Annotated in this window: 61 protein-coding genes, 1 tRNA gene, 1 pseudogene and 1 riboswitch (1 of these 64 only partly in view); of the genes and pseudogenes, 3 read left to right on the top strand and 60 right to left on the bottom strand. The window is 71.1% G+C overall.

Annotated elements, in window-relative coordinates:
* The 32 genes from rplM to rpsJ all read right to left on the bottom strand — a co-directional run.
* Window positions 1-362, bottom strand: partial view of a 50S ribosomal protein L13 gene (gene rplM / locus PU704_RS16975; RefSeq protein WP_075871103.1) — the 5' portion only. Its footprint begins 82 nt before the window's first position; only the first 362 of its 444 coding nucleotides appear in the window; the start codon lies at window positions 360-362; its stop codon lies off the left edge, out of view.
* A gap of 261 nt (window positions 363-623) precedes the next feature.
* Window positions 624-1,523 (bottom strand): tRNA pseudouridine(38-40) synthase TruA, encoded by a 900-nt coding sequence (truA, locus tag PU704_RS16970; protein WP_277552116.1) that lies wholly within the window; start codon window positions 1,521-1,523, stop codon window positions 624-626.
* Window positions 1,524-1,648: 125 nt separating this feature from the next.
* Window positions 1,649-2,410 (bottom strand): 50S ribosomal protein L17, sunset domain variant, encoded by a 762-nt coding sequence (rplQ, locus tag PU704_RS16965; protein ID WP_047804307.1) that lies wholly within the window; start codon window positions 2,408-2,410, stop codon window positions 1,649-1,651.
* 67 nt (window positions 2,411-2,477) lie between these two features.
* Window positions 2,478-3,485, bottom strand: a complete 1,008-nt coding sequence (locus PU704_RS16960; RefSeq protein ID WP_047804308.1) for a DNA-directed RNA polymerase subunit alpha — start codon at window positions 3,483-3,485, stop codon at window positions 2,478-2,480.
* A gap of 139 nt (window positions 3,486-3,624) precedes the next feature.
* Window positions 3,625-4,029: a 30S ribosomal protein S11 gene (gene rpsK, locus PU704_RS16955; protein ID WP_047804309.1), complete on the bottom strand. Its 405-nt coding sequence runs from the start codon at window positions 4,027-4,029 to the stop codon at window positions 3,625-3,627.
* Window positions 4,030-4,123: 94 nt separating this feature from the next.
* On the bottom strand, window positions 4,124-4,492 hold the full coding sequence (rpsM, locus tag PU704_RS16950; RefSeq protein ID WP_277552115.1) for a 30S ribosomal protein S13: 369 nt from the start codon (window positions 4,490-4,492) through the stop codon (window positions 4,124-4,126).
* A gap of 170 nt (window positions 4,493-4,662) precedes the next feature.
* Window positions 4,663-4,776 (bottom strand): 50S ribosomal protein L36, encoded by a 114-nt coding sequence (gene rpmJ / locus PU704_RS16945; protein ID WP_017833320.1) that lies wholly within the window; start codon window positions 4,774-4,776, stop codon window positions 4,663-4,665.
* Between the two features lie 54 nt (window positions 4,777-4,830).
* Complete coding sequence (gene infA / locus PU704_RS16940; protein WP_017833319.1) at window positions 4,831-5,052, bottom strand: translation initiation factor IF-1; 222 nt, start codon at window positions 5,050-5,052, stop codon at window positions 4,831-4,833.
* Window positions 5,053-5,325: 273 nt separating this feature from the next.
* Window positions 5,326-6,513, bottom strand: a complete 1,188-nt coding sequence (rlmN, locus tag PU704_RS16935; protein WP_047804322.1) for a dual-specificity RNA methyltransferase RlmN — start codon at window positions 6,511-6,513, stop codon at window positions 5,326-5,328.
* Window positions 6,514-6,551: 38 nt separating this feature from the next.
* Window positions 6,552-7,388: a type I methionyl aminopeptidase gene (gene map, locus PU704_RS16930; RefSeq protein WP_075871100.1), complete on the bottom strand. Its 837-nt coding sequence runs from the start codon at window positions 7,386-7,388 to the stop codon at window positions 6,552-6,554.
* Between the two features lie 117 nt (window positions 7,389-7,505).
* Entirely contained in the window at window positions 7,506-8,069 is a 564-nt protein-coding gene (locus tag PU704_RS16925; protein ID WP_047804312.1) for an adenylate kinase, read from the bottom strand.
* Between the two features lie 73 nt (window positions 8,070-8,142).
* Window positions 8,143-9,453: a preprotein translocase subunit SecY gene (secY, locus tag PU704_RS16920; protein WP_047804313.1), complete on the bottom strand. Its 1,311-nt coding sequence runs from the start codon at window positions 9,451-9,453 to the stop codon at window positions 8,143-8,145.
* 255 nt (window positions 9,454-9,708) lie between these two features.
* On the bottom strand, window positions 9,709-10,209 hold the full coding sequence (rplO, locus tag PU704_RS16915; protein ID WP_277552114.1) for a 50S ribosomal protein L15: 501 nt from the start codon (window positions 10,207-10,209) through the stop codon (window positions 9,709-9,711).
* A gap of 2 nt (window positions 10,210-10,211) precedes the next feature.
* Window positions 10,212-10,421, bottom strand: coding sequence for a 50S ribosomal protein L30 (gene rpmD, locus PU704_RS16910; RefSeq protein ID WP_047804314.1), 210 nt, complete (start codon window positions 10,419-10,421; stop codon window positions 10,212-10,214).
* A complete protein-coding gene (gene rpsE, locus PU704_RS16905; RefSeq protein ID WP_047804315.1) occupies window positions 10,421-11,152 on the bottom strand; it encodes a 30S ribosomal protein S5 in 732 nt (243 codons plus the stop codon). The genes rpmD and rpsE overlap by 1 nt, the downstream gene beginning before the upstream one ends.
* Window positions 11,149-11,520, bottom strand: a complete 372-nt coding sequence (gene rplR / locus PU704_RS16900) for a 50S ribosomal protein L18 (protein ID WP_062734952.1) — start codon at window positions 11,518-11,520, stop codon at window positions 11,149-11,151. Before rplR ends, rpsE begins: the two co-directional genes overlap by 4 nt.
* A 2-nt stretch (window positions 11,521-11,522) precedes the next feature.
* Window positions 11,523-12,059, bottom strand: coding sequence for a 50S ribosomal protein L6 (gene rplF / locus PU704_RS16895; protein WP_047804317.1), 537 nt, complete (start codon window positions 12,057-12,059; stop codon window positions 11,523-11,525).
* Between the two features lie 23 nt (window positions 12,060-12,082).
* Entirely contained in the window at window positions 12,083-12,481 is a 399-nt protein-coding gene (rpsH, locus tag PU704_RS16890; protein WP_047804318.1) for a 30S ribosomal protein S8, read from the bottom strand.
* 78 nt (window positions 12,482-12,559) lie between these two features.
* Window positions 12,560-13,129 carry a 50S ribosomal protein L5 gene (gene rplE, locus PU704_RS16885; protein WP_047804319.1) on the bottom strand — a complete coding sequence of 190 codons (570 nt, stop codon included), beginning with the start codon at window positions 13,127-13,129 and terminating at the stop codon, window positions 12,560-12,562.
* Window positions 13,129-13,473 carry a 50S ribosomal protein L24 gene (rplX, locus tag PU704_RS16880; RefSeq protein WP_047804320.1) on the bottom strand — a complete coding sequence of 115 codons (345 nt, stop codon included), beginning with the start codon at window positions 13,471-13,473 and terminating at the stop codon, window positions 13,129-13,131. Before rplX ends, rplE begins: the two co-directional genes overlap by 1 nt.
* 2 nt (window positions 13,474-13,475) lie before the next feature.
* The gene (gene rplN / locus PU704_RS16875; RefSeq protein WP_017833306.1) at window positions 13,476-13,844 is read right to left on the bottom strand and encodes a 50S ribosomal protein L14; all 369 of its coding nucleotides are present in this window, start codon (window positions 13,842-13,844) and stop codon (window positions 13,476-13,478) included.
* A 359-nt stretch (window positions 13,845-14,203) separates the two neighbouring features.
* Window positions 14,204-14,494, bottom strand: a complete 291-nt coding sequence (rpsQ, locus tag PU704_RS16870) for a 30S ribosomal protein S17 (RefSeq protein WP_047803929.1) — start codon at window positions 14,492-14,494, stop codon at window positions 14,204-14,206.
* Window positions 14,491-14,766: a 50S ribosomal protein L29 gene (gene rpmC, locus PU704_RS16865; protein ID WP_047803928.1), complete on the bottom strand. Its 276-nt coding sequence runs from the start codon at window positions 14,764-14,766 to the stop codon at window positions 14,491-14,493. The genes rpsQ and rpmC overlap by 4 nt, the downstream gene beginning before the upstream one ends.
* 2 nt (window positions 14,767-14,768) lie before the next feature.
* The gene (rplP, locus tag PU704_RS16860; protein WP_047803927.1) at window positions 14,769-15,185 is read right to left on the bottom strand and encodes a 50S ribosomal protein L16; all 417 of its coding nucleotides are present in this window, start codon (window positions 15,183-15,185) and stop codon (window positions 14,769-14,771) included.
* Window positions 15,186-16,037: a 30S ribosomal protein S3 gene (gene rpsC, locus PU704_RS16855; RefSeq protein WP_162459451.1), complete on the bottom strand. Its 852-nt coding sequence runs from the start codon at window positions 16,035-16,037 to the stop codon at window positions 15,186-15,188.
* Window positions 16,038-16,403 carry a 50S ribosomal protein L22 gene (gene rplV / locus PU704_RS16850; protein WP_047803925.1) on the bottom strand — a complete coding sequence of 122 codons (366 nt, stop codon included), beginning with the start codon at window positions 16,401-16,403 and terminating at the stop codon, window positions 16,038-16,040.
* Window positions 16,404-16,456: 53 nt separating this feature from the next.
* Entirely contained in the window at window positions 16,457-16,738 is a 282-nt protein-coding gene (gene rpsS / locus PU704_RS16845; protein ID WP_047803924.1) for a 30S ribosomal protein S19, read from the bottom strand.
* 12 nt (window positions 16,739-16,750) lie between these two features.
* Window positions 16,751-17,590, bottom strand: a complete 840-nt coding sequence (gene rplB, locus PU704_RS16840; RefSeq protein WP_017833299.1) for a 50S ribosomal protein L2 — start codon at window positions 17,588-17,590, stop codon at window positions 16,751-16,753.
* Between the two features lie 30 nt (window positions 17,591-17,620).
* A complete protein-coding gene (gene rplW, locus PU704_RS16835) occupies window positions 17,621-17,926 on the bottom strand; it encodes a 50S ribosomal protein L23 (RefSeq protein ID WP_047803923.1) in 306 nt (101 codons plus the stop codon).
* Window positions 17,923-18,546: a 50S ribosomal protein L4 gene (gene rplD / locus PU704_RS16830; RefSeq protein ID WP_047803922.1), complete on the bottom strand. Its 624-nt coding sequence runs from the start codon at window positions 18,544-18,546 to the stop codon at window positions 17,923-17,925. The genes rplW and rplD overlap by 4 nt, the downstream gene beginning before the upstream one ends.
* 6 nt (window positions 18,547-18,552) lie before the next feature.
* Window positions 18,553-19,209, bottom strand: coding sequence for a 50S ribosomal protein L3 (gene rplC, locus PU704_RS16825; RefSeq protein ID WP_047803921.1), 657 nt, complete (start codon window positions 19,207-19,209; stop codon window positions 18,553-18,555).
* 16 nt (window positions 19,210-19,225) lie between these two features.
* Complete coding sequence (gene rpsJ / locus PU704_RS16820) at window positions 19,226-19,534, bottom strand: 30S ribosomal protein S10 (RefSeq protein WP_003803825.1); 309 nt, start codon at window positions 19,532-19,534, stop codon at window positions 19,226-19,228.
* 505 nt (window positions 19,535-20,039) lie between these two features.
* On the opposite strand from rpsJ, the gene PU704_RS16815 reads away from it, so the two are divergent.
* Window positions 20,040-20,423 (top strand): VOC family protein, encoded by a 384-nt coding sequence (locus PU704_RS16815; RefSeq protein ID WP_277552110.1) that lies wholly within the window; start codon window positions 20,040-20,042, stop codon window positions 20,421-20,423.
* Window positions 20,424-20,502: 79 nt separating this feature from the next.
* On the opposite strand, the gene tuf is transcribed toward PU704_RS16815, so the two are convergent.
* From tuf to PU704_RS16680, 27 genes are all read right to left on the bottom strand, one after another.
* Window positions 20,503-21,693: an elongation factor Tu gene (gene tuf, locus PU704_RS16810; RefSeq protein ID WP_277552109.1), complete on the bottom strand. Its 1,191-nt coding sequence runs from the start codon at window positions 21,691-21,693 to the stop codon at window positions 20,503-20,505.
* Window positions 21,694-21,852: 159 nt separating this feature from the next.
* Entirely contained in the window at window positions 21,853-23,967 is a 2,115-nt protein-coding gene (gene fusA, locus PU704_RS16805) for an elongation factor G (protein WP_277552108.1), read from the bottom strand.
* A 69-nt stretch (window positions 23,968-24,036) separates the two neighbouring features.
* Window positions 24,037-24,507 carry a 30S ribosomal protein S7 gene (rpsG, locus tag PU704_RS16800; RefSeq protein WP_047803917.1) on the bottom strand — a complete coding sequence of 157 codons (471 nt, stop codon included), beginning with the start codon at window positions 24,505-24,507 and terminating at the stop codon, window positions 24,037-24,039.
* Window positions 24,507-24,881, bottom strand: coding sequence for a 30S ribosomal protein S12 (gene rpsL / locus PU704_RS16795; RefSeq protein WP_062734959.1), 375 nt, complete (start codon window positions 24,879-24,881; stop codon window positions 24,507-24,509). Before rpsL ends, rpsG begins: the two co-directional genes overlap by 1 nt.
* 315 nt (window positions 24,882-25,196) lie before the next feature.
* Window positions 25,197-26,009: an IclR family transcriptional regulator domain-containing protein gene (locus PU704_RS16790; protein WP_277552107.1), complete on the bottom strand. Its 813-nt coding sequence runs from the start codon at window positions 26,007-26,009 to the stop codon at window positions 25,197-25,199.
* A 67-nt stretch (window positions 26,010-26,076) separates the two neighbouring features.
* Window positions 26,077-26,724: a 3-oxoacid CoA-transferase subunit B gene (locus PU704_RS16785; RefSeq protein WP_277552127.1), complete on the bottom strand. Its 648-nt coding sequence runs from the start codon at window positions 26,722-26,724 to the stop codon at window positions 26,077-26,079.
* A 130-nt stretch (window positions 26,725-26,854) separates the two neighbouring features.
* A complete protein-coding gene (locus tag PU704_RS16780) occupies window positions 26,855-27,547 on the bottom strand; it encodes a 3-oxoacid CoA-transferase subunit A (RefSeq protein WP_277552106.1) in 693 nt (230 codons plus the stop codon).
* Window positions 27,548-27,593: 46 nt separating this feature from the next.
* Window positions 27,594-28,787, bottom strand: a complete 1,194-nt coding sequence (locus PU704_RS16775; protein WP_277552105.1) for a thiolase family protein — start codon at window positions 28,785-28,787, stop codon at window positions 27,594-27,596.
* 78 nt (window positions 28,788-28,865) lie between these two features.
* Window positions 28,866-29,297 (bottom strand): 4-carboxymuconolactone decarboxylase, encoded by a 432-nt coding sequence (gene pcaC, locus PU704_RS16770; protein WP_277552104.1) that lies wholly within the window; start codon window positions 29,295-29,297, stop codon window positions 28,866-28,868.
* Complete coding sequence (locus PU704_RS16765) at window positions 29,294-30,121, bottom strand: alpha/beta fold hydrolase (RefSeq protein ID WP_277552103.1); 828 nt, start codon at window positions 30,119-30,121, stop codon at window positions 29,294-29,296. The genes pcaC and PU704_RS16765 overlap by 4 nt, the downstream gene beginning before the upstream one ends.
* The gene (locus PU704_RS16760; RefSeq protein WP_277552102.1) at window positions 30,118-31,563 is read right to left on the bottom strand and encodes a lyase family protein; all 1,446 of its coding nucleotides are present in this window, start codon (window positions 31,561-31,563) and stop codon (window positions 30,118-30,120) included. Before PU704_RS16760 ends, PU704_RS16765 begins: the two co-directional genes overlap by 4 nt.
* 115 nt (window positions 31,564-31,678) lie before the next feature.
* A complete protein-coding gene (gene pcaG, locus PU704_RS16755) occupies window positions 31,679-32,263 on the bottom strand; it encodes a protocatechuate 3,4-dioxygenase subunit alpha (RefSeq protein WP_277552101.1) in 585 nt (194 codons plus the stop codon).
* Complete coding sequence (gene pcaH / locus PU704_RS16750) at window positions 32,256-33,083, bottom strand: protocatechuate 3,4-dioxygenase subunit beta (protein ID WP_420871643.1); 828 nt, start codon at window positions 33,081-33,083, stop codon at window positions 32,256-32,258. Before pcaH ends, pcaG begins: the two co-directional genes overlap by 8 nt.
* Before the next feature lie 164 nt (window positions 33,084-33,247).
* Complete coding sequence (locus tag PU704_RS16745) at window positions 33,248-34,444, bottom strand: 4-hydroxybenzoate 3-monooxygenase (protein ID WP_277552100.1); 1,197 nt, start codon at window positions 34,442-34,444, stop codon at window positions 33,248-33,250.
* A gap of 97 nt (window positions 34,445-34,541) precedes the next feature.
* A complete protein-coding gene (locus tag PU704_RS16740; RefSeq protein ID WP_277552099.1) occupies window positions 34,542-35,318 on the bottom strand; it encodes an IclR family transcriptional regulator in 777 nt (258 codons plus the stop codon).
* A gap of 163 nt (window positions 35,319-35,481) precedes the next feature.
* Window positions 35,482-39,366: a DNA-directed RNA polymerase subunit beta' gene (locus PU704_RS16735; RefSeq protein WP_075871087.1), complete on the bottom strand. Its 3,885-nt coding sequence runs from the start codon at window positions 39,364-39,366 to the stop codon at window positions 35,482-35,484.
* Between the two features lie 62 nt (window positions 39,367-39,428).
* Window positions 39,429-42,938, bottom strand: a complete 3,510-nt coding sequence (rpoB, locus tag PU704_RS16730) for a DNA-directed RNA polymerase subunit beta (RefSeq protein ID WP_277552098.1) — start codon at window positions 42,936-42,938, stop codon at window positions 39,429-39,431.
* Between the two features lie 245 nt (window positions 42,939-43,183).
* Entirely contained in the window at window positions 43,184-44,293 is a 1,110-nt protein-coding gene (gcvT, locus tag PU704_RS16725) for a glycine cleavage system aminomethyltransferase GcvT (RefSeq protein WP_277552097.1), read from the bottom strand.
* On the bottom strand, window positions 44,290-47,142 hold the full coding sequence (gene gcvP, locus PU704_RS16720; RefSeq protein WP_277552096.1) for an aminomethyl-transferring glycine dehydrogenase: 2,853 nt from the start codon (window positions 47,140-47,142) through the stop codon (window positions 44,290-44,292). Before gcvP ends, gcvT begins: the two co-directional genes overlap by 4 nt.
* Window positions 47,143-47,305: 163 nt before the next feature.
* Window positions 47,306-47,413: riboswitch (glycine riboswitch) on the bottom strand.
* Window positions 47,414-47,533: 120 nt separating this feature from the next.
* Entirely contained in the window at window positions 47,534-47,917 is a 384-nt protein-coding gene (rplL, locus tag PU704_RS16715) for a 50S ribosomal protein L7/L12 (protein ID WP_047803902.1), read from the bottom strand.
* A 96-nt stretch (window positions 47,918-48,013) separates the two neighbouring features.
* Window positions 48,014-48,538, bottom strand: a complete 525-nt coding sequence (gene rplJ, locus PU704_RS16710; protein ID WP_062734975.1) for a 50S ribosomal protein L10 — start codon at window positions 48,536-48,538, stop codon at window positions 48,014-48,016.
* A gap of 307 nt (window positions 48,539-48,845) precedes the next feature.
* A complete protein-coding gene (locus tag PU704_RS16705; protein WP_277552095.1) occupies window positions 48,846-49,994 on the bottom strand; it encodes a GNAT family N-acetyltransferase in 1,149 nt (382 codons plus the stop codon).
* A 117-nt stretch (window positions 49,995-50,111) separates the two neighbouring features.
* A complete protein-coding gene (gene rplA / locus PU704_RS16700) occupies window positions 50,112-50,816 on the bottom strand; it encodes a 50S ribosomal protein L1 (protein WP_047803899.1) in 705 nt (234 codons plus the stop codon).
* 88 nt (window positions 50,817-50,904) lie between these two features.
* Complete coding sequence (rplK, locus tag PU704_RS16695; RefSeq protein ID WP_047803898.1) at window positions 50,905-51,336, bottom strand: 50S ribosomal protein L11; 432 nt, start codon at window positions 51,334-51,336, stop codon at window positions 50,905-50,907.
* Window positions 51,337-51,482: 146 nt separating this feature from the next.
* Window positions 51,483-52,274, bottom strand: coding sequence for a transcription termination/antitermination protein NusG (nusG, locus tag PU704_RS16690; protein WP_047803897.1), 792 nt, complete (start codon window positions 52,272-52,274; stop codon window positions 51,483-51,485).
* 77 nt (window positions 52,275-52,351) lie between these two features.
* Window positions 52,352-52,624: a preprotein translocase subunit SecE gene (gene secE / locus PU704_RS16685; protein WP_047803896.1), complete on the bottom strand. Its 273-nt coding sequence runs from the start codon at window positions 52,622-52,624 to the stop codon at window positions 52,352-52,354.
* 109 nt (window positions 52,625-52,733) lie between these two features.
* Window positions 52,734-52,806: transfer RNA gene (locus tag PU704_RS16680), tRNA-Trp, on the bottom strand.
* 287 nt (window positions 52,807-53,093) lie between these two features.
* Here PU704_RS16680 and PU704_RS16675 point away from each other — a divergent pair.
* Window positions 53,094-54,299, top strand: a complete 1,206-nt coding sequence (locus PU704_RS16675) for a pyridoxal phosphate-dependent aminotransferase (RefSeq protein ID WP_277552094.1) — start codon at window positions 53,094-53,096, stop codon at window positions 54,297-54,299.
* Window positions 54,296-54,631, top strand: a complete 336-nt coding sequence (locus PU704_RS16670; RefSeq protein ID WP_082157441.1) for a hypothetical protein — start codon at window positions 54,296-54,298, stop codon at window positions 54,629-54,631. The genes PU704_RS16675 and PU704_RS16670 overlap by 4 nt, the downstream gene beginning before the upstream one ends.
* A 72-nt stretch (window positions 54,632-54,703) precedes the next feature.
* Here the strand turns inward: PU704_RS16670 and PU704_RS16665 are convergent.
* Window positions 54,704-54,798 (bottom strand): annotated as a pseudogene (locus PU704_RS16665) (polyphosphate kinase 2); the annotation flags it as partial.

Here is a 54,798-nt window from a genome sequence, read left to right as displayed (position 1 = left end):
TTGGACATCTGCTGGGCGGCCAGCTTGTTCTTCGGAAGCATGCCACGGATGGCCTTCTCCACGGCGCGGACCGGGTTCTTCTCCAGCAGCTCGGCGTAGGAGGTGGACTTGAGTCCGCCCGGGTAGCCGGAGTGGCGGTAGGCCCGCTTCTTCTCGAGCTTGGAGCCGGTCAGGGCGACCTTCTCGGCGTTGATGATGATGACGAAATCACCGGCGTCCACGTGGGGAGCAAAGGTCGGCTTGTGCTTTCCGCGCAGCAGCGTTGCGGTCTGGCTGGCAAGACGACCCAGGACGACGTCGGTGGCATCGATGACGTGCCACTGGCGCTGAATGTCACCGGGCTTCGGGGTGTACGTACGCACGTTAGTTTGCCTTCGTTCGGGTTCTCTCGGTGGCGCTAGTTGGGATCACGCCGTTTCTCGGTGTGCCGTCCGGGGCTCGGGTGAGGGCCGAGCTGCATCCGGTGCCCGAGACCCCGGTGCACCGGAGCGCCATGCGTCCTGCAACTGGACGGCGGATCCGGGTACACGTGAACCGAGGCGGGACACGCACAACAGCACCCCACGTTACCGGATCGGACGGGCAAAGACCACTCCGCGGCATACACCCGGACGGTGCGGCGGTCAATCCCGGTGCAGGGGGTCCCGGAGGGCGCGGGTGCGCTCGGCCCGCTCCCCCAGTCCGGCGTCGCCCGGGTAGCGCACCTCCTCGAGGACGAGGGCGTGCGGGGGCGCCAGGAGCACCCGCGCGTCGCGCACCCGGTCCGCCAGGCGGCGGCCCAGCCAGTCCCGGCCCTCGCGCCCGGCGCCCACGCGGGCCGCGGCGCCGACGACGGAGCGGACCATGTGGTGGCAGAACGCGTCCGCCTCGATGCCGAGCACCACCAGGCCGTCCCGGTCCCGCTCGACGGACACGGCGAGGACCTCCCGCACCGTGGTGGCGCCCTCCCGCGGCCGGCAGAACGAGAGGAAGTCGTGCAGCCCGACCAGCTCCTGCACGGCGGCGGCCATCGCGCCGGCGTCCAGCTCGTCCTTGGTCCACCAGGTCAGGTGGCGGGTCAGCGGGTCGTGGCCCGCCGCGCCGTCGTCGATCCGGTAGCTGTAGCGGCGCGAGACGGCCGAGAACCGGGCGTCGAAGCCCGCCGGCGCGGCCGCGGCGCGGCGCACCACGACCGCCCCCGGGCTCTCCGGCAGGCCGCCCTCGCGGCGGCCGCGCCCCAGCACGTGGCCGAGCGCACCGGTGAGCCGGCGCTCGAGCGCGGCCCCGGGGTCCTCCCCGCGGCCGCGGGCGAGACCGCGCCACTCCTCCGGGGTGAGGTCCAGGTGCACCACCTGTCCGCGGGCGTGGACACCGGTGTCGGTCCGGCCCGCCACCACGACCCGCACCTCCCGGCGCACCAGCACGGCCAGGGCGTCCTCGAGGGAGCCCTGGACGGTGGGCAGCCCCGGCTGGCGGGCCCACCCGGCGAAGGGCGCTCCGTCGTAGGCCAGGTCGATCCGCACCCGCACGGGGGACTCGGTCATGGGCGTTCCTCTCGATCAGGGGGCGGCGGCAGGGCTCGCGCTCGGGCGTGCGGGGCCGGGCACGGCAACGCCGCCGGGGACCAGGTCCCCGGCGGCGTGCGCGGTGTTCGTCCGGACGGACCCGCTCAGCGCAGCTTCTGCGCGGCGGACCCGCCGGCCGGCTGGAAGCCGGCGGCCTCGGCGTTGGCCGGGGAGTCGAACCAGATCTCGGCGGTGGTGCCCGCGTACCAGCGCGAACCGGGCACGTGGTACTTCATCGAGTTCCGGTTGCCCTTGATCTCGAACCCCTCGGGGGCCTCGCCGGACTCCAGCGGGGCGTGCGAGCCGGGGAACTCCGCCTCGGTGTTCTCGGCGGCGACCTCCGCGGCCTGCTCGGAGCCGACCTCGGGGGCCTGCTCCTCGGCGGGGATCTCCTCGGCGGCGACCTCGGCGGCGGTGCTGTCGGCCGGGGTGTCCACCGGGGCGGCGGGCGCCGGGGCGGCCTTCGCGGTGGCGCGCTCGGCCTCGGCCACGGTGGCCTTGGTCGCGACGGGCTCCATCACGAGCTCGATGACGGCCATGGGGGCGTTGTCGCCCTTGCGGTTGCCGATCTTGGTGATGCGGGTGTAGCCGCCGTTGCGGTCCTCCATCGCCGAGGCGATGGTGGTGAACAGCTCGTGCACCACGGACTTGTCGGTCAGCTGCGCGAGCACGCGCCGGCGGGCGGCCAGGTCACCGCGCTTGGCGAAGGTGATCAGCCGCTCGGCGTAGGGACGCATCCGCTTCGCCTTGGTGACGGTGGTGGTGATGCGCTTGTGCTCGAACAGCTGCTGGGACAGGTTCGCCAGCATCAGGCGCTCGTGGGCGGGTCCGCCTCCGAGGCGGGGTCCCTTGGTGGGAGTAGGCATGGTTGTTGATCTCCTGGAAGTTCGTCCCGCCCGGGCCGGGCGGCCGGTGGGACCTCAGCGGGAAGGACTAGTGGTCGTCGTCGTCGAACGGGTTCTCGTCGTCGATCGCGGCGGCGCGAGCGGCGAGGTCGAAGCCGGGGGGCGAGTCCTTGAGGGACAGGCCGAGGTCGACGAGCTTGGCCTTCACCTCGTCGATCGACTTGGCGCCGAAGTTGCGGATGTCCATCAGGTCCGCCTCGGAGCGGCCCACGAGCTCACCCACGGTGTGGATGCCCTCGCGCTTGAGGCAGTTGTAGGACCGCACGGTGAGCTCGAGGTCCTCGATGGGCAGCGCCATGTCGGCGGCCATCGCGGCGTCGGTCGGCGAGGGGCCGATCTCGATGCCCTCGGCGGCCGTGTTGAGCTCGCGGGCCAGACCGAACAGCTCGACCAGGGTGGTGCCGGCGGAGGCCACGGCGTCACGCGGGGTGATGGCCTCCTTGGTCTCCACGTCCAGCACCAGCTTGTCGAAGTCGGTGCGCTGCTCCACGCGGGTGGCCTCCACGCGGAAGGTCACCTTGAGCACCGGCGAGTAGATGGAGTCGACCGGGATGCGGCCGATCTCCGCGTCGCCCGCCTTGTTCTGGGCGGCCGAGACGTAGCCGCGGCCGCGCTCGATGGTCAGCTCGAGCTCGAGCTGGCCCTTCGCGTTGAGCGTGGCGATGTGCAGGTCCGGGTTGTGGATCTCCACGCCGGCCGGGGCCGTGATGTCCGCGGCGGTCACGACGCCCGGGCCCTGCTTGCGCAGGTAGGCGACGACGGGCTCGTCCTGCTCCGAGGACACGGCGAGCTTCTTGACGTTGAGGATGATCTCGGTGACGTCCTCCTTCACGCCCTCCACGGTGGAGAACTCGTGGAGCACCCCGTCGAGCCGGATGCTGGTCACGGCAGCACCGGGGATGGAGGAGAGCAGCGTGCGGCGGAGGGAGTTGCCGAGGGTGTAGCCGAAGCCGGGCTCGAGCGGTTCGATCACGAAGCGGGACCGGTTGTCGGCCACGACCTCTTCGGAGAGGGTGGGGCGCTGTGCGATGAGCACTGATGTTTCCTTTCAGCGGGCATCCGCTATATGACGCGCGCAAATGGTGGAAAACAGTTGATGGGTGCGGACCGGTGCCCGGTCCTTCAGTCGGCGTGCCCATCGGGACCCCGGCGGGGTCCCGATGGGCACGCTCGCATCAGACGCGGCGGCGCTTCGGCGGGCGGCAACCGTTGTGCGCGCTCGGGGTGACGTCCGAGATGGAGCCGACCTCGAGGCCGGTGGCCTGCAGGGAGCGGATGGCGGTCTCGCGCCCGGAGCCCGGGCCCTTGACGAACACGTCGACCTTGCGCACGCCGTGCTCCTGCGCGCGCTTGGCGGCGGCCTCGGCGGCCATCTGGGCGGCGAACGGGGTGGACTTGCGCGAGCCCTTGAACCCCATCTCCCCGGCGGAGGACCAGGAGAGGACGGCGCCGGTGGGGTCGGTGATGGTGACGATGGTGTTGTTGAACGTCGACTTGATGTGGGCCTGGCCCTGGGTGACGTTCTTCTTGTCCTTGCGGCGGGGCTTGCGGGCAGCCGCTGCGCGAGTCTTCGGGGGCATGGATGTCTCCTACAAAGTTTTCAGGAAGGGCGGTGAAGAGTGGTGGTGGGCCGCTCGGGGGACCGTGGGGTCCCGGCGTGCGAGCGGCAGCCGGCTACTTCTTCTTGCCGGCGACCGTGCGCTTGGGACCCTTGCGGGTGCGGGCGTTGGTCTTGGTGCGCTGGCCGTGCACCGGCAGGCCGCGGCGGTGCCGGATGCCCTGGTAGCTGCCGATCTCGACCTTGCGGCGGATGTCGGCGGCCACCTCGCGGCGGAGGTCACCCTCAACCTTGTAGTTGTCCTCGATGTAGTCGCGCAGCTCCACGAGCTGGGCATCGGTGAGCTCGCGCACGCGCAGGTCGCCCGAGACGCCGGTGGCGCCCAGGGTTGCCAGCGCGCGGGTGCGGCCCACGCCGTAGATGTAGGTGAGCGCGACTTCCAGCCGCTTCTCACGGGGAAGGTCGACGCCTGCGAGACGAGCCATATCGGCGGTTCTCCTTGTGCTGTTCCAGAGGTCTGGAGCATCGCTGTCCGGTCGGTGACGTCATGTTCGTCCGCCGGTCCCCGGCCTCTGTACCGGGGGCACCCGCCTGGATCTCTCCGGTCGGGAGCGGTGCCTTTCGTGGTTCCACTTGCGTGGGTGGTCGGGGCTGGTCAGCCCTGACGCTGTTTGTGGCGCGGGTTCTCGCAGATCACCATGACCCGCCCGTTGCGGCGGATCACCTTGCACTTGTCGCAGATCGGCTTCACGCTCGGTTGGACCTTCATCGCATTCCTTCGCGTCGTTCTCTCGAGTGGGTGCGGCCCGGACGGCCGCCGGTCCTACTTGTAGCGGTAGACGATACGACCGCGGGTGAGGTCGTACGGGCTCAGCTCCACCACCACGCGGTCCTCGGGGAGGATCCGGATGTAGTGCTGGCGCATCTTGCCGGAGATGTGGGCGAGGACCAGGTGACCGTTGTTCAGCTCAACGCGGAACATCGCGTTGGGCAGAGCCTCGACCACAGTGCCTTCGATCTCGATGACTCCGTCTTTCTTGGCCATATCCTCCGCTAACTTCAGGTGCCCCCCGCCGGGGCGGCGGGCAGGGTTTCGGGTGTACATCGTCGTTAAACGCCGCAGCGGACCTGTACGCGCGCACCATCACCGTTCGTGGTGCACGGTGAGGGTCGGCGGGGTCCGATGAGTGCGGAATCGCTGGAGCACAGACAACCAACAGAACACTCTACGTGATCGGGGGTGCCGCCCGCAACGCGGGAGGCACCCCCGGGGCCGCGCCGCCCGGGCCACGGCTCAGGGCACGGCTCGGACCACGACTCAGACCACGGCGGCGAGCTGCCCGCAGGCGCCGTCGATGTCCGAGCCGCGGGTGTCCCGCACGGTCGTGGGGATGCCGTGGGCGCGCAGGCGCTCCACGAAGTTCTGCTCCACGCCCGGCCGGGACGCGGTCCACTTGGAGCCGGGGGTCGGGTTGAGCGGGATGGGGTTCACGTGCACCCAGCCGGCCCCCCGGGCGTTGAGCTTCTCCCCCAGCAGGTCGGCCCGCCAGCCCTGGTCGTTGATGTCGCGGATCAGGGCGTACTCGATGGACACCCGCCGGCCGGTGACGTCGTAGTACTCGCGGGCGGCGTCGAGGGCCTCGTCCACCTTCCACCGGGTGTTGATCGGGATCAGGTCGTCGCGCAGCTCGTCGTCCGGGGCGTGCAGGGACAGGGCGAGCGTCACGGGCAGCTTCTCCCGGGTGAACTTCCGGATCCCGGGGACCAGGCCGACGGTGGACATGGTGATCCCGCGCGCGGAGATGCCGAGGCCCTCGGGCGAGGGGTCGATCAGCCGGTGCACGGCGCCCAGGGTGGCCTTGTAGTTGGCCAGGGCCTCCCCCATCCCCATGAACACGATGTTGGAGACGCGCAGCGGCTCCTGCTCGGCCCGGCCCACCTTGCCGCCGCGCAGCAGGCGCGCGCCCTGGACCACCTGCTCGACCATCTCGGCGGTCGAGAGGTTGCGGGTCAGCCCGGCCTGCCCGGTGGCGCAGAACGGGCAGTTCATCCCGCACCCGGCCTGCGAGGAGATGCACATCGTCACCCGGTTGGTGTAGCGCATCAGCACCGACTCCACCATCGCCCCGTCGAAGAGCCGGTGCACGCTCTTGAGCGTGGCGCCCTGGTCCGCCTCGAGCGTGCGCACGGAGGTGAGCAGCGTCGGCAGGGCCTGCGCCACCAGCTCCTCCCGCCCGGCCGCGGGCAGGTCGGTCATGTCCTCGGGGGCCGAGGCGAGCCGGTCGAAGTAGTGCCGGGAGAGCTGCCCCGCGCGGAACGGCTTGTGCCCGAGCTGCGTCAGGAACTCGCGGCGGCCCGCGAGGTCGAAGTCGGCGAGGTGCTTCGGCGGCTTGCCCCGGCGCGGCGCGGTGAAGGTCAGTTGGCCGGGTTTCGGGCGGACGGTGAGCTCGACGGGCGTCGCGGTCCGGCCGCCGGCCGGGCCGCTCTGCTGCGGTGCCTGGGTCACGGTGGTCTCCTCGGGGGGTCGTGGGTCGGTCTGCCGGGTCACGGGCGGTCCTCCGGGATCGGGACCGGGGTGACGCCGAGCGGCTCGAGCTCCGAGGCGCCGCCGTCCTCGGCCGTGAGCACCCAGATGCCGTCGGCGTGCAGGGCCACGGAGTGCTCCCACTGGCTGGAGCGGGCGCCGTCGGTGGTGACCACGGTCCAGTCGTCGTCGAGCACGCGGGTGCCGATCCCCCCGCGCACGAGCATCGGCTCGATGGCGAGGGCCATCCCCGGGCGCAGCCGGGGCCCGCGGTCGGTGCTGCGGAAGTTCAGGACGTCGGGGGCCATGTGCATCTTGGAGCCGATCCCGTGCCCCACGTACTCCTCCAGGATCCCGAACCGGTGCCCGGAGACCTGGCGGACGTGGTCCTCCACGGCCGCGCCGATGTCGCCGACGTGCGTGCCGCCGGCGACGGCGGCGATCCCGCGCCACATGGCCTGGCGGGTGACCTCGGACAGCTCCGCGTCGGCGGGGTCCGGGCGGCCGAGCAGCACGGTGCGCGCCGAGTCCCCGTGCCAGCCGTCGACGATCGCCCCGCCGTCCACGGAGAGGATGTCGCCCTCCTGCAGCACCTGCTCGCCGGGGATGCCGTGCACCACGACCTCGTTGACGGACACGCACACCGCGGCCGGGTAGCCGTAGTAGCCGAGGAAGTTGGAGCTCGCGCTGTGCTCCTCGAGCACGGAGCGGAACACGGCGTCGAGGGAGGCGGTGGTCACCCCGGGCACGGCGGCCGCCACGGCGGCGTCGAGGGCGCGCGAGGTCACCACCCCGGCGCGCTGCATGGTGCGCAGCTGGGCGTTGGTCTTGTACTCGATCCGGCGGCGGCCGAACATGCGGTGTTCCTTCCGGGCCGCTGCCCGAGGTCGGGTGCTCGCGGCGGTCGTGGGTTAAACGTGAGACCCCCGGGGGTGTCCGGGGGTGTCACGGAGTCGGCGGTGCGGGGCGTCCGGTCAGGACAGCTCCGCCAGGATCCGTGCGGTGACGTCCTCGACGCTGCCCAGCCCGTCGACCTCGCGGACGATCCCGCGCCGGTCGTAGAGGTCCACGACCGCGGCGGTCTCCGCGTCGTAGACGTCGAGGCGGTGCCGGATGACGTCCTCGGTGTCGTCCGTGCGGCCCTCCTTCTGCGCCCGGCCGAGGAGCCGCTGGACGAGCTCGTCGCGGTCGGCGGTCAGCTTGAGCACGGCGTCGAGCTCCTGGTCCAGCTCGGCCAGGATCGCGTCGAGCTCCTCCACCTGCGCGGCGTTGCGCGGGTAGCCGTCGAGCAGGAAGCCGTCCGCGGTGTCCGTCTCGGCCAGCCGGTCGCGCACCATCCGATTGGTCACCGAGTCCGGGACGAGGTCGCCGGCGTCGATGTAGCTCTTGGCCTCCTGGCCCAGGGCCGTCCGGCCCTTGATGTTGGCCCGGAAGATGTCACCGGTGGAGATGGCCGGCACGCCCAGCTTCTCCGAGATGCGCACCGCCTGGGTGCCCTTGCCTGCACCTGGGGGGCCGATGATGAGCATGCGGGTCATGAAGTCTCCTTGCGGTCGGGAATGGCTGCGGCCCCAGTCTACCGGGCACCCTCCCCGGGGACCGGGGCCGGGCTCAGCGCAGCAGGCCCTCGTAGTTGCGCTGCTGCAGCTGCGCCTCGATCTGCTTCACCGTGTCCAGGCCCACGCCCACCATGATCAGCAGGGAGGGCCCGCCGAACGGGAAGTTCTGGTTGGCGTCCACCAGCACGAGCGCCACCAGCGGGATCATGGACACGATGCCCAGGTAGAGGGCCCCCGGGAAGGTGATCCGGCTCAGCACGTACTGCAGGTACTTCTCCGTGGGCCGGCCCGCCCGGATGCCGGGGATGAAGCCGCCGTAGCGCTTCATGTTGTTGGAGACCTCCTCCGGGTTGAACGTGATCGACACGTAGAAGTACGTGAAGAACACGATCATCAGGAAGTACAGCACCATGTACACGGGGTGGTCCCCGGTGACGAGGTAGGTGTTGATCCAGTTGACCCAGCCGGGGATGTCGGAGCCGTCGTCCGGCATGCCGAACTGGGAGAGCATGCCGGGCAGCATCAGCATCGAGGACGCGAAGATGATGGGGATGACGCCGGCCATGTTGACCTTGAGCGGGATGTAGGTGGTGGTGCCGCCGATCGTGCGCCGGCCCACCATCCGCTTGGCGTACTGCACCCGCACCCGGCGCTGGGACTGCTCCACGAAGACCACGCAGGTGATCACCACGAGACCCACGGCCAGCACCGACAGGAACACGCCCCAGCCACGGGTGCGCAGGATCTCGCCGAGGGCGGAGGGGAAGGTCGCGGCGATCGAGGTGAAGATCAGCAGGGACATGCCGTTGCCCACGCCCTTCTCCGTGATCCGCTCCCCCAGCCACATGATGATCGCGGTGCCCGCGGTCATGGTGATGATCATGATGACGACCGTCAGGACCGTGTCGTTGGGGATGATCGGCAGCGGGCAGTCGCCCAGCAGGGCGCCCGAGCGGGCCAGGGAGACGATCGTGGTGGCGTTGAGCAGCGCCAGCCCGATCGTGAGGTAGCGGGTGTACTGGGTGAGCTGAGTCTGTCCCTGCGCGCCCTCCTCGTGCAGCTCCTGGAAGCGCGGGATGACCACGCGCAGCAGTTGCACGATGATGCTCGCGGTGATGTAGGGCATGACGCCGAGGGCGAAGACCGACAGCTGCAGCAGGGCGCCGCCGCTGAAGAGGTTCACCATGTCGTAGACCCCGCCGGTGGTGGTGCCCAGGGCCAGGCACTGCTGCACGTTGCCGTAGTCGACGCCCGGCGCCGGGATGAACGTGCCCAGGCGGTAGAGCACGATGAGGGCGAGGGTGAACCCCAGCTTGCGTCGCAGGTCGGGGGTTCGCAACGCCCGTCCGAAAGCGCTGAGCACATGTCCTCCTAGGAACTGGGTCCGACCGGCGTCCGGCCGCGGGGGTGGGGTGGGGCGGGAGCTCGGTCCTGCGGTCCGCGCGCGGGCGGGCACGGACGACTCCGGTCAGTCTAACGAACCCGCCGCGCCCGGGGCGGCCCGGCGCGCGCCGGGCCGCGGGGCGGCCAACGGCTCAGGCCCCGCCCACGCTCGCGTGGACGGGGCCTGCTCCGACGGTGCCGTGGGCCCGGGCGTGCCCGGGCCCACGGCGCGCGCTCACAGCGCGGTGGTGCTGCCGCCGGCGGCGGCGATCTTCTCGGCCGCGGAGCCGGAGAAGGCGTGCGCCTTCACGTCGACCGCGACGGCGATGTCGCCGGAGCCCAGCACCTTGACGGGCTGGTTCTTCCGGACCGCGCCGCGGGCCACGAGCGACTCCACGGTCACCTCGCCGCCCTCCGGGTAGAGCTCGGAGAGCTTGTCGAGGTTGACGACCTGGTACTCCACGCGGAACGGGTTCTTGAACCCGCGCAGCTTGGGCAGGCGCATGTGCAGCGGCAGCTGACCGCCCGCGAAGCCCGCCTTGACCTGGTACCGGGCACTGGTGCCCTTGGTGCCGCGGCCGGCGGTCTTGCCCTTGGAGCCCTCACCGCGACCCACGCGGGTCTTGGCGGTCTTCGCGCCCGGGGCCGGACGCAGGTGGTGCACCTTGAGCGCGTGCACCTTCTCGGTGCCCGGAGCGGTGCTCCGGGTGGTGTTCTCAGCAGTGTTCTCTGCCATGGTTACTTGGCCTCCTCGACCTTGACCAGGTGGGCGACGGTGTTGACCATGCCCGCGGTCACGCCGTCGGCCTTGCGGACCACGACGTTGCCCGGCCGCTTGAGGCCGAGGGACCGCAGGGTGTCACGCATGTTCTGCTTCTGGCCGACCACCGAGCGGATCTGCGTGATGCGCAGCTCCGCCCCGTCGGGCTGGATACGCTTGCCGGACATCAGGCACCTGCCTTCTGGATCGAGCGCAGCAGCGGACCGGGGACGACCTCGTCGATCGGCAGCCCACGACGGGCCGCGACGGCCGCCGGCTCCTCGAGCTGGCGGAGCGCCTCGATCGTTGCGTGCACGATGTTGATCTGGTTCGACGAGCCGAGGGACTTCGACAGCACGTCGTGGATGCCGGCGCACTCGAGCACGGCGCGGACCGGGCCACCGGCGATCACACCGGTACCGGGGGTCGCCGGGCGGAGCATGACGACGCCGGCAGCGGCCTCGCCCTGCACGCGGTGCGGGATGGTGCGGTCCTCGATGCGCGGGACGCGGAAGAAGTTCTTCTTCGCCTCCTCGACGCCCTTGGAGATCGCGGCCGGCACCTCCTTGGCCTTGCCGTAGCCGACACCGACCATGCCGTTGCCGTCGCCGACGACGACCAGGGCGGTGAAGCTGAAGCGACGACCGCCCTTGACGACCTTGGAGACGCGGTTGATGGTCACGACGCGCTCGAGGAACTTGTCCTTCTCCTCCTCGCGCCCGCCACGGCCGCCGCGGCCGCCGCGCTCGCCGCGGCCCCCGCGCTCACCGCGGCCGCCGCGCTCGCCACGGCCCCCGCGGTCGCCGCGGGAGTCCTGGGAGCGGTTGGCCTCGGTGGTCTGCTGGGCCCCGGTCGCCTCCGTGGAGGCAGTGCTCGCTTCGGTCACCTGGGTTTCCTTCTCGTTGTTCTGCTCGCTCACAGTGCCAGACCTCCTTCGCGGGCGCCGTCGGCGACAGCCGCCACGCGACCGTGGTACTTGTTGCCGCCGCGGTCGAACACGACGGCCTCGACACCGGCGGCCTTGGCGCGCTCGGCCACGAGCTCACCGACGCGCTTGGCCTTGGCGGTCTTGTCCGCCTCGGCACCGCGCAGGTCGGCCTCCATGGTGGACGCCGAGGCGACGGTGACACCCTTGGTGTCGTCGACGACCTGGACGAACACGTGGCGGGCCGAGCGGTTGACGACCAGGCGCGGGCGGGCGGCCGTGCCGGCCAGGTGCTTGCGCACCCGGACGTGGCGGCGGCTGCGCGCGGCGGCCTTGGACTTGCCCTTGATCTTCAGAGCCATGATTACTTACCAGCCTTTCCGGCCTTGCGGCGGATCTGCTCGCCGGCGTAGCGCACGCCCTTGCCCTTGTAGGGCTCGGGGGCGCGCAGCTTGCGGATCTTCGCGGCGACCTCGCCGACCTGCTGCTTGTCGATGCCGTTGACCGAGAGCTTGTTGACACCCTCGACGGTGAACGAGATGCCGTCCGGGGCCTTGAAGGTGATCGGGTGGCTGTAGCCGAGCGCGAACTCGAGGTCCTGGCCCTTGGCCTGCACGCGGTAACCGGTGCCGACGATCTCGATGCCCTTGGTGTAGCCCTGGGTGACGCCCTGGATCATGTTGGAGATCAGGGTGCGGGTGAGCCCGTGCAGCGAACGGGACTCGCGCTCGTCGTTGGGGCGGGTGACGGTGAGGGTGCTGTCCTCGAGCGCGACGGTGATCGGGCTGGCAACGGTGTGCTGCAGCTCGCCCTTGGCGCCCTTGACGGAGACGACGTTGCCGTCGATCTTGATCTCCACACCGGCCGGCACAGAGATGGGGAGACGTCCGATACGTGACATGTTCTCTTCCTTTCTGTTCCGGGTTACCAGACGTACGCGAGGACTTCGCCGCCCACGCCCTTCTTCGCGGCCTGCTTGTCGGTCAGCAGCCCGGAGGAGGTGGACAGGATGGCGATGCCCAGGCCGCCCAGGACCTTGGGGAGGTTGGTGGACTTGGCGTAGACGCGCAGGCCCGGCTTGGAGATGCGACGGACGCCCGCGATGGAGCGCTCCCGGTTGGGACCGAACTTCAGGGACAGCGTCAGGGTCTTGCCGACCTCGGCCGCCTCTTCCTTGTAGTCCGCGATGTAGCCCTCGGTCTTGAGGATGTCCGCGACCCGGGCCTTGAGCTTCGAGTACGGCATGCTCACGGAGTCGTGGTAGGCGGAGTTGGCGTTGCGCAGACGCGTCAGCATGTCCGCGACAGGATCTGTCATTGTCATTTGGGGGCACGTGCCCTTCCTCGTCCCGGTTTCCGCCGGCGCCGTGCGGCGCGCGAGCAGACCTGGAACGTAGCGAGATTAGTTGGTCTTGAAGGGGAAACCGAGCGCCTTCAGCAGCGCGCGGCCCTCGTCGTCGGTCTTCGCGGTGGTGACCACCGTGATGTCCATGCCGCGGACGCGGTCGATGCGGTCCTGGTCGATCTCGTGGAACATCGACTGCTCGGTCAGGCCGAAGGTGTAGTTGCCGTTGCCGTCGAACTGGCGGTCGGACAGACCGCGGAAGTCGCGGATGCGCGGCAGGGCCAGGGTGACGAGACGGTCGAGGAACTCCCACATGCGGTCGCCGCGCAGCGTGGTGTGCGCGCCGATCGGCATGCCCTCGCGCAGCTTGAACTGCGCGATGGACTTCTTCGCCCGGGTCACGAGCGGCTTCTGGCCGGTGATCGCGGTGAGGTCGCGGACCGCGCCGTCGATCAGCTTCGAGTCCTTGGCGGCGTCACCGACGCCCATGTTCACGACGACCTTGACGACGCGCGGGATCTCCATGACGTTGCCGTAGCCGAACTGCTCCTGCAGCGCGGGGACGACGGTCTCGCGGTACTTGTCCTTGAAGCGCGGGGACACGCTGATCTCGGTGGTTTCGCTCATCACAGATCCTTGCCGGTGCTCTTGGAGACGCGGACACGGACGGTCTTCTGGCGTCCGTCGCGCTCCACGGTCTCGGTGCGGTAGCCGATGCGGGTCGGCTTGTTGGTCTCCGGGTCCACGAAGGCCACGTTGGACACGTGGATCGGGGCCTCGACCTTCTCGATGCCGCCGGCTTCGCCCTGCATGGAGGCCTTGCGGTGGCGGGTGACCACGTTGACGCCCTCGACGAGCACGCGGGAGGTCTCGGGGAACACGCGCAGGACCTTGCCCTGCTTGCCCTTGTTGTCCTTGCTGCCGGAGATGACCTGCACCAGGTCGCCGGTCTTGATCTTGAACTTCGCCATGGTCAGAGCACCTCCGGGGCCAGCGAGATGATCTTCATGAACTTCTTGTCGCGCAGCTCTCGGCCCACGGGGCCGAAGATGCGAGTACCACGGGGGTCCCCGTCGTTCTTCAGGATCACTGCGGCGTTCTCGTCGAACTTGATGTAGGAACCGTCCGGACGACGGCGCTCCTTCTTGGTGCGGACGATGACGGCCTTGACGACGTCGCCCTTCTTCACGTTGCCGCCGGGGATCGCGTCCTTGACGGTGGCGACGATGATGTCGCCGATGCCTGCGTAGCGACGTCCGGATCCACCGAGAACACGGATGGTGAGGATTTCCTTCGCACCCGTGTTGTCGGCGACCTTCAGTCGCGACTCCTGCTGAATCACTGATTACTCCTGTCGTCACGCCGGTTCCAACACCGATCGAGAGCACGGTGCGGGCCTTGCGGAACAGCTTGTCGGATGATGTGCCCTCCCCCGGCGTCGCGCGCCGGACCGGGCCCAGCCCTCCATGCCAGGAGCATCTGAACCCGCCACCAGGCGGCGCGGAGGCGCCCTGCACGCGGTCATTATGCGCTGGCACGAAGAGCTGTGGGGTGCACGGGCAGACAAAAACGCCCATACAAGCTCACCAGCTTAGCACAGACGCCGCAGCGCCCGGGCCGCCGGGGAACGGCGGCGGCCCGCCCCTCGCACGGAGGGACGGGCCGTCGCCGCGGTGGCCGGCTCGGTGGAGCCGGTCCGGTCTACTTCGCCTTCTCGATGATCTCCACGATCCGCCACCGCTTGGAGGCGGACAGCGGCCGGGTCTCGGCGATCAGCACGAGGTCGCCGACGCCGGCAGCGTTCTGCTCGTCGTGGGCCTTGACCTTCGACGAGCGGCGCATGACCTTGCCGTACAGGGCGTGCTTGACGTTGTCCTGCAGCTGCACGACGACGGTCTTGTCCATCTTGTCGGAGACCACGTAGCCGCGGCGGCTCTTGCGGTCGCCGCGCTCGGGGGCCTGCTCGGCCCCGTTGTTGATCTGCTCGGTCACTTGGCGTCCTCCTCGGAGGTGGTCTCGGCGGTGGTCTCGGCGGAGCCCGCCTGGGGCCGGATGCCGAGCTCGCGCTCGCGCAGCACCGTGTAGATGCGGGCGATGTCGCGCTTGACCGCCTTCAGGCGGGCGTTGTTCTCGAGCTGACCGGTTGCGGACTGGAAACGGAGGTTGAACAGCTCCGTCTTGGCCTTGCGCAGCGCCTCACCCAGAGAGTCCTTGTCGAGGGCCGCGAGGTTCTCGATGCTGAGATCCTTGGATCCAACAGCCATTCTCATTCACCACCTTCGCGACGCACGATGCGTGCCTTCATCGGGAGCTTGTGGATCGCCAGGCGCAGGGCCTCGCGGGCGACCTCTTCGGAGACACCGGAGAGCTCGAACATCACGCGCCCGGGCTTCACGTTGGCGACCCACCACTCGGGCGAGCCCTTGCCGGAGCCCATGCGGGTCTCGGCGGGCTTCTTGGTCAGGGGACGGTCCGGGTAGATGTTGATCCAGACCTTGCCGCCACGCTTGATGTGGCGGGTCATGGCGATACGGGCGGCCTCGATCTGACGGTTCGTCACGTAGGCCGGCGTGAGTGCCTGGATGCCCCACTCGCCGAAGGCGACGGTGGTGCCGCCCTTGGCGGCGCCCGTGCGCTTCGGGTGGTGCTGCTTGCGGAACTTCACACGACGTGGGATGAGCATTTAGTTACCACCCTCTGCGTTGGTCGCCCCCGCGGCCGGGGCCTGGGAGGCGGGGGCGGAGTCGCCGCGCTCACGGCGTCCGCCACGGTCGTTACGGTCGGTGCGACGACGGTCGCCGCCGCCGCCACGACGCTCACCCGGACCGCCGCGGCGGTCACGGTCGCCACCACGGCCGCGCGAGGGAGCGGCGGCCTGCTGGGCCGCCAGTTCCTTGGCGGTGAGGTCGCCCTTGTAGATCCAGACCTTCACGCCGATGCGGCCGAAGGTGGTCTTCGCCTCGAAGAAGCCGTAGTCGATGTTCGCGCGCAGGGTGTGCAGGGGCACACGGCCTTCGCGGTAGAACTCCGAGCGGCTCATCTCGGCGCCGCCGAGACGGCCGGCGCACTGGATCCGGATGCCCTTGGCGCCGGCGCGCTGCGCCGACTGGATGGCCTTCTTCATGGCGCGGCGGAAGGCCACGCGGGAGGCGAGCTGCTCGGCGACGCCCTGGGCGACCAGCTGGGCGTCCACCTCGGGGTTCTTGACCTCGAGGATGTTCAGCTGGATCTGCTTGCCCGTGAGCTTCTCGAGCTCGCCGCGGATGCGGTCGGCCTCGGCGCCGCGGCGGCCGATGACGATGCCGGGGCGGGCGGTGTGGATGTCCACGCGCACCCGGTCCCGGGTCCGCTCGATCTCGACCTTCGAGATGCCGGCGCGCTCCATGCCCGTGGACATGAGCTTGCGGATCTTGATGTCCTCACGGACGTAGTCCTTGTACCGCTGGCCCTCCTTGGTGGAGTCCGCGTACCAGTGCGACACGTGGTCGGTGGTGATGCCCAGCCGGAACCCGTGCGGGTTGATCTTCTGTCCCACTTAGCGGACCTCCTCGCTGTCAGGGCTCGCCACGATCACGGTGATGTGGCTCGTGCGCTTGTTGATGCGGTAGGCGCGGCCCTGGGCGCGCGGCTGGAACCGCTTCATGGTCGGACCCTCGTCGACGAAGGCCTCGCTCACCACGAGCTCGTCCTCCTTGAACGGCAGGCCGTCGCGGTCGGCCAGCTGGCGCGCGTTGGCGACCGCCGACTGGAGGACCTTGAACACCGGCTCCGAAGCGCCCTGGGGGGCGAACTTCAGAATCGCCAGAGCCTCATTCGCCTGTTGGCCACGAATCAGGTTGACGACGCGCCGGGCCTTCATAGGCGTCACGCGGATGTAGCGCGCAGATGCCTTGGCTTCCATTGCTTTCCTTCTCTCGTCTTCTCGAAGTGCTCACGCTGCGGGATCCCGGAGGATCAGCGGCGCTTGCCCTTCTTGTCGTCCTTCACATGGCCGCGGAAGGTCCGCGTGGGAGCGAACTCGCCGAGCTTGTGCCCGACCATCGACTCGGTGATGAACACGGGGATGTGCTTGCGTCCGTCGTGCACGGCGATCGTGTGCCCGAGCATGTCGGGGATGATCATCGAGCGGCGGGACCACGTCTTGATGACGTTCTTGGTGCCCTTGTCGTTCTCCTTGGCGACCTTCAGGAAAAGGTGCTGATCGACGAAAGGGCCCTTCTTCAGGCTGCGTGGCATGTGTCAGGCTCCTTAGCGCTTGTTCTTGCCGGTGCGACGACGGCGGACGATGAGCTTGTCGCTCTCCTTGTTGGGGCGGCGGGTGCGGCCCTCGGGCTTGCCGTTCGGGTTGACCGGGTGGCGGCCACCGGAGGTCTTGCCCTCGCCACCACCGTGCGGGTGGTCGACGGGGTTCATGACCACACCGCGGACGGTCGGGCGGACGCCCTTCCAGCGGTTGCGGCCGGCCTTGCCCCAGTTGATGTTCGACTGCTCGGCGTTGCCGACCTCGCCGACCGTCGCGCGGCAGCGGACGTCGACGTTGCGGATCTCGCCGGAGGGCAGGCGCAGCTGGCCGTACTTGCCCTCCTTGGCGACGAGCTGCACCGACGCGCCGGCGGAGCGGGCGAGCTTGGCGCCGCCGCCCGGACGGAGCTCGACGGCGTGGATCACGGTGCCGACGGGGATGTTGCGCAGCGGGAGGTTGTTGCCGGGCTTGATGTCGGCGCCGGGGCCCGACTCGACGACGTCGCCCTGGGAGAGCTTGTTCGGCGCGATGATGTAGCGCTTGGAGCCGTCCACGAAGTGCAGCAGCGCGATGCGCGCCGTGCGGTTGGGGTCGTACTCGATGTGCGCGACCTTGGCGTCGACGCCGTCCTTGTCGTGGCGACGGAAGTCGATGACGCGGTACTGGCGCTTGTGCCCGCCACCCTTGTGCCGGGTGGTGATGCGGCCGGTGTTGTTCCGGCCGCCCTTCTTGGGCAGCGGCCGGACCAGCGACTTCTCGGGGGTCGTGCGCGTGATTTCTGCGAAGTCGGCAACGGAGGAGCCGCGACGGCCCGGGGTTGTCGGCTTGTGCTTACGGATAGCCATGTGTCAGTTCCTCGTTAAAGTGGTCTCCGCTCAGGCGAGCGGACCGCCGAAGATGTCGATGGTGCCTTCCTTCAGGGTCACAACGGCACGCTTGGTGCCCTTGCGCTGACCCCAGCCGAAGCGCGTGCGCTTCCGCTTCCCGGCACGGTTGATGGTGTTCACGGTCTCGACCTTGACGCCGAAGATCTGCTCGACGGCGTACTTGATCTCCGTCTTGTTCGAGTCGGGCGCCACGAAGAACGTGTAGCGGCCCTCGTCGATGAGACCGTAGGACTTCTCCGAGACGACGGGTGCAATGATGACGTCGCGGGGATCCTTGATGGTGGTCGCGCTCACTTGGCGTCCTCCTGCTTCTTCTTGCCGGCGGCCGCCACGAAGGACTCGAAGGCGTCCTTGGTGAAGACCACGTCGTCGGAGACCAGCACGTCGTAGGTGTTGAGCTGGTCGGCGTAGACGGTGTGGACGTCGTCGAGGTTGCGCACCGAGAGCGCGGCCACGTCGTCGTTGCGGTGGAGCACGACCAGCAGGTTCTTCCGGTCGGTCAGCCCGCGCAGGGTCGCCGTGGCGCCCTTGGTGCTGGGGACGGAGCCCTCCACGACGGCCTCCACGACGTGGATGCGGCCGTTGCGCGCCCGGTCCGAGAGGGCTCCGCGCAGGGCGGCGGCCTTCATCTTCTTGGGGGTGCGCTGGCTGTAGTCGCGCGGGGTGGGGCCGTGCACCACGCCGCCGCCGGTCATGTGCGGGGCGCGGATCGAGCCCTGGCGCGCGCGGCCGGTGCCCTTCTGCTTGAAGGGCTTGCGGCCGGCGCCGGAGACCTCGGCGCGGTTCTTGGTCTTGTGCGTGCCCTGGCGGGCGGCCGCCAGCTGGGCGACGACGACCTGGTGCAGCAGCGGCACGTTGGTCTGGACGTCGAAGATCTCAGCGGGCAGGTCGACGTTGACGGTCTGAGTTGCCATGGCCTATCAGGCTCCCTTCACTGCGGTGCGGACGAGGACGACCGAACCCTTGGGGCCCGGCAGGGCGCCCTTGATGAGCAGCAGGGAGTTCTCGACGTCCACGGCGTGAACCGTGAGGTTCTGCGTCGTGTGACGGACGGCGCCCATGCGGCCCGCCATGCGCATGCCCTTGAACACGCGAGCGGGGTAGGACGCGCCGCCGATGGATCCCGGCTTGCGGTGGTTCTTGTGGGCACCGTGGGACGCGCCGACGCCGGAGAAGCCGTGACGCTTCATCACACCGGCCGTGCCCTTGCCCTTGGTCTTGCCGATGACGTCGACCTTCTGGCCGGCCTCGAAGAGCTCGACGGAGAGCTCCTGGCCCAGCTCGTAGGTGTCGGCGTCCGCGGTGCGGAGCTCGACGACGTGGCGGCGGGGGGTGACGCCGGCCTTCTCGAAGTGGCCGGCCAGCGGCTGGGTCACCTTGCGGGGGTCGATCGCACCGAACCCGATCTGCACGGCCGAGTAGCCGTCCCGGTCCTGGTTGCGCAGCTGGGTCACGACGTTGGAGTCCGCCTTGACGACGGTCACCGGCACGAACTTCCCGTTCTCGTCCCAGACCTGGGTCATGCCGAGCTTCGTGCCCAGCAGGCCCTTCACCTGGCGTTCGAAAGTGGTAGTCATTGGGATGCGATCCTCTTTACAGCTTGATTTCGATGTTCACGTCAGCCGGCAGGTCGAGGCGCATGAGCGAGTCGACGGCCTTCGGCGTGGGGTCGATGATGTCGATCAGCCGCTTGTGGGTGCGCATCTCGAAGTGCTCACGGCTGTCCTTGTACTTGTGCGGCGAGCGGATGACGCAGTACACGTTCTTCTCCGTGGGCAGCGGCACGGGGCCGACCACCGTGGCGCCTGCGCGCGTCACCGTCTCAACGATCTTCCGGGCCGAGACGTCGATGACCTCGTGGTCGTACGACTTCAGCCGGATGCGGATTTTCTGTCCCGCCATGGCGTCGTGACTCTCTTTCTTCAAGTACTTCCCTGTGACGGAGCATGTGCTCCTTGTGCATGGCGCCGCCTGCTGGGCGCCCCTCCACACAGACTGAATCCGGAATCCTCCGGGTTCCTCACCCTGCTGGAGCTCCGACCCCCGAACTCGGGCGTGTCGCCGCGTGCAGCACACGCGGGCGCACCGAATCCGCTGAACGGGGTGGGCTGTATGTGGTCCGTACGTGGCAGCGTCTCGGGCAGCTGGCCCTCGGTTCTGCTTCGGGTCCCGACGACTTCTCGGGTGGTGCCGGTTCGAACCGCTGAGAGCACACGTCGGCGCTTGAACAACGTCGTCCATCCTGCCAGAGATGGGCACCCGGTGCAAACGCACGCGTGCCCGCGGCGCCGCCGGCACCACGGCGTACCCGACCGTGCCGCAACCGTGAGGCTTCCGCGACCCGCGCCGGCGGGGGCGGCCGTATCCTGGCCGTGTCCGTGCACCGACGTCCGGGGAGATGGTTCCCATGCTGTCCACCACGCGACTGGTCGCGATCGTGCCCGTGCGGGACCTCGACCGCGCCCGGAACTTCTACGAGCAGACCCTCGGCCTCTCCCCCGGTGACGCCCCCGAACCGGAGGGCGTGCTGTTCAGCGACGACGGGCACATCGGTCTGCAGCTGCTGCTGCGCCCGGACGCGCCCGTGTCGGAGCTGACGCAGGCCAGCTTCAAGGTCTCCGACGTCGAGGCCGCGGTCCGGGAGCTCGAGGGCCGGGGCGTCCGCTTCGAGGACTACGACCTCCCCGGCCTGCGGACCGTGGACCATGTGGCCACCACGGAGGGGATGCGGGCCGCCTGGTTCACCGACTCCGAGGGCAACGTCCTGTGCCTGCACCAGCGCACCGGCTGAGCAGGCCCCGGACATGGCAGGACCCCCGCCGCTGCGCGAGCGACGGGGGTCCTGCTGATCGGCAAAGAGCCCGGAGGGACTACTTGATGATCTTGGTGACGCGGCCGGAGCCCACGGTGCGGCCACCCTCACGGATGGCGAAGCCGAGGCCCTCCTCCATGGCGATCGGCTGGATCAGCGCGACCGTCATCTCGGTGTTGTCGCCGGGCATGACCATCTCGGTGCCCTCGGGCAGCGTGATGACGCCGGTGACGTCGGTGGTCCGGAAGTAGAACTGCGGACGGTAGTTCGAGTAGAACGGGTTGTGACGGCCGCCCTCCTCCTTGGAGAGGATGTAGACGTTCGCCTCGAAGTCGGTGTGCGGGGTGATGGAACCCGGCTTGCACACGACCTGGCCGCGCTCGACGTCGTCACGCTTGAGACCGCGCAGCAGCAGGCCGCAGTTCTCGCCCGCCATGGCCTCGTCCATCTGCTTGTGGAACATCTCGATGCCGGTGACGGTGGTCTTCTGGACCGGGCGGATGCCGACGATCTCGACCTCGGAGTTGATCGGCAGCGTGCCGCGCTCGGCACGGCCGGTCACCACGGTGCCGCGACCGGTGATCGTGAAGACGTCCTCGATCGGCATGAGGAACGGCTTGTCCATCTCGCGGATGGGGTCCGGCACGTTCTCGTCCACGGCCTCCATGAGCTCCTCGACCTTGGAGACCCACTCGGGGTCGCCCTCGAGGGCCTTCAGGGCCGAGACGCGCACGACCGGGGCGTTGTCGCCGTCGAAGCCCTGGTCGGAGAGGAGCTCGCGCACCTCCATCTCGACGAGGTCCAGCAGCTCCTCGTCGTCGACCATGTCGGACTTGTTCAGGGCCACCAGCAGGTAGGGGACGCCCACCTGGCGGGCGAGCAGCACGTGCTCGCGGGTCTGGGCCATGGGGCCGTCGGTGGCGGCGACCACGAGGATGGCGCCGTCCATCTGCGCCGCACCGGTGATCATGTTCTTGACGTAGTCGGCGTGGCCCGGGGCGTCCACGTGAGCGTAGTGACGCTTCTCCGTCTGGTACTCGATGTGCGCGATGTTGATGGTGATGCCGCGCTGCTTCTCCTCCGGGGCGGAGTCGATGGCGCCGAAGTCGCGCTGCTCGTTCAGGTCCGGGTACTTGTCCGCCAGGACCTTGGAGATGGCAGCCGTGAGCGTCGTCTTGCCGTGGTCGACGTGGCCGATGGTGCCGATGTTGACGTGCGGCTTGGTGCGCTCGAACTTGGCCTTCGCCATGGTTGTTCCTCCTAGAACATTTGTCGAAACTTGCTCAGCACTACCCCACCGGGTGTTGGTCGGGGGGAGCTGAGGCACTCAGCAGTACTGAAACCTCTGCAAGTCTACTTTGGCTGTGCGTGATTGATGAAATTCCCGGCCGGGGCCGAGGGGTGGTGCCTACTCGCCGCGGTTCTTCTGCACGATCTCCTCGGCGACGGCCTTCGGGACCTCCGAGTAGCTGTCGAACTGCATCGAGTACACGGCGCGACCCTGGGTCTTGGACCGGAGGTCGCCGATGTAGCCGAACATCTCCGACAGCGGCACGAGGGCGCTGACCAGCTTGACGCCGCTGACGTCCTCCATGGACTGGATCTGGCCGCGGCGGGAGTTCAGGTCGCCGATGACCTCGCCCATGTACTCCTCGGGGGTGCGCACCTCGACCGCCATGAGCGGCTCGAGGAGCACGGGCTGCGCCTTGCGGGCGCCCTCCTTGAAGACCATGGAGCCGGCGATCTTGAACGCCATCTCGGAGGAGTCGACGTCGTGGTAGGCGCCGTCGAGCAGCGTGGCCTTGACGCCCACGACCGGGTAGCCGGCGAGGATGCCGAGCCGCATGGCGTCCTGGATGCCCGCGTCCACGGAGGGGATGTACTCGCGGGGCACGCGGCCGCCCGTGACCTTGTTGTCGAACTCGTAGAGCTCCTCGGCGTCCAGCGGGATCGGCTCGAAGGCCATCTGCACCTTGGCGAACTGACCGGACCCACCGGTCTGCTTCTTGTGCGTGTAGTCGATCTTCTCGACGGCCTTCTTGATCGTCTCGCGGTAGGCCACCTGGGGCTTGCCGACGTTCGCCTCGACCTTGAACTCGCGCTTCATGCGGTCCACCAGGATGTCCAGGTGGAGCTCGCCCATGCCGCCGATCTCGGTCTGGCCGGTCTCCTCGTTGAGGGACACGGTGAACGTGGGGTCCTCGGCGGAGAGCTTCTGGATCGCGACGGAGAGCTTCTCCTGGTCGCCCTTGGTCTTCGGCTCGATGGCCACCGAGATGACCGGGTCCGGGAAGGACATGGACTCCAGCACGATCGGGTTCTGGATGTCGCACAGGGTGTCGCCCGTGGTGGTGTCCTTGAGCCCGATGGCGGCGTAGATGTGGCCGGCCTGGATGGTGTCGACCGGGTTCTCCTTGTTGGAGTGCATCTGGAAGAGCTTGCCGATGCGCTCCTTCTTGCCCTTGGTGGAGTTCAGCACCTGGTCGCCGTTGCCGGCCTTGCCGGAGTACACGCGGATGTAGGTCAGCTGCCCGTAGAAGGGGTGGGTGGCGACCTTGAACGCGAGCGCGGAGAACGGCGCGGTCGAGTCGACCGGGCGGGTGAGGATCTCCTCCTCGTCGTTGAGCGCGTGGCCCTCGACGTTCGGCACGTCCAGCGGGGACGGCAGGAAGTCGATCACGGCGTCGAGCATCGGCTGCACGCCGCGGTTCTTGAACGCGGAGCCGCACAGCACGGGGTAGGCCTGCGAGTTGATGGTCAGCTTGCGGACGCCGGCCTTCAGCTCGTCGAGGGTCAGCTCCTCGCCGCCGAGGTACTTCTCCATCAGGTCGTCGTCGGCCTCGGCCACGGCCTCGACCAGCTCGTTGCGGTACTGCTCGGCCCGCTCCTGGAGATCGGCGGGGATGTCCTCGATCTCGTACTTGGCGCCCATGGAGACGTCGCCCTTGGAGTCGCCGGGCCACACGAAGGCCTTCATGGTGAGCAGGTCGACGACGCCGGTGAACGCGGACTCGGAGCCGATCGGCAGCTGCATGACCAGCGGCTTGGCGCCGAGGCGGTTGATGATGGTGTCGACGGTGAAGTAGAAGTCGGCGCCCAGCTTGTCCATCTTGTTGACGAAGCAGATGCGGGGGACGTCGTACTTGTCGGCCTGGCGCCAGACCGTCTCCGACTGGGGCTCGACGCCCTCCTTGCCGTCGAAGACGGCGACGGCGCCGTCGAGCACGCGCAGGGAGCGCTCGACCTCGACCGTGAAGTCCACGTGGCCGGGGGTGTCGATGATGTTGATCTGGTTGTCGTGCCAGTAGCAGGACGTCGCGGCCGACGTGATGGTGATGCCGCGCTCCTGCTCCTGCGCCATCCAGTCCATGGTGGAGGCACCATCGTGGGTCTCGCCGATCTTGTGGGAGATACCGGTGTAGAACAGGATGCGTTCGGTGGTGGTGGTCTTCCCGGCATCGATGTGGGCCATGATGCCGATGTTGCGGACCTTCTTGAGGTCGGTAAGCACGTCAAGTGCCACGGTGTTTCCCTTCAGGAGATGGTGCCGGCGGCCTGTCGGCCCGGTGGGGCCGACAGGCCGAAGAAGATTCTACCAGCGGTAGTGGGCGAAGGCCTTGTTGGACTCCGCCATCTTGTGGGTGTCCTCGCGGCGCTTCACGGCGGCACCGAGACCGTTGGACGCGTCCAGGATCTCGTTCTGCAGACGCTCCGTCATGGTGTTCTCGCGGCGGAGCTTGGAGTAGCCCACGAGCCAGCGCAGGGACAGGGCCTGGGCGCGGCCGGGCTTGACCTCCACGGGCACCTGGTAGGTGGCGCCGCCGACGCGGCGGGACTTCACCTCGAGGGCCGGCTTGACGTTCTCCAGGGCCTTCTTGAGGGTGGCGACGGGGTCGGCGCCGGTCTTGCCGCGGACGCCCTCGAGGGCGCCGTAGACGATGCGCTCGGCGGTGGACTTCTTGCCGTCCTGGAGGACCTTGTTGATCAGCTGCGTGACGACCGGGGAGCTGTAGACCGGGTCGACGACGAGCGGGCGCTTGGGAGCGGGACCCTTACGAGGCATTACTTCTTCTCCTTCTTGGCGCCGTAGCGGGAACGGGCCTGCTGGCGGCCCTTGACACCCTGGGTGTCGAGCGCGCCGCGGACGATCTTGTAGCGGACACCGGGGAGGTCCTTCACGCGACCGCCGCGGACGAGCACGATGGAGTGCTCCTGGAGGTTGTGGCCCTCACCGGGGATGTAGGCCGTGACCTCGATGCCGCCGTTGAGCTTCACGCGGGCGACCTTGCGCAGCGCGGAGTTGGGCTTCTTGGGGGTGGTGGTGTACACGCGGGTGCACACACCGCGCTTCATGGGGCTGCCCTTGAGTGCGGGCGCCTTGGTCTTGACGACCTTCGGGGTCCGGCCCTTGCGGACCAGCTGCTGGATTGTAGGCACAGTGTCTCCTGATTGGACGGGCCGCGGCAGCGGCCCGCTGGATGGTCGGCTCCCCCGCGACCGGCCGGGGCCGGGAACGGGTGCAGCGCCTGGCGTGGGCCCGGCGGGCGGGCACCACGGCGTCCGCGCTGCCGGCACGTGGGCAGACGAAAAGGATGGCATTTTGGTACACACCGCGTACCAGAGGACCGAGTCCGTTCTGCCATTGATTCCCGCGGCCCCCGGCGGCGCTGGTGAGCGCCGGCGGACGACCGTGCAATTCCTCGACAGCCTATCAGATCGGCCCGTTCCGGGAAAACAGGGGGCCGGGAGGGCTCAGCGCCCGGTCGCGGCGAGGTCCGCGGAGATCCGCCGGGCGCACTCGAGCAGCGCCGGGACAACGTCGCGCACGGGGTCCCCCGCGCTCGCGCCCGGCATGCCCACGCGCATGGACACGTTGACGGCCGCGACCACGCGCCCCGCCCGGTCCGTGACGGGGGCGGCGAGCGAGCGAAGGCCGATCTCCAGCTCCTGGTCCACGAGCGCCCACCCCTGGGCGCGGACCCGCCGCAGGTCGGCCTCGAGGGCGGCGGGGTCCGTGAGGGTGTGCTCGGTGAGGCGCTCGAGCCGGGCCGTGCGCAGGTACTCGGCGAGCTGCTGGACGTCGAGTCCGGCGAGCAGGACCCGGCCCATGGACGTGGCGTGGGCCGGGAAGCGGGTGCCGACGGCGATCGCCACGGTCATGATCCGGTGCGTGGACACCCGGGCCACGTAGACGATGTCGGAGCCGTCCAGCACGGAGGCGGAGGTGGACTCCTCGACCTGCGCGGACAGCGCCTCCAGGTGCGGCCCGGCCAGGGCCGGCAGCGACAGCGCGGAGAGGTAGGAGAAGCCCAGCTGGAGCACCCGGGGGGTGAGCTCGAACAGGCGCCCGTCCGTGCGGACGTAGCCCAGCTCCTCCAGCGTCAGCAGGAACCGGCGGGCGGTGGCCCGGGTCAGGCCGGTGCGCCGGGCCACGTCGCTGAGAGTCATGCGGGGGTGCCGGGCGTCGAAGGCGGTGATCACCTGCAGCCCGCGGGCGAGGGACTGCACGAACTGCCCGGGCGTCCCCCGCTCCTCCGCGGGGTCGGTCCGGTCCTGCTCGGTCATCGGTGGCCTCCTCGGAGCCTGGGGCGGGTGCGCGGCGGGCCGCCGCGCACCCGGTGCCGCGCCGTGCTCAGCGGGCGGGCCGCAGCGGGACGTCGACGATCCGCCGCAGCTCCTCGAAGCTCGTGCCGAAGGTCTCGCGCACGCTCAGCCCGTCCGCCTCCACGAGGAAGACGGCCTGGTCGGTGTAGATCCGGGACACGCAGCCCACGCCGGTGAGCGGCATGGTGCACCGCTCCACCAGCTTGGCCTGTCCTCCCCGGCTCTGCAACGACATCATCACGAAGGTCTGCTTCGCCCCGGTGGCCAGGTCCATCGCCCCGCCCACGGCGGGGATCGCGTCCGGGCTGCCGGTGTGCCAGTTGGCGAGGTTGCCGTGCACGTCGACCTGGAAGGCCCCGAGCACGCAGCAGTCGAGGTGGCCGCCGCGCATCATGGCGAAGGAGTCGGCGTGGTGGAAGTAGGAGCACCCGGGGGTCTCCAGCACGGGGATCTTGCCGGCGTTGATGAGATCGGGATCCACCTCCTCGCCCTGGGCCGCGGGGCCCATGCCGAGCATCCCGTTCTCGGTGTGCAGGGTGACGTCGTCCTCCGCGGTGAGGTGGTCGGCGACGAGGGTCGGCTGCCCGATCCCCAGGTTGACGTAGGACCCCGCCGGGATGTCCCGGGCCACGACGCGGGCCAGCTCCTCCGGGCGCAGGGGCGTCGGGGACGTCATGGGCACGACGCCCGCGCGCTCCTGGCGCGCGCTGTCCTGGCCTGCGCCGCCGGTCCCGTCCGTGCCGGGGTCCGTGCCGCTGTTCGGGTCCGTCCCGCTGCTCGGGTCCGTGCCGGTGTGCTCGCTCATGTCAGCGCTCCTCTCGGGGGTCGGTCCGGGCCGGGGCGGCGATCCGCACGACCGTGTCCACGTAGATGCCGGGGGTGACGACGACCTCGGGGTCGAGCGCCCCGCGTGCGACGACATCGGTGACCTGCACGATCGAGGTGTCGGCCGCGGCGGCCATGACGGGGCCGAAGTTGCGCGCCGTCTTGCGGTAGACGAGGTTGCCCGCCGCATCGGCGACGTGCGCCTTGGTCAGGGAGAAGTCGGCCCGGAGGGGGTGCTCCAGGATGTGGTGCCGGCCGTCGATCTCCCGGACCTCCTTGCCCTCGGCCAGCGGGGTGCCGTAGCCGGTGGGCGTGAAGAACGCCCCGATGCCGGCCCCGGCGGCGCGGATCCGCTCGGCCAGGTTGCCCTGGGGCACGACCTCGAGCTCGATCTGCCCGGCCCGGTACTTCTCGTCGAAGTGCCACGAGTCGGACTGCCGCGGGAAGGAGCAGACGATCTTCCGGACCCGGCCCAGCTGGATCAGCCGGGCCAGCCCCACGTCACCGTTGCCGGCGTTGTTGTTGACGACGGTGAGATCGCCGGCGCCGTGCTCGATCAGCGCGTCGATGAGCTCGACGGGCTGGCCGGCCACGCCGAAGCCGCCGATCATGACGGTGGCGCCGTCGTGGATCGGGGCCACGGCCTGCGCGCAGCTCTCTGCGATGTTCAGCATGCGATGTGCCTTCCTTCGGTGGTCTGGGTGCGGCCCGGCCGGGGTCTCAGGCGTTCTCGTTCTCGAGCACGACGGCCAGTCCCTGGCCCACGCCGATGCAGATGGCCGCCACGCCCCAGCGGGCCCCGGAGGCCTGCAGGGACCGCGCCAGGGTGCCGAGGATCCGGGTGCCGGAGGCCCCGAGCGGGTGGCCGATCGCGATGGCCCCGCCGTGCCGGTTGACGATGCCCGGGTCGACGCCCCAGGCGTCGAGACAGGCCAGGGACTGGGCGGCGAAGGCCTCGTTGAGCTCCACGGCGGCGACGTCGTCCCAGGAGATCCCGGCCCGGCGCAGCGCGAGGTTCGCGGCCTCGACCGGGGCGAAGCCGAAGTACTGGGGCTCGTTGGCGGCGGCCCCCCGGCCGGCGATCCGGGCCAGCGGCGCCAGGCCGGTGAGCTCGGCGGCCCGCGCCGAGCCCAGCAGGGCGGCCGAGGCCCCGTCGTTGAGCGGCGAGGCGTTGCCGGCGGTCACGGTGCCGCCCTGCTCCGGGGTGCGGAAGACGGTCCTCAGCCCGCCCAGCTTCTCGACGGTGGAGGAGGCCCGCACGGACTCGTCGCGGGTCAGCTCCGTACCGGGCACCGGGACGGTGAGGTCGTCGTAGAAGCCCTCGTCCCACGCCTGCTGGGTGCGCTGGTGGGAGCGGAACGCGAACTCGTCCATCCGCTCGCGGGTGATCCCGTGCCGTTCGGCCAGCTGCTCCGTGGCCTCGCCCAGGGACACCGTCCACTCGGGGTCCATGTTCTTGTTCACGAGCCGCCAGCCCAGCGTGGTGGAGGCCAGGGCCAGGTCCCCCGCCGGGTAGGGCCTCTCCGTCTTCGGCAGCACCCAGGGCGCCCGGCTCATCGACTCGACCCCGCCCACGAGCACCACGTCGGCCTCGCCGGCGCCGATCTGCCGGGAGGCGATGATCGCCGCGTCCAGGGAGGAGCCGCAGAGACGGTTGACGGTGGTGCCGGGGATCCCCACCGGCAGGCCGGCCAGCAGGGTGGCCATCCGGGCGACGTTGCGGTTCTCCTCCCCCGCGCCGTTGGCATTGCCCAGGACCACCTCGTCGATCGCGGCCGGGTCGAGCCCGGGAGCGCGCCGCACCTGCTCGCCGATCACCAGGGCGGCCAGGTCGTCGGGACGCACCCCGGCCAGGGCGCCGCCGAAGCGGCCGAACGGGGTGCGCACGGCGTCGTAGATGTAGGCCTCGGTCATGGTGGTCCTTCCTGGCGTACGGGGCACGTCGGTCACGGGGTGTCGGTCACGGGGTGTCGGGCGGGGCGCGGCGGGAGGTCAGGAGGCCGGGGGCACGGCGTCGCCGGCGGCCTCCGCGTCGAGGGCGTCGAGGACCTGCTTCGCGTGCTTGAAGGCGTTGTTGGCGGAGGGCACGGAGAGGTAGATCGCCGACTGCAGCAGGATCTCCTGGATCTCCTCCCGCGCCAGGCCGTTGCGCAGCGCGGCGCGCACGTGCATCTCGAACTCCTCCCAGTGCCCGGCGGCGATGAGCGCGGTGAGGGTGACGGCGCTGCGCATCCTGCGGTCCAGTCCGGGGCGGGTCCAGATCTCGCCCCAGGCGTAGCGGGTGATGAGGTCCTGGAACGGCGCGGTGAAGGCGTCCTTGCCGGCCTCGGCGCGGTCCACGTGGGCGTCGGAGAGCACCTCGCGGCGCACGGCCATGCCCTCGTCGTGCGCCTGCTGCTCGGTGCGGCGGGGGTCCTGGCTCATGCCCGGGCTCCTTCGGGGTCGGTGGGGACGGCGGCGAAGTGCCCGGCCAGCAGGCGGGCGACCTCCAGCGGCGCCTCGGCGGGCAGCAGGTGGGCGGCGCCCTCGAGCACCACGGTGCGCCCGCCGGTGGCGGCGGCCAGCTCCGCCACGGCCTCGGGCGGGACCGGCTGGTCGTGCGCGCCGGCCACCGCCAGCACGGGCGCGTCCACGGCGGCGAGCCGTCCGCGGACGTCGAAGGCGCCGAGGGCCTCGCAGACCCGGGCGTAGGAGGCGCGGTCCGCGTCCTGCAGGTCGTGCAGCAGCTCCGTGGCCGTGACCGGGTTCCGCTGGAGGAACCCGGGGGCGAACCACCGCCGGGCCGAGCCCTCGACCTGGGTGGGGGTGCCGGCGGCGGCCACGAGCCGGGCGCGCTCGGCCCAGCCGGCGGGCTCGCCGACGCGGGCGGCGGTGCCCAACAGGACGGCGGCGCGCACCCGGCCGGGGGCGTCGAGGAGCAGCTGCTGGCCGACGCAGCCGCCCACGGAGTTCCCGGCGTAGAAGAACGGTCGTTCGACCGAGGTCGCCTCCTGGAAGCGGTCGACGGCATCGAGCACCCCCTGGGCGAGCTCGGCCATGCCGAATGCTCCCGGGCAGGCCGGCGAGGCGCCGTGGCCGGGCAGGTCCCAGCCGACCACCCGGTAGTCGCCCTCGAGCGCGCGGGCGGTGGCCGACCACAGCGAGGTCACGGAGGTGCCGAGGGAGGGCCCGAGCACGACCAGCGGCGCCTGCGCCGAGGGGGCCGGGCGGTCGGTGAACTCGACGAGGGTCAGGGCGGGGACGCTCATGCGGGTGCTCCTGGGGTCGGGCGGGCGGCGGGCGGGGGGCTTCCGGCGGTGCGGCGGTGGCGCTCGAGCACCCGGTCGATCAGCAGGTCGTGGGCGCCGAGGTAGCCGGTGGGCTCCAGCAGCCCGGCCACGGTGGTTCCGTCCACCGGTGTCCCGTCGGGCAGGGTGGTGCCCGCGGCGAGCCGGAGCAGGGCCTCCTCCAGGGCCTGCCGGTCGGTGGCGTGCTCCCGCACGGCCGCCTGCACCTGCTGCGCGCCCGTGCTGCCGTCCGCCGCGGGCGGCAGCAGCGGGGCGAGCGCGGCGCTGATCCGCTCGGCGAGCACCCCGGGACCGGAGGCCTCGAGGTGGGCCCGCATCCGGGAGGCGTCCACGCCCAGCCCGGCGGTGAGCTCGGCCGCGTGCGAGGACGCCGCGACGGCCAGCCGGGCGAGCTCCCGCAGGGCGGGCCACTCGGCGTGCCAGGCCCCGTCGGGGCGCTCGTCCACGACCGCGGCGGCCGCGACGTGGAGCTGGGCCACGAGCTGCGGCGCGGTGAGCGCGGTGCGCTTGAGCAGCACCGACAGCACCGGGTTCTGCTTCTGCGGCATCGCCGAGGACACGCCCCGGCCCGCGGCGGCCGGCTCCCGCAGCTCCCCGAGCTCGGGCCGGGAGAGCAGCAGCACGTCGTTGGCGATCCGGCCCAGCGCCGCGCAGACGGCCGCGAAGGTGTGGGCGGCCCGCAGCACGGGCCGTCGCGCGGTGTGCCACACGTGGGGCGGGCGGTCCAGGCCGAGCTCCCCGGCCCAGGCCCCGGCGAGGTCCAGGGCCTGCTGCGCGGCGTCCGGGGCGCCGGGGAAGAGGGCCACGGTCCCGGCGAGGGTGCCGGCGGCCCCGCCGCAGGCCAGCGGGGGCCGGGCGAGCGCGGCGAGGTCCTCCTCGAGGTCCTGCAGCCCGGCGAGCCAGCCGGCCGCCTTGAGCCCGAAGGTGGTGGGCAGGGCGTGCTGGGTGAGGGTGCGGGCGGCCTGGACGGTGCCGCGGTGCTCGTCGGCGAGGCGGGCCAGGGCGTCCTGGGCAGCGCGCAGGTCCCGGGTGAGGGGTTCGGCGGCGCGGCGGACGACCAGCATCATCGCGGTGTCCATGACGTCCTGGCTGGTCAGCCCGCGGTGGACGAAGCGTACCGCGTCCGGGTCGAGCCGCCCCAGCCGGCGGCGGTAGTCGGCCAGCAGCGGGATGACCGGGTTGCCGCCGCCCTCGGCCCGCCGGGCCAGGTCCGCGGCGTCGTAGTCCCCGGCCCGGGCGGCCGCCCGGGCGGCGTCGGCGGCGGCCGCCGGGGCCAGTCCGGCCCCGGCCTGCGCGGCGACCCAGGCGGCCTCGGCGTCGAGCAGCGCCTGGAGGACCGCGGTGTCGTCCGTGGCCGCGGCGCCGCGGTGGGCTCCGGGGCTGAGCAGTCCGACGTCGGTCATGCGGGTCCTCCTGGGTGCTCGGCCGGCCGGCGCCGGCGCGGTGGGGGCGGCTCCCCGCACAGGTGGCTCGGTCCGGCCGGGCCCCCTGTGCGGGGAGGTCACTGCTGGTGGCGGGTCACTGCTCGTGGCGGGGATAGGTGAGGAAGACGGTCTCCCCCTCCCCCTGCAGCCGCAGGTCGAAGCGCAGGGAGCCGTCGGCCTCCCGCTGCGCGATCAGGGTGCGGCGGCGCTCCTCCGGCAGCGAGGCCAGCAGCGGGTCCTGCGCCAGCGCCTCGGCGTCCTCGGGCAGGTAGACGCGGGTGAACAGCCGGTTCGTGACGCCGCGTCCGAAGAGGGTCAGCGCGATGAACGGCGCCCGGCCCGGCTCGGTCGGGCCGGGGTCGACGGTCGTGAAGGTGTAGTGCCCGGCGTGGTCCACGGCCGCGCGGCCGAAGCCGGTGAAGGTCCAGCCGTCCCGCCGCAGGGAGCCCGGCGCGGAGGGGACCTCGCCGTTGCCGTCGGCCTGCCAGATCTCCAGCAGGGCGTCGGGCACCGGCACCCCGTGGCCGTCGACGACGTCCCCGTGCAGGCGCACCGCCTGCGGGTGCCCGAACGGCACGAGCTGCTCGCCGCCCTCGTAGGGCAGCGCGTAGCCGAAGAACGGCCCGACGGTCTGGCCGGGGGTGGCCGGCAGCTGGGTCCTCGTGGGGGTCTCATGCATCGGAGTCGCCTTCCGTCCAGGTGCGGTGGGAGCCGCTGAGCACGATGTCCCACCGGTAGCCGAGCAGCCACTCGTGCTCGGAGACCTGGTGGTCGTACCGCGCCACGAGCCGCTCGCGGGCCGCGGGGTCGACGATCGACCGGTAGATCGGGTCGAGGTCGAACAGCGGGTCGTTCGGGAAGTACATCTGGGTGATCATCCGCTGGGTGAAGTCCGTGCCGAACAGCGAGAAGTGCACGTGCGCGGGACGCCACGCGTTGCGGTGGTTCTTCCAGGGGTAGGGGCCGGGCCTGATGGTGACGAACTCGTAGGAGCCGTCCTCGCCGGTGAGGCACCGGCCCACGCCCGTGAAGTTCGGGTCCACGGGCGCCGGGTGCTGGTCGCGCTTGTGGATGTAGCGCCCGGCGGCGTTGGCCTGCCAGATCTCCACCAGCTGGCGGCGCACCGGGCGGCCGTCGCCGTCGAGGACCCGCCCGCGGATCTTGATCCGCTCGCCGATGGGCTCCCCCTGCGCCTGGACGGTCAGGTCCGACTCGAGCACGTGCACGTCCCGGTCGCCGAAGGCGGGGGCGTGCAGCTCGATGGTCTCGGGGTCCGCGTGGTGCAGGTCCTTGGTGGGGTGGCGCAGCACCGAGCTGCGGTAGGGCGCGTAGTCCAGGCGGGGCTGCGTCTCGGCGGCGCCCGAGGCGGCGTACTCCTCACCGATCCGGTCCATCTCCCGGCTCAGCTCCGCCTGGGTCTCGGCCGCGTCGTCGGCGCCCCGGGTCCACGAGACCGGCTCGAAGGCGCCGCCGAGCGCGTCCTGGTCTTCCTCTGCCATGGTTCGACTCCTCTGTTGCGGGGTGGCTGCGCTGTTGCAGGAGGGCTGCCGCACCGGACGGCCGTCCCGGCGGAGGACTCTCCGCACTCTAGCGCATCGGTGCGTTCTTCGTACAAGTGTTCGCGGTGCGAACACCGCGGGAGGTGCCGGGCGACACCTGCGGGTCAGTCCTCGGGCCAGCCGGTGTAGCACTCGGCGAAGTAGGCGGCGCCGCGGGCGGACGAGGTGATCGCGGTGAACTCCCCGTGCCGGCGCTTCTGGTGGAAGGGGTTCTCCCCCGGCTGGGCGTGCAGCAGGTTGGTCGCCCAGTAGGAGAAGTTCTGCGCCTTCCAGACCCGCTCCAGGGCGGTGGCCGAGTAGCCGGCCAGCCCGGAGTCGTCGCCGTCGCGGAAGAAGCCGATCAGCGCCGGCGCGAGGGCGCGGACGTCGCAGAACGCCAGGTTCAGCCCCTTCGCCCCGGTGGGCGGCACCGTGTGGCCGGCGTCGCCCACGAGGAAGAGGCGGCCGTGGCGCAGCGGCTCGCAGACGTAGGAGCGGAACTTCAGCACGGTCTTGTCGAAGATCGGCCCCTGCTGCAGCCGCAGACCGTCCGGTCCGTCGACGCGGCGCTGCAGCTCGGCCCAGATCCGCTCGTCGTCCCACTGGGCGACGTCCTCCTCCGGGTCGCACTGGAAGTACATGCGCTGGACGCTCTCGCTGCGCGAGGAGATCAGGGCGAAGCCGTGCTCGGAGTTCGCGTAGATGAGTTCGGGGGCGCTCGGCGGGGCCTCGGTGAGGATGCCGAACCACGCGAAGGGGTACTCGACGAAGTGGTCGGTGCGCGCGTGCTCCGGGATCGCGCGGCGGCAGACGCTCTGGGATCCGTCGGCGCCCACGAGGACGTCGCAGCGGACCTCGCTCGGCGTGCCCCCGGCGTCGGTGAAGCGGATCCGCGGCCGGTCGGTGTCCAGGTCGAGGACCTCGGTGTCCGTGACCGACCAGCGGACGTCCCCGCCGTCGCGCTCGCGGGCCGCGGCGAGGTCCCAGAACACCTCGTTCTGCGGGTAGAGCCACACGGAGTGGCCGACGAGGTCCTGGAAGTCGATGCGGTGGCTCTCGCCCTGGAAGCGCAGGACGGTGCCCCGGTGCTCGTGGCCCTCGGTGAGCACGCGCCCGTCCACGCCCGTCTCGGTGAGCATCCGCACCGTGGCGGCCTCCAGGATGCCGGCGCGGTGGGTGGTGTGGATCGTGTCCCGGTCGCGCTTCTCCACCACGATGCTGTCGATCCCGGCCCGGTCCAGGAGATGGGCGAGCATGAGCCCCGCCGGGCCGGCGCCGACGATGCCGACGCGGGTCGAGGAAACGGTGCGCTCGGTGCTCATGGGTGCTCCTGGGACGGCGGACGGGATGTGTCCAGTCTCTCAGCGCCCTGTGGGGGCCACCACAGGGCTCCCGTTCAACGGGACAGGAGCGGGCCGCTCAGTCGGCCGTGTCCCGGCGGGTCTGCCGCAGCGTGCGCCGGATGCCGTGCGCCGCGGTGTGCAGGGCCTGGACGATGGCCCCGGCCCGGGCGGCGGGGTCGCCGGCGGGCGTGATCACTCCCAGCCCCGCCACCACCTGCTCGCCCCGGCCGCGCACGGGGACGGCGATGCCGGCCGTGTCCGTCTCGAGGTAGCCCGTCTGCAGGGCGTGCCCGGCGCTCCGGATGCGGGCGAGCTCCTCCGCGAGCACCCCCGGGTCCGTGGGCGAGAGCTCGGTGAGCGCGGGGAGCGGGCCCTCGAGGTAGCTCTCCCGGAACTCCTCGGCGGCGTGGGCCAGCAGCACCAGCCCCGTGGCCGACAGGTGCAGGGGCAGCCGTCCCGCCACCGCGGACCGGACGGGCACCGCCCGCGGGTGGGACAGCCGTTCCACCAGCAGCACCTCCCGGCCCTCCACGATGCCGAGCTGCACGTGCTGGCGCAGCACCGCGTGGATGTCCCCCATGAACGGGCGGGCGGCCTGCGCCAGGCCGAGCTCCCGGGAGGAGCGGTTGGCCAGCTCCCACAGCCGGGTGCCGACGACGTAGCGCCCGCCCTCGACGCGGTCGAGCCACCCCCGGCGGGCCATCTCCCGCACCAGGCGGTGGGCCGTGGCCGGGGGCAGTCCGGTGCGGGCGGCGATGCCGGCCCCGGTCAGCCGGGGCTCCTCCGCCGTGAAGGCCGCGAGGATGCGGTCCGCGCGCTCGAGCACGGACTCCCCGCTGGGTGAGTTGGCCATGGTCCTGCTGGTTCCTTTCCGGAGGCGGAGGGCGCACGCCGGGCGGCGCGCCCGGCGTGCGCCCTGCCGTGCAACGGCGGCAGCCCCGCCCCGGAGGTGCTCCTCCGGGGCGGGGCTGCCGTGCTGATCACCGCGTGATCACGTCCCTGGCAGGACGCCGACCTCAGTTGGACCCGAAGTCGTAGTCCTCCAGCGGGATCGCCTGGAACTCGGCCGGCGCGGAGTTCTCCTCCGCGTAGCTGAAGTCCGAGAACGCCCCCGGCTCCGTGAACAGCGAGGCCTTCGCCTCGTCTGTCGGCTCCACGTCGATGTTGTTGTACCGCGCGAGCCCGGTGCCGGCCGGGATCAGCTTGCCGATGATCACGTTCTCCTTGAGGCCCACCAGCGGGTCGGACTTGCCCTCCATGGCCGCCTGCGTGAGCACGCGGGTGGTCTCCTGGAAGGACGCGGCCGACAGCCACGAGTCGGTGGCCAGCGAGGCCTTGGTGATGCCCATCAGCTCCGGTCGGCCGGCGGCGGGCCGGGTGCTCTCGGCCACCGCCTTCCGGTTGGCCTCCAGGAAGCGGACGTTCTCGACGAGCTCGCCCGGCAGCAGGTCCGTCTCGCCGGACTCGATGATCGTCACGCGGCGCAGCATCTGCCGCACGATGACCTCCACGTGCTTGTCGTGGATGCCCACGCCCTGCGAGCGGTACACGCGCTGCACCTCGTCCACGAGGTGCTTCTGCGCCTGCCGCGGACCGCGGATGCGCAGCACCTCCTTGGGGTCGACGGCGCCCGAGACCAGCTGCTGGCCGACCTCGACGTGGTCGCCCTCGGTGACGAGCAGCTTGGCGCGGCGCAGCACCGGGTAGCCGATCGCCTCGTCCCCGTTGTCCGGGGTCACGACGACCTTCAGCGACTTCTCGGTGTCCTCGAGGCTCACCCGCCCGGCGACCTCCGAGATCGGCGCGACGCCCTTGGGCGTGCGGGCCTCGAAGAGCTCCTGGATGCGGGGCAGACCCTGGGTGATGTCACCGTCCGAGGACGCCACACCACCGGTGTGGAAGGTGCGCATCGTGAGCTGGGTGCCCGGCTCGCCGATCGACTGCGCGGCGATGATGCCCACCGCCTCGCCGATGTCCACGAGCTGGTTGGACGCCAGGGAGCGGCCGTAGCACGCCGCGCACACGCCGACCGCGGACTCGCAGGTCAGCACGGAGCGCACGCGCACCGTGTCGATCCCGCCGTTGAACAGCGCGTGGATCAGCGGGTCGGAGAGGTCCGTGCCGGCCGAGGCGAGGATCTCCCCGTTCGCGTCCACCGCGTCCACCGCGAGCACGCGGCCGTGCACGGTGTTCTCGATGTCCTCGTGCAGGGTGCGCGCACCGGTCTCCGCCACGTCGGCGAGCGGCAGGTTCAGGCCGCGCTCCGTCATGCAGTCCGCCTCGCGCACGATGACGTCCTGGGAGACGTCCACCAGACGACGGGTCAGGTAGCCCGAGTTCGCCGTGCGCAGCGCGGTGTCGGCCAGGCCCTTGCGGGCACCGTGGGTCGCGATGAAGTACTCCAGCACCGACAGGCCCTCGCGGTACGAGGACTTGATCGGGCGGGGCATGATCTCGCCCTTCGGGTTGGACACGAGCCCGCGGATGCCGGCGATCTGGCGGACCTGCATCCAGTTGCCTCGGGCGCCGGAGGACACCATGCGGTTGATGGTGTTCAGCGGCGAGAGGTTGGCCTGCATGGCCTCGGCGACCTCGTCGGTGGCCTTGGTCCAGATGTCGATGAGCTCCGAGCGGCGCTCGTCGTCGTCGATCAGACCGCGGTCGTACTGGCCCTGGATCTTCGCGGCCTGCGCCTCGTAGCCCTCCATGATGGCGGGCTTCTCCGGCGGGGTGGCGATGTCGGAGATCGCCACGGTCACGCCCGAGCGGGCCGCCCAGTGGAACCCGGCGTCCTTGAGCTCGTCCAGCGTGTGCGCCACGGTCACCATCGGGTACCGCTCCGCGAGGTCGTTGACCAGCGCGGACAGGTGCTTCTTGTCCGCGACGGCCTCGTCCCAGGGGTAGTCCTCCGGCAGCGTGTCGTTGAACAGCACGCGGCCCAGGGTGGTCTCCACCAGGACCGGACGGCCCGGCTCCCAGCCCTCGGGTGCGGTCCAGCCCTCGAACGGCACGAAGTCGTCCAGCTCGATCCGGCACAGGGCGTTCAGGTGCAGCTTGCCCGCGTCGTGGGCCATGATCGCCTCGGCCACGGAGGAGAACGAGCGGCCCTCCCCCACCTCGCCCTCGCGGACGGTGGTGAGGTGGTACAGGCCGATGATCATGTCCTGCGAGGGCAGGGCGATCGGCTTGCCGTCCGAGGGCTTCAGGATGTTGTTCGAGGACAGCATCAGGATGCGGGCCTCGGCCTGGGCCTCCGGGGACAGGGGCAGGTGCACGGCCATCTGGTCGCCGTCGAAGTCGGCGTTGAACGCGCCGCACACGAGCGGGTGGAGCTGGATGGCCTTGCCCTCGACGAGCTGCGGCTCGAACGCCTGGATGCCCAGACGGTGCAGGGTGGGGGCACGGTTGAGCAGCACGGGGTGCTCGGTGATGACCTCCTCCAGCACGTCCCACACCTGGGGGCGGTAGCGCTCGACCATCCGCTTGGCCGACTTGATGTTCTGCGCGTGGTTGAGGTCCACGAGCCGCTTCATCACGAACGGCTTGAACAGCTCGAGCGCCATCTGCTTGGGCAGGCCGCACTGGTGCAGCTTCAGCTGCGGGCCGACCACGATGACCGAGCGGCCCGAGTAGTCGACGCGCTTGCCGAGCAGGTTCTGGCGGAACCGGCCCTGCTTGCCCTTGAGCATGTCGGACAGCGACTTCAGCGCACGGTTGCCCGGCCCGGTGACCGGGCGGCCGCGGCGGCCGTTGTCGAACAGCGAGTCCACGGCCTCCTGGAGCATCCGCTTCTCGTTGTTGACGATGATCTCCGGGGCGCCGAGGTCCAGCAGCCGCTTGAGGCGGTTGTTGCGGTTGATCACGCGCCGGTAGAGGTCGTTGAGGTCCGAGGTGGCGAAGCGGCCGCCGTCGAGCTGGACCATGGGGCGCAGTTCCGGCGGGATCACCGGGACGGCGTCCAGGACCATGCCCAGCGGGGAGTTGTCCGTGGTCAGGAACGCGTTGACGACCTTCAGCCGCTTCAGGGCACGGGTCTTGCGCTGGCCCTTGCCCGTGGCGATGGTCTCGCGCAGGGACTCGGCCTCCGCCTCGAGGTCGAAGGTCTCCAGGCGCTTCTTGATCGCCTCGGCGCCCATCGAGCCCTCGAAGTACATGCCGTAGCGGTCCACCATCACGCGGTAGAGCGCCTCGTCGCCCTCGAGGTCGTTGACCTTGAGGTTCTTGAAGCGGTCCCAGACCTGCTCGAGGCGGTCGATCTCCAGGTTGGCGCGCTTGCGCACGTTGGCCATCTGGCGGTCGGCGGAGTCGCGGAGCTTGCGCTTCTCCGCGGCCTTGCCGCCCTCCTCCTCGACGCGGCCGAGCTCGGTCTCGAGGTCACGGGCGATCGCGGCGATGTCGGCGTCGCGGGTGGCCTCCATCTGGGCCTTCTCCCGGTCCACGGCGGCCTGCAGGTTGGGCAGGTCGTCGTGGCGGGCGTCCTCGTCCACCGAGGTGATCATGTACGCCGCGAAGTAGATGACCTTCTCGAGGTCCTTCGGGGCGAGGTCCAGCAGGTAGCCCAGCCGCGAGGGCACGCCCTTGAAGTACCAGATGTGGGTCACGGGAGCGGCGAGCTCGATGTGGCCCATGCGCTCACGGCGCACCTTGGCACGGGTGACCTCCACGCCGCAGCGCTCGCAGATGATGCCCTTGTAGCGCACCCGCTTGTACTTGCCGCAGTAGCACTCCCAGTCCCGGGTGGGGCCGAAGATCTTCTCGCAGAACAGGCCGTCCTTCTCCGGCTTGAGCGTGCGGTAGTTGATGGTCTCCGGCTTCTTGACCTCGCCGTACGACCAGGTCCGGATGTCCTCCGCGGTGGCAAGACCGATCCGCATGAGGCCAAGTGAAGATTCGTTGGACATGAGGGTCCTTTATCTCTTTCTCTGGAAAGTTTGACGTCTCGTCGGGGGTGGAACGGAGGGTCTCAGACCTCTTCGACCGAGCTGGGCTCGGAGTGCGAGAGATCGATGCCCAGTTCCTCGGCCGCCCGGAAGACCTCGTCATCCGAATCGCGCATCTCGATGGTGTTGCCGTCGGCCGAGAGCACCTCGACGTTCAGGCACAGCGACTGCATCTCCTTGATGAGCACCTTGAAGGACTCGGGAACACCCGGCTCGGGGATGTTCTCGCCCTTGACGATGGCCTCGTAGACCTTCACGCGCCCGTGCACGTCGTCGGACTTGACCGTCAGCAGCTCCTGCAGCGTGTAGGCGGCGCCGTACGCCTCGAGCGCCCAGACCTCCATCTCGCCGAAGCGCTGGCCGCCGAACTGCGCCTTACCGCCCAGCGGCTGCTGGGTGATCATGGAGTACGGGCCGGTCGAGCGCGCGTGGATCTTGTCGTCGACCAGGTGGTGCAGCTTCAGGATGTACTGGTAGCCCACCGACACCGGGTCGGGGAACGGCTCGCCGGAGCGTCCGTCGAACAGCCGGGCCTTGCCGGACCGGTCGATCAGGCGCACGCCGTCGCGGGTCGGGTTGGTGTGGTCGAGGAGGTCGAAGATCTCCTCCTCGCGCGCGCCGTCGAACACCGGGGTCGCCACGTTCGTGGGGCCCGACTGCTTCGGGAAGTTCGGCAGCCGGTCCAGCCACTCGGGGTCGCCCTCGATGTTCCAGCCCTGCTTGGCCAGCCAGCCGGTGTGCACCTCGAGGACCTGCCCCAGGTTCATGCGGCCGGGCACGCCCAGCGGGTTGAGGATGATGTCCACCGGGGTGCCGTCCTCCAGGAACGGCATGTCCTCCAGCGGCAGGATCTTCGAGATGACGCCCTTGTTGCCGTGCCGGCCGGCGAGCTTGTCGCCGTCGGTGATCTTGCGCTTCTGCGCCACGTACACCCGGACCACCTGGTTGACGCCCGCGGGCAGGTCGTCGTCCTCGTCGTCGCGGTCGAAGACGCGCACGCCGATGACGGTGCCGGACTCGCCGTGGGGCACCTTCAGGGACGTGTCGCGCACCTCGCGGGACTTCTCGCCGAAGATCGCGCGCAGCAGCCGCTCCTCCGGGGTGAGCTCGGTCTCGCCCTTGGGCGTGACCTTGCCGACCAGGATGTCGCCGGCCTGGACCTCGGCGCCGATGTGGATGATGCCGCGCTCGTCGAGGGCGGACAGCACCTCCTCGGACACGTTGGGGATGTCCCGGGTGATCTCCTCGGCGCCCAGCTTGGTGTCGCGGGCGTCGATCTCGTGCTCCTCGATGTGGATCGAGGTGAGCACGTCCTCGGAGACCATCCGCTGGGAGAGGATGATCGCGTCCTCGTAGTTGAGGCCCTCCCAGGACATGTAGGCCACCAGCAGGTTCTTGCCCAGGGCCAGCTCGCCCTGGTCCGTGGACGGGCCGTCGGCGATGACCGAGCGCTCCTCGACGCGCTCGCCCTCGGAGACGATCACGCGCTGGTTGTAGGTGTTGCCCGGGTTGGAGCGCGTGAACTTGTTGATCGGGTAGACGGTGGTCGTCCCGTCGTCGTTGAGCACGCGCACCAGGTTGGCGGAGACCTCCTCGACCACGCCGGCCTTGCGGGCCAGCACCGAGTCGCCGGCGTCCAGGGCCGCGTAGCGCTCCATGCCGGTGCCCACGAGCGGGGCCTCGGACTCGAGCAGCGGCACGGCCTGGCGCTGCATGTTGGCGCCCATGAGCGCGCGGTTGGCGTCGTCGTGCTCGAGGTACGGGATGAGCGCGGTCGCCACGGACACCATCTGCCGCGGGGACACGTCCATGAACTGCACGGCGGTCGGGTCGACCAGCACGGCCTCGCCCGAGCCGTCGGCGGCGCGCGCGAGGACCGCGTCCTCGGCGAACCGGTTGTCGGTGGTCAGCGGGGCGTTGGCCTGCGCGATCGTGACGCCGCGCTCGTCGTCGGCGGTGAGGTACTCGACGTCGTCGGTCACCACGCCCTCCACGACCTTGCGGTACGGGGTCTCGATGAAGCCGAACGGGTTGATCCGCCCGTAGGTCGCCAGCGAGCCGATGAGGCCGATGTTGGAGCCCTCAGGGGTCTCGATCGGGCACATGCGGCCGTAGTGCGACGGGTGGACGTCACGGACCTCCATGCCGGCGCGGTCGCGGGAGAGACCGCCGGGGCCCAGCGCGGAAAGGCGCCGCTTGTGGGTCAGCCCCGCCAGCGGGTTGTTCTGGTCCATGAACTGCGACAGCTGCGAGGTGCCGAAGAACTCCTTGATCGCCGCCACGACGGGACGGATGTTGATCAGGGTCTGCGGGGTGATCGCCTCCACGTCCTGGGTGGTCATGCGCTCGCGCACGACCCGCTCCATGCGGGAGAGCCCGGTGCGGATCTGGTTCTCGATCAGCTCGCCGACCGCGCGGATGCGGCGGTTGCCGAAGTGGTCGATGTCGTCGACGTCCACGACGATCTCCCGGGCCTCGCCGTTGCGCACACCCTGGATGGTGCCGCCGCCGGCGTGCAGGGTCACGAGGTAGCGGATCATCGCGACGATGTCGTCGACGGACAGCACCGAGGCGTCCTCGTCCTCGAACGCCTTGTCCAGGCCCAGCTTGCGGTTGATCTTGTAGCGGCCCACCTTGGCGAGGTCGTAGCGCTTGGCGTTGAAGTACATGTTGTCCAGCAGCGCCTGCGCGGCGTCGACCGTGGGGGGCTCCCCCGGGCGCAGCTTGCGGTAGATGTCCAGCAGCGCGTCCTCGCGCGAGTCGACGGTGTCCTTCTCGAGGGTGGCGCGGATCGAGTCGAACTCCCCGAACTCCTCGAGGATGCGGGACTCGCTCCAGCCCAGGGCCTTGAGCAGCACGGTGACGGACTGCTTGCGCTTGCGGTCCAGGCGCACGCCCACCTGGTCGCGCTTGTCGATCTCCAGCTCGAACCAGGCCCCGCGGGAGGGGATGATCTTGGCGGAGTAGATGTCCTTGTCCGAGGTGCGGTCCTGGCCGCGCTCGAAGTAGGCGCCCGGGGAGCGGACGAGCTGGGACACGACGACACGCTCGGTGCCGTTGATGACGAAGGTGCCCTTCTCGGTCATCAGCGGGAAGTCGCCCATGAACACGGTCTGCTGCTTGATCTCGCCCGTGTTGTTGTTCATGAACTCGGCCTTGACGTACAGGGGCGCCGAGTACGTGGCGTCCCGGTCCTTGCACTCGTCCATGGTGTACTTGGGCTCGTAGAACTCCGGCTCCGAGAAGGACAGGGACATGGTGCCCTGGAAGTCCTCGATCGGGGAGATCTCCTCGAAGATGTCGGAGAGCCCGGAGGTGCGGGCGATGCCCTGCTCGCCGCTCTCGACGGCCTGCTGGACGCGGGCCTGCCAGCGCTCGTTGCCGACGAGACGGTCGAAGCTGTCCGTCTGGAGGGCCAGCAGGTTCGGCACGTCCAGCGGTTCGTGGATCTTGGCGAAGGAGATGCGGCGCGGGAGGTTCCCGTCGGCCGGGCGGTTAGCGGTTACGTTCGAATCGGTGCTCGAGGCGACCAAGATGGATTCCTTCCACAGACCTGCAGTTGAATCGCGCAGTTCCCGAGATCGGGGTTACGGGTGTGCGCGGGCCAGCGCGCTGAGCCGCTGGTTCGCGCCCCGGGGGTGCCCACCGCTATATGAAGGCACGCAGAATGAGGGACAACGCAAATATCTAGCATAGGCCGGAGTGGCCGGTCTGTCCACCCGGCCGGTGGACGCGGGCGCCCACCGGCCGTAGGATGAGGAATTTCGTGCCGTGCGTCTCAGCTGCGGCGATAGAAGGGCAGCCCGACGACCTCCACGGGGGCGCGGCGGCCCCGCACGTCGGCCTCGAGCGGGACCCCGGCCTCCAGCGCCGCCGGCCGCACGAGGGCCATGGCCACCGGGTGGCCGAGGGTCGGTGACGGGACGCCGCTGGTGACCTCGCCGACCGTCTCGTCCCCGGCGAGCACCGTGTTGCCGGCCCGGACGGGGCGGCGGGTGAGCCCCCGCAGGCCCACCAGCACCCGGGCCGGGGGCGCGTCCGCCTGCTCCTCGAGCGCCGCCCGCCCCACGAAATCGCCCTTGCTCCGCAGCGCCGCCTCCACGAGCCGGCCCAGCCCGGCCTCGAACGGCGTGATGTCCGGGCCGAGCTCGTGGCCGTACAGCGGCATCCCCGCCTCGAGGCGCAGCGAGTCGCGGGCGGCGAGCCCGGCGGGCACGACCCCGCGGTCCTCCCCCGCCGCGAGCAGCGCGTCCCACACGGTGCGCGCGTGCTCGGGGGCCACGTAGAGCTCGAAGCCGTCCTCGCCCGTGTACCCGGTGCGGGCCACGAGCGCGGGCGCCCCGGCGACCTCGGTGGTCGTGCAGGCGTAGTACCCCAGCTCCCGCACGGCGTCCGGGTCGGCGCAGCCGGCGGCGAGCAGCGTGTCCTGGGCCGCGGGGCCCTGGACGGCCACCAGGGCGGTGGCCTCCGTGCGGTCCTCGACCGCGACGTCGTGGCCGTCCGCGCGCTCCTCCAGCGCCCGCAGCACGGTCGCCGTGTTCGCCGCGTTGGGCACCACCAGGAACCGGTCCTCGGCCAGGCGGTAGGTGATGAGGTCGTCCAGGACCCGGCCGGCCTCGTCGACGAGGAGCGAGTACTTCGCCCGGCCGGGGGTCACGGCGCTCATCCGGGCGACGACCGCCGCGTCCAGGAACGCGGCCGCGTGCGGGCCCTCCACGGCGATCTCGCCCATGTGGGACAGGTCGAAGACCCCGGCGGCCCGGCGCACCGCGTGGTGCTCGGCGACGTCGTTGCCGTACTTGAGGGGCATCTGCCAGCCGCCGAAGTCGGTGCTCACGGCACCGGCCTCCCGGTGGGCGGCCTCCAGCGGCGTGGTGCGGGGGCTCATCGGGCGGCCTCCGCCGGCGCGGCCGAGGCGAAGGCCTCGATCGGCGGGCAGCTGCAGACCAGGTTGCGGTCCCCGGCGGCGTTCTCCACCCGGCCCACGGGCACCCAGTACTTCGCCAGCCGCAGCTCGGGCAGGGGGTAGGCGGCCTGGGAGCGCGGGTAGGCGCGCTCCCAGGAGTCGGCCGTGAGCACCTCCGCGGTGTGCGGGGCGTGGCGGAGCACGGAGTCCTCGAGCGCCACCTCGCCGTCGGCCACGGCCTGCATCTCGGCGTGGATCGAGCGCATCGCGGCCACGAAGCGGTCCAGCTCGGCGAGGTTCTCCGACTCGGTGGGCTCGACCATGAGGGTGCCGGCCACGGGGAACGCGAGCGTGGGGGCGTGGAAGCCGTAGTCGACCAGCCGCTTGCACACGTCCTCGGCGGTGACCCCGGAGGCCTTGGTGAGGGGGCGCAGGTCGAGGATGCACTCGTGGGCCACGAGCCCGCCGGGGCCGGTGTACAGCGTCGGGAAGACGTCCGCGAGCCGGGCCGAGACGTAGTTGGCGCTGAGGATCGCGGTGCGCGAGGACGCGGTGAGCCCCTCGGCGCCGGCCATGGCGATGTACATCCAGGAGATCGGCAGCACCCCGGCGGAGCCGTAGCGGGCCTGGGAGACGGGGAAGGTCTCGGCGCCCGCGCCCGCGTCCGCGGCGGCGGGGTCCTCGGGCAGGAACGGCACCAGGTGCTCGGCGACCGCCACCGGCCCCACCCCGGGCCCGCCGCCGCCGTGCGGGATGCAGAAGGTCTTGTGCAGGTTCAGGTGGGAGACGTCCCCGCCGAAGCGGCCGGGACGGGCCAGGCCCATGAGGGCGTTGAGGTTGGCGCCGTCCACGTAGACCTGCCCGCCGGCGTCGTGCACGGCCGCGCAGACGGCGGTGACCTGCTCCTCGAACACCCCGTGCGTGGAGGGGTAGGTGATCATGATCCCCGCGAGCTCGTCCCCCACGGCCGCGATCTTCGCGTCGAGGTCGTCCAGGTCCACGGAGCCGTCCGCGGCCGTGGCCACCACCACGACCTTCAGGTCGGCGAGCACCGCGGACGCCGCGTTGGTGCCGTGGGCGGAGGACGGGATGAGGATGGTGGTGCGCCGGTCGTCCCCGCGGGAGAGGTGGTAGCGGCGGATCGCCAGCAGACCGGCGAGCTCCCCCTGTGACCCGGCGTTGGGCTGGACGGACACGGCGGCGTAGCCGGTGATCTCCGCGAGCCAGGACTCCAGCTGGGCGATGAGCTCCCGGTAGCCGACGGTCTGCTCCTCGGGGGCCAGCGGGTGGATCGAGGCGAACTCGGGCCAGCTGATGGGCTCCATCTCCGCCGCCGCGTTGAGCTTCATGGTGCAGGAGCCCAGCGGGATCATGGTCCGGTCCAGGGCCAGGTCCTTGTCCGCGAGGGAGCGCAGCCAGCGCATCATCGCGGTCTCGGAGCGGTGCAGGGTGAACACCGGGTGGGCGAGGTAGGAGTCGGTGCGCAGCAGCGCGGCCGGCAGGTCCCAGCCGGCGGTCCCGTCCGCGGGGGCGGAGGCCCCGAAGGCGGCCAGCACCGCGTCCACGTCGCGCTCGTCGTGGGGCTCCCCCACCGAGACGGACACGTGGTCGGCGTCGGCCCGGCGGACGTTGACGCCGCGCTCGGCGGCGGCCGCGACGACCGCGTCGGCGCGGCCGGGCACCTCGGCCAGGACGGTGTCGAAGAACGTGCCGTGCACCACCGGCACCCCGGCGGCGGAGAGCCCCTCGGCCAGCCGCGCGGCGAGCCCGTGCACGCGCTCGGCGATGGCGCGCAGCCCGTCCGCGCCGTGGTACGCGGCGTAGGCGCCGGCGACGATGGCCAGCAGCGCCTGGGCCGTGCAGATGTTGGAGGTGGCCTTCTCGCGGCGGATGTGCTGCTCGCGGGTCTGCAGCGCCAGGCGGTAGGCCGGCCGGCCGGAGGAGTCCACCGAGACGCCCACCAGGCGACCGGGCAGATTGCGCTCCAGGCCCTTGCGGCAGGCCATGAACGCGGCGTGGGGCCCGCCGAAGAACAGGGGCACCCCGAAGCGCTGGGCGGAGCCGACGGCGATGTCCGCGCCCTGCTCCCCCGGGGAGCGCAGGAGGGTGAGGGCCAGCAGGTCGGTGGCGACGGCCACCAGCGCGCCCTGCGCGTGGGCCTGCTCCGTGCGCTCCGCCAGGTCGGCGACGTCCCCGTCGACGCCGACCTGGGTCAGGACCACGCCGAAGAACTCGCCCTCGGGCAGGCCCTCGGCGAGGTCGGCGACGACCAGGTCGATGCCCACGGCCCGGCAGCGCCCGCGCAGCACGGCGAGGGTCTGCGGCAGGGTGCGGGAGTCCACGGCGACGCGGCGGCTGCCGGACCTGCGGTTGGCGCGGCGCATCATGAGCACGGCCTCGGCCACGGCGGTGGCCTCGTCGAGCAGGGAGGCGTTGGCCAGGTCGAGGCCGGTGAGGTCCATGACGGCGTTCTGGAAGGTCAGCAGGGCCTCGAGGCGGCCCTGGGAGATCTCCGGCTGGTACGGGGTGTAGGAGGTGTACCAGGCGGGGTTCTCGAGGATGTTGCGGCGCAGCGCGGGCGGGGTGACGGTCTCGGCGTAGCCCTGGCCGATCATCTGGGTCATCACCCGGTTCTTCGCCGCGATCCGGCGCAGGGCGGTGAGCGCCTCGTGCTCCGACATGGGCTCCGGCAGCCGCAGGGGCTCGTCGCCGGCGATGCTGCGGGGGACCGCGCGGGCGACGAGCTCGTCGAGGTCGGCCGCGCCGACGGTCTCGAGCATGATCCCGGTCTCGGCCGCGTCCGGTCCGAGGTGGCGTGGAAGGAAGGACAAGGTCAGCTCCTCGTGGTTCGAGGCCCGGTGGGGCCCGTCCGACCCTCCCCGCTCTGTTCGCTGACCTGAGAGTTTTCACCGGCTCCGCGCAGGGCCGGCTTGCACCGTCGGTGGTCCCCGCCCGGGGCCGGTGGCCGGGGGCGGTTGACCTCTTCAGAGTGGCCTGCTCGCAGCGGTACGGGTGCCTGAGAGATTCCCGGGGAGGATTTGCTCCTTCGGCGCCGCCGGCCGTCCGGGGGCGGACGGCGGCGGACTCTCCCGCTGCGGGTGGGCGGCCGATGTGGTTGTGCCTCCAGTGTCCCACACCCCGGCGGGCACGGCACGAGGCCCCGGACGCCGTGCGTCCGGGGCCTCGTGGGATCGGGTGCGCCGTGGCGCCTCCGGGAGGGTCCTACTTGAGGGTGACGGTGGCGCCAGCGCCCTCGAGGGCCTCCTTGGCCTTGTCCGCGGCCTCCTTGTTGGCGCCCTCGAGGACGGCCTTGGGGGCCGAGTCCACGAGGTCCTTGGCCTCCTTGAGGCCGAGGGAGGTCAGCGCGCGGACCTCCTTGATGACCTGGATCTTCTTGTCGCCGGCGGCCTCGAGCACGACGTCGAACTCGGTCTGCTCCTCGGCCTCCTCGGCGGCGGCGGCCGGAGCGGCGGCACCGGCGACGGCCACGGGGGCGGCGGCGGTGACGTCGAAGGTCTCCTCGAAGGCCTTGACGAACTCGGAGAGCTCGATGAGGGAGAGCTCCTTGAACGCGTCGATCAGTTCAGCGGTGGTGAGCTTGGCCATGGTGTGGCTCCTTTTCGATGGTGTGCCCCGGCCGGGTTCGTCGGCGCGGGACGGTCTGGTTCCGTGGTGAGAATGTGCCTCGCGGCGGGGTGCTGGTCAGGCGCCCTGCTCCTCGACCTTGGCGCGCAGCGCCTCGGCCGTACGGACGGTCTTGGACAGCGGGGCCTGGAACAGCGCCGCGGCCTGGGACAGGGACGCCTGGGCGGCACCGGCCACCTTGGCCAGCAGCACCTCGCGGGACTCGAGGTCCGCGAGCTGCTTGATCTCCGCCTCGCTGAGGGCCTTGCCCTCGAGGTAACCGCCCTTGACGACGAGCTGCGGGTTCGCCTTGGCGAAGTCACGCAGGCTCTTGGCGGCCTCGACGGGGTCCCCCGAGATGAAGGCGATCGCGCTCGGGCCGGCGAGCTGGCCGTCGAACGCGTCGATGCCCATCTCCTTGGCCGCGATCGCGGTCAGCGTGTTCTTCACCACGGCGTACTCGGCGTTCTCACCGAGCGAGCGGCGCAGCTCCTTGAGCTGGGCCACGGTGAGGCCGCGGTACTCAGTCAGGACAGCGGCGTCCGAGTTGGAGAACAGTTCCTTCAACTCGGCGACCGCGGCTGCCTTTTCCGGGTTCGCCATGGTACTCCTTCCGGTCTTCGATGCCGGCCGCTGCCGGAAGGGCCCGGGCACAGAAAAAGCCCCGCGCAGATGCCCGGGGCTCCGCGGCCCACCCCTGGTCCGGGGCGTGCTCGCCGTGCTGGTTCACCTGCGCTGGCCGTTCCTGGCGGAACTCTTACGGCTGCTCCCCGTTCCGCACGCTCCTGAACGGGAGCGCACGAGGCAGGGAGAACACGACCGGCGGTCTTTGGTACAGCCCACCCTACCCGAGGGCCCCGGGGCCGCCAAATCGGCGCCGCCCGCGCGAAGCGGCTCCGTCCCCGGGCGGTCAGGCCGCCGGGAACTCCCGGGACCACACGCCGCTGCGCCCGGCGACCCGGAAGCCGAGGCGGTGGTTGACCCGGCTCATCCGGTCGTCGCCGCTGTGGGACCACGAGTACACGGTGCGCACGGCCGGGGCCAGCCGTTCGAGCTGCTGCAGGTTCGCGAGCTTGAGACGGGTGGCGAGCCACCGGCGGCGGTGCTCGCGCAGCACCACGGTCTCGTCCTGCATCCCGATCACCGGGTCCTCCCCCGCCAGGACGATCTCGGTCATCCCGACCAGGTGCCCGGTGGTCCCGTGCTCGGCGACGGCGACCAGGGACACGTTGCCGGCCTCGGCGCGCAGCTGCTCGGTGCGGCGCACCCGCTCGGCGTCCCAGGGCTCCGGGTCGGCCTCCACCGGGGCCAGGAAGGAGTCGGCGGCCATCCGCGAGTGCAGGGCGGCGAGCTCGTCGAGCCGCTCCTCGGGGGCGGGCCCGGTCCACACGTGGATGCGGTACGCCTCCGGGGCCGGCGAGGCCGCGACCTCGCGCAGCAGGGCCTGCACGCGGGCCGGCGGCAGGGGGACCTCCAGGACGCCGAAGTCGCTGACCGACTCCAGCCGGTACCCGGCGTGGAGGGCGAAGCGGGTCTGCCGGTTGGAGACGGGCAGGCGGCCGGAGCCGTCCGCGGCGTCGACCCATTCGACCATCCCCGGGGTGATCACGGGGAAGACCCCGGTCACGCTGCCGTCGCCCTGGATCTCCTCCGGGCCGGGGTGCTCGGTCTGGATCCGCAGGTGCCGGCGGGACTCGCCCACCGCGAGCTGCTCGGCCGCGCCGAGCAGCTCGCTGCCCGTGCCCTGCGAGGTGACGTCGGGGTCCACGTCGACGGTGATGTGCGCGGTCCCGGTGGAGGCCACCAGGGGCATGCGCACCTCGGCCCGGCCCGCGAGCCGGTCCCCGGCCCAGGCCAGCAGCACCACGACCCGCTCGAAGGGGTCCAGCAGGTCCCGGTAGAGCTCCTGCGCGTCGCCCGTGAGGTCCGAGATGCCCCACACGTGCTGACGGGACCGGCGCACGAGACCGGCGACCCGGCCCAGCAGCTCCTGGGCGGCGTCGTCGAAGTCGTCGGGGATGCGCATCTGCTCGATCCGCACTGGGGGGTGCTCGATCACGGGGACTCCCTTCCGGAGGGCGGCGGTGCCCCCGGGCTCGCGTGGGTGGAACGACGGGGGGCCCGGCCGCTGCGGCCGGGCCCCCCGTGCGGGCCCGCTGGGGCCCGGTGTGCGGCGTCAGGCGCCGACGACGACCTCGGTGGCGTTCGGGTCGACCGGGATGCCCGGGCCGAACGTGGTCGAGACGGTCGCCTTGGTGATGTAGCGGCCCTTCGAGGCGGAGGGCTTCAGGCGCAGGATCTCCTCGAGCGCGGCGCCGTAGTTCTCGGCCAGCTTCTCGACCTCGAAGGAGGTCTTGCCCACGATGAAGTGCAGGTTCGAGTGCTTGTCGACGCGGAAGTCGATCTTGCCGCCCTTGATGTCGTTGACGGCCTTGGTCACGTCCATGGTGACGGTGCCCGTCTTCGGGTTCGGCATGAGGTTGCGCGGACCGAGCACCTTGCCCAGGCGCCCCACCTTGCCCATCATGTCCGGGGTCGCCACGGCGGCGTCGAAGTCGGTCCAGCCGCCCTGGATGCGGGCGATCAGGTCGTCGGAGCCCACGTGGTCGGCGCCGGCCTCCTCCGCGGCGGCGGCCTTGTCGCCGGTCGCGAAGACGACGACGCGGGCGGTCTTGCCGGTGCCGTTGGGCAGGTTGACCGTGCCGCGGACCATCTGGTCCGCCTTGCGGGGGTCCACGCCGAGCCGGAGGACGACCTCCACGGTGGAGTCGGTCTTGGCGGTGTCGATCTCCTTGGCCAGGGCCACGGCCTCGGCCGGGCTGTAGAGCCCCTCGCCGATCCGGGCCGCTGCCGCCTGGTATGCCTTGCTGCGCTTTGCCATCTGCTTCTTCTCCTTGTGCAGTTGTGGTCTGCGGACCGCGCTCGGTCCTGCCACGTCAATAACGGTGGGTGGTGTCAGCCGAGGCTGATCACTCGACCTCGATGCCCATCGAGCGGGCGGTGCCGGCGATGATCTTCGCCGCGGCGTCGATGTCGTTGGCGTTGAGGTCTTCCTTCTTGGTCTCGGCGATCTCCCGGACCTGGTCCATGGTGAGCTTGCCGACCTTCTGGGTGTGCGGGACGCCGGAGCCCTTGGCGACGCCGGCGGCCTTCTTGATGAGCTGCGCGGCGGGCGGGGTCTTGGTGACGAACGTGAACGAGCGGTCCTCGTACACCGTGATCTCCACGGGGACGATGTTGCCGCGCTGGGACTCCGTGGCCGCGTTGTAGGCCTTGCAGAACTCCATGATGTTGACGCCGTGCTGACCGAGGGCCGGGCCCACGGGGGGCGCCGGGTTGGCGGCGCCTGCCTGGATCTGCAGCTTGATGAGGCCGGAGACCTTCTTCTTCTTGGGAGCCATGTGCTGGTCCTTCTTCTGCTGGACGTACCGGCGCACAGGAGCGTACGACGGCGGGTGGCCGCCGTGGCGCGGCGGCCGGTCGGCCCCGGCGGCGAAGCATGCGCCGCGGGGACGGGAACGGTGGGCGGGCGGTCGCGCCCGCCGGGTCAGATCTTGGAGACCTGGTTGAAGCCGAGGGTGACGGGGGTCTCGCGCTCGAAGATCGACACGAGGACGACGAGCTGCTGGGACTCCACCTTGATCTCGGAGATGGTGGCGGGGAGGGTCTCGAAGGGGCCCTCCTTGACGATCACGGACTCCCCGACCTCGAAGTCGACGTCGATCTGCGGCTGCGCGCTCGGCTGGGCGGCGGCCTCGCCGCCGGCGCCCTGCGGGGCCTCGAACACCGGGTTGAGCATCTCGAAGACCTCGTCCAGGCGCAGGGGGACGGGGTTGTACGCGTCCTGGCCCACGAAGCCCGTCACGCCCGGGGTGTGGCGCACCGCGCCCCAGGAGGCGTCGGTGAGGTTCATGCGCACCAGCACGTAGCCGGGGATCCGCACCCGGCGGACCACCTTGCGCTGGGCGTTCTTGATCTCGACGACCTCTTCCATGGGCACCTCGATCTGGAAGATGTCCTCCTCCATGTTGAGGGACTGGATGCGGGTCTCGAGGTTCGTCTTCACACGGTTCTCGTAGCCGGCGTAGGTGTGGATGACGTACCAGTCACCCTCCTGGCGGCGCAGCTTGGACTTGAACTCCTCGACAGGGTCCACCGCGGGGGCCTCGTCCGGAACGGGCGCCTCCTCGGCGAGGGGTGCCGCCGCGGACTCCTCCGGGGCGTGGGCGGCCGCGAAGTCCTCCTCCTGCACGGAGGACTCGGACTCCGGCAGCGCCGGGGCCTGCTGGTCGACCTCGGCCGGTGCCTCGGTGCCGTTTTCGAGCTCGTGCTCGGTCACTGGATCTCCCTGTTCTGTCGTGGATGTCGTGCTCTGCTGGGCCACGGTCGCCGTGCGCGGTCCGTGCGCCGCCCGGGTCATCCGGCGGCGTCGCCCTGCCCGAAGATCCACAGCGCGGCCTGCCCGAACGCGAGGTCCAGGACGGAGATGAGCACCATCATGAACGCGACGAACACGAGGACGACCAGCACGTAGTTCACCAGTTCGCGCCGCGTGGGGGTGACGACCTTCCGGAGCTCCCCGACGACCTGGCGCAGGAAGAGGAACAGGCGCCCGAAGATGCCGCGAGGACTCTCGGCGCCCTGCCCCGGGGGCTGGCCCGACGCCCTGCCGGCGGTGGTCTGCGACATCGGCTCTCCCTGTGTGGACTCGTGCGGGCCGTGCGGTGCTGCCGGCCCGCCGTCGCCGTGCGGGCCCGGCGCCCCCCGGAGGGGGCGCCGGATCCGCTCCGGACTGGAGCAGGGCAGACAGGACTCGAACCTGCAACCTGCGGTTTTGGAGACCGCTGCGCTACCAATTGCGCCACTGCCCTTCGCGCCTCACGGCCTCGACCGGCGTGCGCACGCCGGCCTCGATCGCTCGGACCCGGTCACCGACTCTACCACCCGGCACCGCCGCGACGGCGCGCCCGGGCAGGCGTCGATGACACCAGTCGTCCATCCTAGGGGACCGGGGCGCGCCGGTGCAATCCGCCCGGGAACGGCGGCGCGCCCCGCCCCCGGGCCCCCGGGCGGCCCCGAGTAGCATGGGGCAGGTCCGCACCGCCGCCGCCGCGCACGGCGGCGCCCGTCCGTTCCCCCTTCCAGGAGGCCCCCGGTCATGACCGCATCCCGCATCTCCCGGCGCGTCGGCGCCATCGCAGAGTCCGCGACGCTCGCGGTGGACGCCAAGGCGAAGGCGCTCAAGGCCGCCGGCCGCCCCGTGATCGGCTTCGGGGCCGGGGAGCCCGACTTCCCCACCCCGCAGTACATCGTGGACGCCGCCGCGGCGGCCCTGCAGGACCCGGCCAACTTCCGGTACACGCCGGCCGCGGGCCTGCCCGAGCTGCGGAAGGCGGTCGCCGAGCAGACCGCGCGGGACGACGGGTACGCCGTGGAGCCCTCGCAGGTGCTCGTCACCAACGGCGGCAAGCAGGCCGTGTTCCAGGCCTTCGCCACGGTCGTGGACGAGGGCGACGACGTCCTGCTCCCCGCCCCGTACTGGACCACGTACCCGGAGGCCATCAAGCTCGCCGGCGGCAACCCGGTGGAGGTCTTCGCCGGCCCGGAGCTCGGCTACAAGGTCACCCCGGAGCTGCTCGAGGAGGCCTGCACGGAGCGCACCAAGGCGCTGCTGTTCTGCTCCCCGTCCAACCCCACCGGCGCGGTGTACTCCCCCGAGGAGACCGCCGCCGTGGGCCGCTGGGCGGCCGAGAAGGGGATCTTCGTGCTCACCGACGAGATCTACCAGCACCTCACCTACGACGGCGTCCCGTTCACCTCGATCGCCGCCGCCGTGCCCGAGCTGGGCGACCGGGTGGTGATCCTCAACGGCGTGGCCAAGACCTACGCGATGACCGGCTGGCGCGTGGGCTGGATGATCGCGGCCCCGGACGTGGTGAAGGCCGCCACCAACCTGCAGTCCCACCTGACCTCCAACGTCAACAACGTCGCCCAGCGCGCGGCGCTGGCCGCGGTGTCCGGGCCCCTCGACGAGGCCCACCGGATGCGGGAGGCGTTCGACCGCCGGCGCCGGACCATGGTGGAGGCGCTGAACGCCGTCGAGGGCGTGGAGTGCCCCGTGCCCACCGGCGCCTTCTACGCCTACGCCGACGTGCGCGGGCTGCTCGGCCGCCGCTTCGACGACGCCGTGCCGCAGACCTCGGCGGAGCTGGCCGAGCTGATCCTCGAGCGGGCCGAGGTCGCCGTGGTGCCCGGCGAGGCGTTCGGGCCCTCCGGCTTCCTGCGGCTGTCCTACGCCCTGGGCGACGACGACCTCGCCGAGGGCCTGCGCCGGCTCCAGGAGTTCCTGGGGAGCGCCGCGTGAGCGCCCTCGACGGCGCCGTGGCCGCGGCGGAGTCGGTGCCCGCCGCCGTGCTCGTGACCGGCGGGCTGATCGGCGGCTACGCGACCGCCCGGGCGACCGGCGTCCGCCCCCTGGGCGGGGCCGTGCTGGCCGCCGCGGGGGCGGCGGCCGCCCACTCGTGGTGGCACCGCGGCGGCCCGGCGGCCACGGCCGCGCTCGGTGGGCTCTACGTCCTGGGCTTCGGGCTCTCGCACCCGCTGGCCAAGCGGATCGGCGCCTGGCCCTCGGTGCTGGCCGTCACCGCCGTCAACGCCGCCGCCAACGCCGTGCTGGTGGACCGTCCCGGCCGCTGAGCCGCGCCGACCCGCGACGCCGCCCGTCCCCTCCCCGGGGACGGGCGGCGTCGTCGTCGGCCGGGCCGGGGCTCAGTCGCCCACGGCGTCGCGGCCGCGCCGGACGATCAGCGGGTCGGGCGGATAGACCACCGCCGGGTCCTTGTCCTCGTAGTCGAACTGGTCCA

This window comes from Kocuria oceani (assembly GCF_029524215.1).
Lineage (GTDB): Bacteria > Actinomycetota > Actinomycetes > Actinomycetales > Micrococcaceae > Kocuria > Kocuria oceani.
This window is presented reverse-complemented; position numbering and strand designations above follow the sequence as displayed.

Bases quoted from the DNA above. Each gene is read 5' to 3' on its own strand.
- rpsG (WP_047803917.1), bottom strand. From the start codon at position 24,507: ATGCCTCGTAAGGGTCCCGCTCCCAAGCGCCCGCTCGTCGTCGACCCG.
- rpsK (WP_047804309.1), bottom strand. From the start codon at position 4,029: ATGCCCCCGAAGACTCGCGCAGCGGCTGCCCGCAAGCCCCGCCGCAAG.
- rplO (WP_277552114.1), bottom strand. From the start codon at position 10,209: ATGGCAGAGAACACTGCTGAGAACACCACCCGGAGCACCGCTCCGGGC.
- rpmC (WP_047803928.1), bottom strand. From the start codon at position 14,766: ATGGCTGTTGGATCCAAGGATCTCAGCATCGAGAACCTCGCGGCCCTC.
- PU704_RS16675 (WP_277552094.1), top strand. From the start codon at position 53,094: ATGACCGCATCCCGCATCTCCCGGCGCGTCGGCGCCATCGCAGAGTCC.
- rpmD (WP_047804314.1), bottom strand. From the start codon at position 10,421: ATGTCCGGCAAGCGTATCCAGCCCGACGGGGCGGAGCTGCGCATCACG.
- rpsH (WP_047804318.1), bottom strand. From the start codon at position 12,481: ATGACAATGACAGATCCTGTCGCGGACATGCTGACGCGTCTGCGCAAC.
- rplD (WP_047803922.1), bottom strand. From the start codon at position 18,546: ATGGCAACTCAGACCGTCAACGTCGACCTGCCCGCTGAGATCTTCGAC.
- rplC (WP_047803921.1), bottom strand. From the start codon at position 19,209: ATGACTACCACTTTCGAACGCCAGGTGAAGGGCCTGCTGGGCACGAAG.
- PU704_RS16760 (WP_277552102.1), bottom strand. From the start codon at position 31,563: ATGACCGACGTCGGACTGCTCAGCCCCGGAGCCCACCGCGGCGCCGCG.
- PU704_RS16765 (WP_277552103.1), bottom strand. From the start codon at position 30,121: ATGAGCGTCCCCGCCCTGACCCTCGTCGAGTTCACCGACCGCCCGGCC.
- rplE (WP_047804319.1), bottom strand. From the start codon at position 13,129: ATGAGCGAAACCACCGAGATCAGCGTGTCCCCGCGCTTCAAGGACAAG.
- rplL (WP_047803902.1), bottom strand. From the start codon at position 47,917: ATGGCCAAGCTCACCACCGCTGAACTGATCGACGCGTTCAAGGAGCTC.
- rplX (WP_047804320.1), bottom strand. From the start codon at position 13,473: ATGGCGAAGTTCAAGATCAAGACCGGCGACCTGGTGCAGGTCATCTCC.
- rplR (WP_062734952.1), bottom strand. From the start codon at position 11,520: ATGGCTCTGAAGATCAAGGGCAAGTCCAAGGCCGCCGCGCGCAGCCGC.
- rplQ (WP_047804307.1), bottom strand. From the start codon at position 2,410: ATGCCTACTCCCACCAAGGGACCCCGCCTCGGAGGCGGACCCGCCCAC.
- rplB (WP_017833299.1), bottom strand. From the start codon at position 17,590: ATGGCTATCCGTAAGCACAAGCCGACAACCCCGGGCCGTCGCGGCTCC.
- rpsM (WP_277552115.1), bottom strand. From the start codon at position 4,492: ATGGCTCGTCTCGCAGGCGTCGACCTTCCCCGTGAGAAGCGGCTGGAA.
- PU704_RS16790 (WP_277552107.1), bottom strand. From the start codon at position 26,009: ATGACCGAGCAGGACCGGACCGACCCCGCGGAGGAGCGGGGGACGCCC.
- rplV (WP_047803925.1), bottom strand. From the start codon at position 16,403: ATGGAAGCCAAGGCATCTGCGCGCTACATCCGCGTGACGCCTATGAAG.
- PU704_RS16785 (WP_277552127.1), bottom strand. From the start codon at position 26,724: ATGACGTCCCCGACGCCCCTGCGCCCGGAGGAGCTGGCCCGCGTCGTG.
- PU704_RS16815 (WP_277552110.1), top strand. From the start codon at position 20,040: ATGCTGTCCACCACGCGACTGGTCGCGATCGTGCCCGTGCGGGACCTC.
- infA (WP_017833319.1), bottom strand. From the start codon at position 5,052: ATGGCCAAGAAAGACGGAGTCATCGAGATCGAAGGCACTGTGGTCGAG.
- PU704_RS16735 (WP_075871087.1), bottom strand. From the start codon at position 39,366: ATGTCCAACGAATCTTCACTTGGCCTCATGCGGATCGGTCTTGCCACC.
- truA (WP_277552116.1), bottom strand. From the start codon at position 1,523: ATGACCGAGTCCCCCGTGCGGGTGCGGATCGACCTGGCCTACGACGGA.
- rplA (WP_047803899.1), bottom strand. From the start codon at position 50,816: ATGGCAAAGCGCAGCAAGGCATACCAGGCGGCAGCGGCCCGGATCGGC.
- rplP (WP_047803927.1), bottom strand. From the start codon at position 15,185: ATGCTCATCCCACGTCGTGTGAAGTTCCGCAAGCAGCACCACCCGAAG.
- rpsS (WP_047803924.1), bottom strand. From the start codon at position 16,738: ATGCCACGCAGCCTGAAGAAGGGCCCTTTCGTCGATCAGCACCTTTTC.
- rplF (WP_047804317.1), bottom strand. From the start codon at position 12,059: ATGTCACGTATCGGACGTCTCCCCATCTCTGTGCCGGCCGGTGTGGAG.
- pcaH (WP_420871643.1), bottom strand. From the start codon at position 33,083: ATGGCAGAGGAAGACCAGGACGCGCTCGGCGGCGCCTTCGAGCCGGTC.
- PU704_RS16740 (WP_277552099.1), bottom strand. From the start codon at position 35,318: ATGGCCAACTCACCCAGCGGGGAGTCCGTGCTCGAGCGCGCGGACCGC.
- PU704_RS16775 (WP_277552105.1), bottom strand. From the start codon at position 28,787: ATGACCGAGGCCTACATCTACGACGCCGTGCGCACCCCGTTCGGCCGC.
- PU704_RS16745 (WP_277552100.1), bottom strand. From the start codon at position 34,444: ATGAGCACCGAGCGCACCGTTTCCTCGACCCGCGTCGGCATCGTCGGC.
- rpmJ (WP_017833320.1), bottom strand. From the start codon at position 4,776: ATGAAGGTCCAACCGAGCGTGAAGCCGATCTGCGACAAGTGCAAGGTG.
- map (WP_075871100.1), bottom strand. From the start codon at position 7,388: ATGTTCGGCCGCCGCCGGATCGAGTACAAGACCAACGCCCAGCTGCGC.
- PU704_RS16780 (WP_277552106.1), bottom strand. From the start codon at position 27,547: ATGCTGAACATCGCAGAGAGCTGCGCGCAGGCCGTGGCCCCGATCCAC.
- pcaG (WP_277552101.1), bottom strand. From the start codon at position 32,263: ATGCATGAGACCCCCACGAGGACCCAGCTGCCGGCCACCCCCGGCCAG.
- gcvT (WP_277552097.1), bottom strand. From the start codon at position 44,293: ATGAGCCCCCGCACCACGCCGCTGGAGGCCGCCCACCGGGAGGCCGGT.
- rpsJ (WP_003803825.1), bottom strand. From the start codon at position 19,534: ATGGCGGGACAGAAAATCCGCATCCGGCTGAAGTCGTACGACCACGAG.
- pcaC (WP_277552104.1), bottom strand. From the start codon at position 29,297: ATGAGCCAGGACCCCCGCCGCACCGAGCAGCAGGCGCACGACGAGGGC.
- PU704_RS16925 (WP_047804312.1), bottom strand. From the start codon at position 8,069: ATGACCCGCATGCTCATCATCGGCCCCCCAGGTGCAGGCAAGGGCACC.
- tuf (WP_277552109.1), bottom strand. From the start codon at position 21,693: ATGGCGAAGGCCAAGTTCGAGCGCACCAAGCCGCACGTCAACATCGGC.
- rplK (WP_047803898.1), bottom strand. From the start codon at position 51,336: ATGGCTCCCAAGAAGAAGAAGGTCTCCGGCCTCATCAAGCTGCAGATC.
- rplJ (WP_062734975.1), bottom strand. From the start codon at position 48,538: ATGGCGAACCCGGAAAAGGCAGCCGCGGTCGCCGAGTTGAAGGAACTG.
- secE (WP_047803896.1), bottom strand. From the start codon at position 52,624: ATGTCGCAGACCACCGCCGGCAGGGCGTCGGGCCAGCCCCCGGGGCAG.